Here is a 49,304-nt window from a genome sequence, read left to right on the forward strand (position 1 = left end):
GACCCTTAGGGTTTAACTTTGTAGTGCGTTTTTAGAAAGCAGTAAAAAAAGTAGAAGATTTTGCGCCCTACCTTTGGGAGTTTCGAAAAATGTAGCTACCTTTGCAAGTCCGTTGAGTAGCGTAAGCGATTTGCTCAACGGATTTTTGTTTATATTCTTGATAATCAGTGAGTTAAAATGGACGCATTAAGTTACAAAACCCAAATGGTCGCTAAACAAGACGCTCCTTCGGAGTGGATAGTGATTGATGCAGAGGGTATGGTCTTGGGTCGTTTGGCGAGTGAAGTAGCAAAAAGACTTCGCGGCAAACACAAGCCTTCTTACACTCCGCACACTGAATGTGGCGACAACGTTATCGTTATCAACGCGGATAAAATCCGCATGACAGGCAATAAGTGGGACGATAAAGAACTTATCTCTCATACAGGCTACCCCGGCGGTCAGCGCGTAACTACGCCTCGCAAGTTGATGGAAAAATTCCCTACCCGTTTGGTGGAGCGTGCCGTAAAAGGCATGTTGCCTCACAATCGCTTAGGACGCGCCTTGTATCGCAACTTACACGTGTATGCAGGCGGCGAACACAAACATCAAGCTCAACAACCTAAAACCATCACACTCTAAATGGAAACATATCACGCAATAGGCAGACGCAAAACGTCCGTAGCGCGCGTGTACATGAAACCCGGCGCAGGCAACATCACCATCAACGGACGCACCTTCGAGGATTATTTCCCTACCGAAGTGCTTCGCATTATCGTACAGCAGCCCTTGAAAGTTGCCGATAAAGATGGTGCATTCGATTTCAACATCAACCTTCAAGGCGGTGGCGTAAAAGGACAAGCCGAAGCAGTACGCTTGGGTATCTCTCGCGCCCTCTTGGAAGTAGATGCTGAACTTCGTGCGGTCTTGAAGCCTGAAGGTTTCCTTACGCGCGATTCGCGTATGGTAGAACGCAAGAAATACGGTCGTAGAAAAGCACGCCGTCGTTTTCAGTTCAGCAAACGCTAATCCTTTCTTTTCCCTTGGGGCTACCCTTTCGCCCCGTTTTTTTGTATCTTATTCCAATTCCATAATCCGAATGCTCGGTTTTCGCCCTTTTAATTTGACATCGCCCCAAACGCGCTACGCTATTTTGAATAACCCGCGCCTACTAAGCCGATGAAACAAAGTAAAAACCGACCTTCTTCAAATACCCATCTCTATGTCAGTAAAAGTAGAATACAAAGACCTACTCGATGCGGGCGTGCATTTCGGTCACTTAAAGCGCAAATGGAATCCGCGCATGGCTCCTTACATCTTCATGGAGCGCAACGGTATCCATATCATCGACCTTAATAAGACCCTCGCGTCTTTGGAACGTGCTGCTGCTGCGGTGAAAGATATGTCGCGCAAAGGAAAGAAAATCCTTTTCGTCGCTACCAAAAAGCAAGCACAAGAAGTTGTAAAGCAAAGAGCCGAAGAATTAGGCATGCCTTACGTTACGGAAAGATGGTTAGGTGGTATGCTTACCAACTTCAATACGGTCAAGAAGTCTATCAAAAAGATGCAATCGACCGAGCGTTTGATGAAAAGCGACAACTATAAAAACTTAGCCAAGCGCGAGCGTCTGATGATTTCGCGCGAGCAAGAGAAGTTAGAGCGCGTTTTAGGTGGTATTGCCAACATCAACCGCACCCCTGCTGCCTTGTTTATCGTCGATATTTCGCGTGAACACATAGCTGTAAAAGAGGCTAAACGCTTAGGTATCCCTGTTATTGCGATGGTCGATACCAATTCCGACCCTGAATCTGTAGATTTCGCCATCCCTGCCAACGACGACGCATTCAAGTCCATCTCACTGATTACCGAAGTTATCGCACAGGCTATCAAGGAAGGCGAACAAGAGCGCAAAGAGGAAAAAGCCGAAGCGCAGCGTCGTGAAGAGGAAGAAAAGAAACGCGCCATAGACGAAAAACCTGCCGCAACCAAAGAAACTGCCGCAGACGAGGAATAAGCAAAACCTCCGTTTATCGTTTTCCCCACTCTGTTCTCACGTATTGAAAACCCCTGACCTTGTGTTGGGGGTTTGTAAAACATCACCTCCTTGTTTTTTTTATCCTTATGAAAGATACCAAACAAAAAATAGAGAAGCGTATCAGCGAACTAACCGCAGCGCAAGCGGCGATGTTAGGCAAGAAAAAAGCTGAACGCGACGCAGCCGCCCTCGCTACTATCCGTACCGAACTCAACGGCTTGAAGTCTGCCGCTGCTGCCCTTTACAGAGGCAACGCCCTTAGCGAGGAGCAGAACGCCATAGTAGCCAAATACTAAGGCGCACTTCTGTCAACCATAGACCTCTCTTATAGCACGTCTTAGGAGTGATTCCTACCTTTGTCCTTGTTTTGCGCAGCCGCTGGCGGCAGCAAGGCAAGGATAAAAGAATCACTCTTTTTGACATGAAAGCAGTTTAGGTCGCCTATCAATACAAAAGCCCACAGACGCGCTCAAAGACACGCCAAAAGGTTTGTTTTAAGCGGGCTATTGGTAGAAAAATCTTGATTTTCATTCCTTTTCTTTCATCTTTCTAATTTCCTCAAACCCATGGCAATTACTGCAAGCGACGTAAACAAACTCCGCCAAATGACTGGCGCAGGCATGATGGATTGTAAAAAAGCTCTTTCTGAAGCAGAAGGCGATTTCGACAAAGCCATCGAAGTCTTGCGCAAACAAGGACAAAAAGTGTCGGCAAAACGCGCAGACCGCGAAACCAGTGAAGGCGCAGTGTTCGTAAGTTTGTTCAATAACGATAGCGAAGGCATCATCTTGGGATTAGGTTGCGAGACGGACTTTGTAGCTAAAAACGAAGGCTTCCAGAGTTTAGGAAACGCCATCTTAGCCGTAGCGGTAGCCAACAAAGTAGCCGACAAAGACGCGCTCTTGGCAATGCCTTTACAAGATGGAACGGTAGAATCTAAAATTACCGAACTTGTCGGCACCATTGGCGAAAAAATCTCTATCGTAGCTTATGGATATGAGCAGGCAGAAAAATTAGCTTCTTACATTCACTCAAACGGCAAAGTAGGGGTATTAGTAGCCCTAAACAAAGTAGGCTCTGCCAATTACGAAACTTTGGGCAAAGATTTGGGCATGCAGATTGCTGCCATGAATCCTATTGCCGTAGATGGCACAGGCGTAAGTGAAGACTTGAAGCAAAAAGAACTTGAAATCGGCATCGAGCGTGCGCGTGCTGAAGGAAAGCCTGAAAACATCTTAGAAAAAATTGCACAAGGGTATGTACAAAAGTTTTTGAAAGAAAACACACTTTTAGAACAACCTTTTGTAAAAGACAACAAAGTTACGATTAAGGAGTTTTTGAAGCAGCAAGGCGGCGTAGAAGTGAAAAACTTTGTACGCGCCTCTGTGGGTGAATAGTCCCAAAATCGGAAACTGCCCAACCTAAATACAAAAACCCAAGCGGATTCTATCGGCTTGGGTTTTTGTTTGGATTTGAAAAATACGAGGCAAAAAACCAAGAGGCAAAAAACCAAAAAGAGCGTGTTACGCCTCAAAGTCGTCTTCTTCCAATTCTTGTTGGCTATTTCTAATCTTTTTTTCTGCCCCCAAGACCAGCACAATCTCACCCTTGATACTATCTTTGGCTTGAAAATGAGCAAGGGCTTCCTCTATATTGCCTCTAAAAGTTTCCTCATGCAGTTTGGAAAGTTCTCTACAAACGGCAATCTGGCGGTTGTTTGCACCCAAATCTATCAACTGTTGCAACGTTTTGAGCAAACGGTGGGGCGATTCATACAAAACTGTTGTATAGGATTGTTGCAAAATTTGCCCAAGTCTTGTTTGTCTGCCCTTTTTGGGCGGCAAAAAACCCTCGAAAACAAACCTATCCGAAGGCAGAGCCGATTGAACCAGCGCAGGAACGAAGGCGGTTGCGCCTGCCAAACATTGTACCTCGATGCCCGCCTCCACACAGGCGCGAACCAAAAGAAAGCCGGGGTCGGAGATGGCGGGTGTGCCTGCATCTGTTATGAGGGCGGCTTTCTGCCCTTGCGCAATTTTTTGTACTACTCTTTCAACTACTTGGTGTTCGTTGTGTAGGTGGTAGCTTTGTAGGGGTTTCGAAATTTGGTAGTGTTTGAGCAGTACGCCACTTTTACGGGTATCCTCGGCGAGGATAAAATCTACTTCTTGAAGCAGGCGCAAGGCACGAAGCGTGATGTCTTCTAAGTTGCCGATAGGGGTAGGAATCAGATAGAGCATAGCAGGGCGAAAAGGCGAAAAGAAAGGATAAGGAGGGCAAAGATACGGCTTTTTTGTCAAATTTTATTTACGACTACAAAGTGTTTGGCAGGCGGCTTAAAGGTTTTATTTTCAGGCTCTTAGCTACTTTGTGAGCTATTGTAGGAGGCAGAAGTTGCGTTTTTTTTAGAAAGGAGCGCGAAAAATAGGATATTTTTCCAAATTTCACAGCCACGTAATATAAAAGGATTAGTTTTGCAGTTGAAAAGAACCCACGCGGATTTGATTTCTCATCTTTATTTATTTCGTTATGTTGAAACATTTACACAGAACAAAAAATCTTTGGCTTACGCTGATGCTATTTTTGAGCATTGGCTGGGCGAAAGCGCAAGTAGACATTGTTGTTTGGGATTTTGAAGGCGACGTTACAACGCCCTCCACAGGTACAGGTACGGCTGCTACGGGTGCAGGTCTCATACCAAATGGAACAGGATTTGCCGCTGGAAATCCCGGTGATTCTTGGAATTGGAATGAATGGACTACTGATGCTACCCTTGATGCTACCGATTATTTTCAGTTTTCTACTGCTACTACAGGCTATGAAGACATCATCTTAGAATTTGATGAAAGAAGGTCAGGCACAGGTATTCGCAATTTTAGCGTGAGCTACAGTACCGATGGCACTACTTTTACACCCATTCCTGCAACGGTAACAAGCGTACCCGACAATACACAATGGCGAAGCCACAGTTTTAACCTTGCTGCAATCGCTGCTTTGGATAATCAGGGCAGTGTTTTCTTCCGTATTTACGGCTATAATTCAGAGGCAGCAGGCGGCTCTTGGCGAATTGATAATGTAAAAATCAGAGGAACGGTTCTTTCTATCAATCCCGTTATCAATGAATTTGTGATAAACCACGCGGGGGCAGATGTAAATGAGTTTATCGAGGTCTTTGGTGCTGCTAATACAAATTACAGTACTTTAAGTATTTTGTTTATAGAAGGCGATAATACAGGCACCGCAAGTGGGGTGATTGACCGCATTTACAATGTGGGAACGACAAATGCGGGTGGCTTCTGGACTACGGGCTATCTTAATGGTGAATTAGAAAACGGCACAGCAACTATTTTGTTGGTAGAAAACTTTACAGGAACACTAAGTCAAGATTTAGATACCAACGATGACGGCGTATTAGACATTACCCCTTGGACTTCTATTTTAGACGCAGTTGCTATTAACGATGGTGCCGCAACAGACCGTACTTATGGCGTTCCTGTTCTAACGCCGACTTACGACGGTGGGTCAAATACTGTGGGTGGTGCTTCACGCTTACCCAACGGAACAGATACGAATGCGACAAGCGACTGGACAAGAAATGATTTTTTTGGTTTTGGCTTGCCTAATTTCCCTGCCGCCGCTGCACCTACTTCCGATGCGGTGAATACGCTGGGTGCGGTGAATACACTTTTTGTACCCGGTACTCCCACCATTACCACTTCGGTAACTTCTCTTTCGCCTTTCGTAACAACGGCATTGAACACGCCTTCGGCTACCCAAACTTATACCGTTCAGGGTTCAAATCTAACGGCAGATTTGGTACTTACCGCGCCTACACATTTCGAGATTTCACTCGATGGGGTTACTTTTTCAAATACCATTACCCTAACGGCAGCAGCAGCGGCAACTCTTACCACAATTCACGTCCGCTACAATCCTACTTCGGGAACGACCCACACAGGCGATATTACGCACGTTAGCACAGGCGCAACTACGGTCAATGTGGCAGTTTCGGGTTCTATTCCTACTATCACTCCCATTTACACCATTCAGGGCGTAACGGCAGCAGGCGACGCGCCAACGCCTCTTTCGGGTACTACCGTTACTACTTCGGGTATTGTAGTAGGCGATTTCCAAACCGACAATCAGATGCGCGGTTTCTTTATCCAAGACCCCACAGGCGACGGCAATGCACAAACCTCTGACGGCATCTTTGTCTTTATACCTATTTCTGACCCTGATTATGTAGAAGTCAATATCGGTGATAGGGTACTTGTTACGGGACGCGCTACCGAGTTTTTCAACGTTACGCAAATAGACCAAGTATCTAATATTACCGTCTTAGCTACGGGCGTAGCCCTTCCTGCCGCTACCGTTTTGAATTTCCCCGAAACCTATGATGGCGAATTGGAGCAGTACGAAGGCATGTACGTGCAAATCAATCAGACCATGACCGTAGCCCAAAATTATTTTTGGGGACGTTATGGACAACTTTCGCTCTCTGCTGCTGGTCGTTTGATGCAGCCTACACAGGTTCATTTGCCAAATAGCACAGATGCCATCAATTTGCGCGATTTCAACCAAAGAAATTTGATTGTCTTAGATGACGGCAGAACAGGCAATGCCAATCAAAACCCAAATCCTTTGGCTTATGTAGGGGCAGATAACACAGTACGGGCAGGCGACGAGGTTACAAATCTTATCGGTATCCTACATTACGACCGCATCAATCCAAGTGGTGCAAATGAATACACGTTTCACCCTACGGCTGCACCGACGATTACGCGCACCAATCCGCGCCCTGCTGCGCCTGCGACCGTAACAGGTACGCACAACGTAAAAGTAGCCTCTTTCAACGTCTTGAACTACTTTACTTCTATCACACACCCCGATAATCGTGGGGCAAATAACGCCACTGAATTGCAGCGTCAGCGCGATAAACTCGTTCCCGCGCTTTTGGGTTTGAATGCTGATGTCATTGGTTTGATGGAAATTTCAAACATTGCAGGCGACAACGCCCTTGCTGATTTAGTCAATAGATTGAACGCTGTGGCAGGTGCAGGCACTTGGGCTGCCATTACACACCCTGATTCGGGTACAGATGCCATTACGGTAGCCCTGATTTACAAACCTGCCGTAGTTACGCCTTCGGGTGCAGCGCAAACTATCGTCATTCCACAAAGCCGCAATCCTATCGGACAAACTTTTGAATTGGTATCTAATGGCGAGAAGTTTTCTGTCATTGTCAATCACTTGAAATCAAAAGGTAGCTGCCCTTCTGACGGCTCTTTAAACGAAGACCAAGGCGACGGACAAGGCTGTTGGAACGCTTTGCGCACGCAACATGCTGCACAAGTACGCAACTTAGCTGCTTCTTTGGCTACGGCTGCAAACGACAACGATGTTATCATCATGGGCGACCTCAATTCTTACGCAATGGAAGACCCCATCAGAGAATTTACCGATAACGGCTATACCAATTTGGCAGATGCTTTTGGTGGAAATGCCTCGTCTTACTCTTTTATTTTCGATAGCTATTCGGGTTCGTTAGACCACATCTTAGCGACGGCTTCGCTTACGGCACAAACCACAGGCGTAACCAAGTGGCACATCAACGCCGACGAGCCTTTCGTAATTGACTACAATCTTGAATTTAAAGGTGCAGTAGATGGCACTTCGCCCGACTACTATGCTGCAAATCCTTATCGCTCTTCTGACCATGACCCTATTATTGTAGGTTTGAATTTGCAACCGATTCCGCCTATGGTGGTCAATCTTAGCCCTGCTGATGATGCCACTGGCGTTTCTCCTGCTACTAATTTGGTCATTACCTTCGATATGCCCGTACAGGCTGGCACAGGAAACATTACCATTTCCGACGGCGTAACTACCCTTGTCATTCCTGCCGCAGGCAGTGCCGATGCTACCGTAACCTACAATGCGGCTACGAATCAGGTCACCATCAATCCAACTGTTAATCTATTGCCCAATACCAACTATCACGTCTTGATAGATGCTGGTGCAATAGAAGCGGCGGCGACAGGTGCCGACTTTGCAGGTTTTGCCCTTGCTACCGATTGGAACTTTGAAACAGGAAACAATCCTACCACAGGTGGCGGTGGCGGTGCGCCTACTTTCGTGCCTTCGCCTGCTCCCCTTACGGCTACGCCTATTTCCACTACCCAAATCACTTTGGATTGGACAAACGTACCAGCGGCGGTAAATGGATATGATATTTATGTGGGCGACATCTTAGTCGCTACTGTTGGGGCAGGTGTCGTTACCTACACCGTAGGCGGTCTTGACCCTAACACACTTTATTATTTCCAAGTAGTAGCCATTTCTTCTAACAACCGTTCAGAGCCTGCGCGTGCCAGAGCTTATACCTTCCCACTTGCGCCTTCGCAAGTGGCGGTAAGAGAAGCCTGTGGCAGCGGAACAGTGCAGATTCAGCTTCCTGCTTTGCGCCTTTTCACTGACCGTTATCGCATTTACAACGATTCAATTGGAAATGATTTGGTTGCGGAAATCGCGACAAATGTTTTCGAAACCCCTGTACTTACCGAAAGCCGTTTCTACTACATTTCTTTTGTAAGCAACGGACAAGAAAGTGAGCGCGTAGCAGTCTTGGCATTAGTAGCCGAAGAATTGCCCGTTGAAATTTTGGAAGGCGAGCGCGTCTTTTTCTGCGAAGGTAGCCAAACGACAACCCTTACCGCGACACTCTACAATGATGTCCGCTACATTTGGTATCGCAATGGTCTGATGTTGGGTGGTGCAGATAGCAATACACTTCAAGTAGAACGTTCAGGCGTGTATGCAGTGGCTGTGGTTCGCAATAACTGTACTTTCGTTTCGGCGGAGGCGCGTGTTACTTTGGACTACAAACCTACGGCGGCTATTTTGGAAACCAACTTAGTTTTCTGTAACGAGGCTACTTTAAATGCACAGGTGGGCAATAACCCTTCAGATGCCGTTTATACTTGGTTCAATGGCAGCCAAGAGGTAGGACAAGGCACTACTTTCCAAACCACAGAAAGCGGCACTTATACGCTAAAAGTGTTGGCAAACGGTTGCGAAAGTAGCGTTACGGCAGCGGTTACGGTCTTAGCTCCTCCTTCTTCGGTGGTGCTTACCAAAGCCGAACAGGGCTTCTGTGCAGGCGATTCTGTCAAATTGAGCGTTCCTGCCATCAGCGGAGCTACTTATGTTTGGTTTAAAAATGGTTTGCGTTATTATGCAAGCTACAATACCAATAGAAACGAAATCTTTGCCACAGACGAGGGCGTGTATCAAGTGCGTTTGGTATTCCAAGCCAGCCGCGAAGCCTGTGTCGTACTTTCTAACGAGGTAGAAGTGCCATTTTATGAAGTGCCAAAGGTTCGCCTTATCCGTCAGGCAGGCGATGCCGTCTTGCAAATCAATGGCGAGTATAGCACGATTGAGTGGTTCTTCAATCAACAACCGATTGCAGGAGCAACCAATCAGCTCACTGTGCCTATTACGCAAAATGGTAATTATCAGGCACTTATCTCTACGGTAGAAGGCTGTCAGGTTCGCACACGTAGCAATTACTACACTTTGCCTTTGGGTACAGATGACGAAATCGAGGCTACTTTCAATTTGTATCCAAACCCAACTTCGGGAATCGTACAAATTCAGGTAGGGACTTTGCAGGGAACTTGTCAGTTGGTTTTAGTAGATGCTTTGGGCAGAACCTTGAAGGCTCTACCTTTCGAAGCTACTCAAAATCAGACCTTTACCCTCGACCTTAGTGCCTATGCCAATGGTATTTATACCCTTCAAATCCAACACGCAGAGGGTACGATTATCAGAAAAATTGTAAAAGAATAGACCTTTAAAGCACTTTCTTTTAAAACAAAAACCTATCGGCTAAGGCTGATAGGTTTTTTTATTGTGTGTTTTATAAGTTAAAACTTTTCAAAATTTTTTAAAACTTTTCTTCTTACTTTCTCAAACCCTCTACCAATGGGAAAAATTCGAGCAAATTAGCATAGACCAAATGCGTGGGCAGCCCCATGATGGTAAAATAGCTCCCTACTATTTTTTCGATACCCATAAGCCCTATCCAATCTTGTGCGCCATACGCGCCTGCCTTGTCAAAGGGTTGATATTGTGCGATATAAGCCGCTATCTGACTATCTGAAAGGGAGGCAAAAGTAACTTCGGCGATGTCGGAAAAAGCCCTTGTTTGGGTCTGACTTTTCAGACAAACGCCCGTAACGACCCAATGCGTCCTGCCTGCAAGCATTTCCAACATCTGTTTGGCGTGGGCTGCATCTTGGGGTTTGTTCAGAATTTGTGCTTTTTCTATTTTATTTTCTGGTTGTAATAAAACGGTAGTATCGGCTGCTAATAAGACCTCGTCGGCTTGTAAAAGGTGCGCTTGTGCCTCTGCCTTTTGTGTAGCCAAATACTGGGCTACCGTTTCTGGGGGCATAGTGGAAGGGAAATCTTCGTCTGTTTCTAAAATGCGTATCGTAAAAGGCAGGTCTAATTTGGTGAGCAATTCTTTCCTACGCGGCGACTGCGAGGCTAACACTAACTTTTGAACTGTGGACATAAAAATAGGTGAGAGAAGTGATTGTTTTGCTTTATCAACGGTAAAGATACACAAAATTCAGACTTGCGCCTCCCTGCGTTGTTTTCATTTTTAGAAAAATAAATGCGATTTATTTGCAAATATAATAAGAAAAGTATAGCTTTGTAGCAGCATATTTTTATAGATTTCAAATTTTTACAAATGAAAAAACTCAATATCAAGACTAAAAGGCTTCAAATTCGTCCCCTCGAATTAGAAGATTTGGCTGATTTTCACCTGTATCGCTCAAATCCAGAAGTTACAAAATATCAAGGTTTTGATGTTTTGACGCTTGATGAGGCTGAAAATTTTATCATAGATAACGCCACTAAGCACTTTGGAAAAGCAGGTGAATGGGTGCAATACGCCATTGAAAACCTCGATACAAAAAAAGTAATTGGCGATTGTGCCATCAAATTGAACCAAGAAGACACAAGAATTGCAGAAATAGGCATCACCATTTCGCATCTCGAACAGAAAAAGGGCTTTGCCAAAGAAGCAATACGCGCTATATTAGCGTTTTTATTTGAAGACAAGCAAATACATCGGGTAGTTGAAATTGTAGATACTGAAAATATTGCTTCAATAAGTTTGTTACAAAGTGTAGGTTTTAGAAAAGAGGGGCATTTTATTGAAAATGTTTTTTTCAAAGGAAAATGGGGAAGTGAGTTTCAATATGCAATGTTAAAAAGAGAGTGGAGTCTGCTAAAATAAATTATTTGTAGTAAAATATGATTAAAATTTTTATAATAAAAATAAAGCGATTGATGCTATGAAAGCTAAGGCTGGACAAAGTAGGAAATTTTGGACTTTTGTTTTTTATATGTACCTTTGTACCAACTATAAAGCAAGCTCGCCATAAACATAGACAAACAATGAAGTATCAGAATATAAGGGAGGAAGAATTGAAGAATAAGGTAGCGCAAGACTACTTTTGGCTCTACGATTGCACCAAAATCATAGGCAATGTAGATTTTTGTGTCGCTATGCAGCAAAGCCAGAAAGAGTTTTTCGAACACGAATCGCTGCTTTGGGCGGAGGCTAAGAAAGGCATATCCGATTTATACAATTCTATTGTGCAGCTTGTGCTGACGGTAGGAAAAGCAAGGACTTTCGATAAGTTTTTGCCCCCTGCCTATTTGGGCGCGTTTGATGGTGAAAAGATGGCTTTCATTCCCTACAACGACATTCACGAAGTTTTTTATCAGAACGATTTTAATTGGAACGTTGCGCCTTCCAATTATGAAACCAAAGAATTTAAGCATCTTCATCAAAGAGTAAAGTCTATTATTGATGAAAAGGCTTTACTTTTCTATTTTATTCAAGACGACAAAGAGTTAAAAAACTTTATTAAGGAAAATTTTGTAGTTGGAAAGTTTGGACTAACGAAAACCAAAATAGATAAAAATAATTTTATTTCTGTTTTTAATCGCTGGTTGCAAGTGGTAAAGCCGACTATTGCCGTTAATTGGGATTATGCCAAAAAAATTGGAATCATTGATGGCGACTTTTATCTTGCCGATTTGCTTTCCGAAGAAAACATGACCATTAAAGACAAACTTTTTGTATGGTTGCGCGGCAATCATTACTCGCTTGATAGACAAATTGACAAAGCGGGCTTTTTTTCGAGCAAAACTTCTACTTTTAAAGACAAACAAGTTGCGCATACGCAATTTTGGAATAGATACGAAAGACCGCCCAAAGAGCAGTATTGGGATTATATTGTAGAGCGCAGGGATTTGCTTGTGCCACAAGACGTAAGGGAGCGCAAGGGCAGTTTCTTCACCCCTCAAATCTGGGTAGAGCTTTCGCAAAAGTACCTAACGAGTGTATTGGGCGAAGATTGGCAGGACGAATATTACATCTGGGACTGTGCCGCAGGTACGGGAAATTTATTATCAGGTTTAACGAATAAATACCGCATTTTTGCTTCTACATTGGATAAACAAGATGTAGATGTCATGCACGACCGCATCAATAATGGCGCAAATCTCTTGCACGACCATGTTTTTCAGTTTGATTTTCTAAACGACGATTTTAAAAAGCTACCAAAAACTTTACAAGAAATTATCAATAATCCCGAAAAAAGGAAAAAGTTGGTCATTTATATCAATCCGCCGTATGCGGAGGCTACTACTGCACGTACCGTAACAGGTACAGGGCAGAATAAAGCAGGAGTAGCTAAAGACAATAAAACGAGAGAACTTTACAAAGAAAAGATAAATGGAGGCTCTAATGAAGTTTTTGCTCTTTTTATGGCACGAATTTATGATAAAATAAGTGACGCAAAATTAGCTCAATTTTCAAAACTTAAATTTATACAAGGAACAAATTTTACTAAATTTAGAAGTTTCTTTTTAGCAAAATTTTTAAAAGGTTTTATTGTTAAAGCGAACACTTTCGATAATGTTGTGGGAAACTTTCCGATAGGTTTTACGATTTGGGATATGGCAGAAAAAAAAGAAATCAAAACAATTACTTGTGATATTATTGAGAATGACGGCACAAAAAGCGGTGAAAAGATTTTTTATGGAAACTTGCCTCAAAGCATCAATAAATGGCTTATTCAGTTACAAGCTAAGGAAAACTATATTATTGGTTTGTTGTCTAACTATCCGCCTGATTTTCAAAATCAAAATAAAGTTTTTATTCAGTTATTGCCTTCTGCCAGAAGCGGAGTTATCAAAATAAATCATCATAATCTATTAAAAATTGCTGTTTATTTTACAGTTCGCCATTGCATCGAGGCTACTTGGCTCAACGACCGCGACCAGTTTTTGTATCCGAATGAGGGTTGGGAAAAAGACACAGAATTTCAAAATGATTGTTTGGCTTTTACACTTTTTCATGGTCAGAATCGCATATCGAGTAAAGAAGGTACAAATCATTGGATACCTTTTACAGAAGAGCAGGTGTCTGCGCGTACCAAGTTTGAAAGCGATTTTATGACAAATTTTATGAGGGGCAAGCTAAAAGCCAATGGGAACGGAACTATTTTAGACCCCGAAAAAGTTAGGACTACGCCTTTGGAATTTTCTTTCGAGGCAAAAGCTGTTTTTGAATCAGGGCGCAAATTGTGGCAATACTACCATACGCAAGATTTTGAAAAACTAACCTATGATAGTGAAAGCGACTACAATCCAAACGCCTCTCTCTACGATATTCGCGAACACTTCCAAGGCAGAAATGCGAAAGGGCGCATGAATAGCAAAAGCGAAGATGCACATTATACCAAACTCATTTCAAATTTGAGAGATAATTTGAAACTTTTGGCTCAAAAAATAGAACCAAAGGTATATGAATATGGATTTTTGAAGCCATGAAAGAATATTGTAAAGAATTAACTTTTAATTGATTTACATAGACAGAAATGGTACTCTTATTGTTGAAGAAAATCAAAAGGTTTTCATTGAACCTCGCCTGCAATGGGCTACTTATAGCGGACATCGTGATGTTAAATGCTGAAAATCAGGCGCAAATGTAGGGACAAGGCAGTCCCTTGTCCGAAGTGAGATTGAAATAAAAGAGTGCTTTCAAATCCAAAAACAGGTGTTAATCCAAACTTTATTTCGCTTCAAATTTGCTAAGGTTTTTCGCAAAATTTAACTCACTGGACTATGTATTGGGGTGCATTTTGGGATTTTATCTTCTTCAATATCGCCCTTGTGAGGGCATTATTTAAGTAGTTGTGTTTTTGTTTTTCAAGTCAAAATAGTTTAGAAAGAAAAGCACGAAAAGTAGTGCCAAAGGGATAAGGGTAAAATAGTAGGCTACGTGTCCGATAAAGTTTTTGTAGAAAAAATGAGAAAGGCGCGGCAAATAGAGCCAGCCTAAGCGCGAGATAATGGTCAGTATCACAACGAGCAGGAGGCGAATTTCGGTAGTGGTGTGTTGTGCTAAAAGAACATAGACCAAAATCGGAAGCGGACTCATTAAAAACGCCATCAGCGGAATGAAAAAGAAAGTAGGCGAAAGTGCTTTTAAGTGCGTAGCGGCTAAAATGGGAGTCTGCCCCAGAAAGGAGGCAGCATAGGCAACGGCAAAACCCAGCATCACGACAGAAAGTAAGAAATAGAAGGCAGGAGTTAGTTTGCGCAATAGAATACTTGCACCAAATTTGCTAACCGCCAGCGCAACCAAAATCAGAACCTGAATAAGGGGGCGGTGAAATTGCCATTCGCCTGCATCTACCAGTTGGGTAGAAAAAAAATCTACCCAGTTTTGAAAATGTACCTCTATAAAGGTGAGCAGAATCACACAGAAAATAGAAATCAAGACCAAAGGGTTGAAGCTAAAAAAGGCAAGTTTGCCATACAGACGGCGCACCTCGAAGATAGAAAAAGGCGGCTCTTTTTCGGGAATTTGTGCAAAATAAAGTAGAATGGTGATAAGCAAGAGAAGAGGAAAGAGCAAGCCATAGCCCAAGCCCCAACTCAAATCGCCACTTGTCGCGCCCGTAAAGAAGGTAAAAAAGAGAAAACTACTACCCAATCCTAAGCCAAAAAAACCTTCTATTTGCAGAATGGCGCAGATAAAATCTCTACTTTTGGCGGCGCGTTTGCTCAAAAGGGAATAGCCTGTTAGGTATAAAACTCCTGTGATAAATCCTACTGTTAGGAAAAATATTTTTAAAAAAACAAACCAACCATCTAAAAAAGGCATCAAAATCGTGGAAGCTAAGAAAAAAGCGGCACTTCGCAGCATTAGGGCGCGTACCGTAAAGACACGCAAAAGCATCAGACCCGAAACCAGTCCGAGGGCAAAGCCTATGTCGCGATAAGAAAAAAGCAATTCTGCATCACTATCACTTAGCCCCAAAGTAAAAGGAGCGTCCCAGACGGCAAATTGGGCAGAGTAGTAAAAAATACCGACGACAAAAAACAGAAAACTCACCGACCAAGCAATGGGCAAGCGTCCTGCCAATAGGCTCATTTGGCGTTTGAGGCGTTTTTGAGAGATAGGTTTTTGTGCCGCAGCAGTAGAGATAGGAGAAGACATAGCAAGCGAAAGAGGATAGAATAGAGGTTTTTCTTTTTGGTTCGATAAAAATAGAGAAAAAAACGACAAATCCCAAAAAAGTAGCTTAAAAAGTTTGGGAAAAGGCTTTACCCTTAGCCCTTGCGAGCGACAATTTGTAGAAACTGCTTTCCTAAAAAAAGATAAAACCTGCTTTTTTTCTTTTTCATTTGTGGAGTTTGTACTTTTTTCGCATCTTGAAGGCAAAACAGGACACTACTTTTTAGAAGCCTTGTGTTTGTTTTCCTTTTTCATCTTAACAAAAAAAAATATGCTTTTTCCTTTTAAAAAAATAGTGCTTTTATCTACTTTATTTTTTGCCATGAGTCTAACGCCTTCTTTCACCCCTTCGGCGCAGGCACAATCTTCTGCCGTAGAACAGAAAGCCTCGCAGGTGGTAGTTTTTAAAAATGGGACAAGTTTTTTTGTCAAAAAAGTGGAAGTCAAGCCCGAAAAAAATAAGGGCTATATCGCCGATTTGCCACAAGCTCTTTTTGGCACTTTCTGGATTTACGGACAGTCGGGGCGTTTGCAACGCATTACCTCTATGGAAAAGGAAATGCGACAGAAAGAAATGCAGAAAGTCAGTAGCATGGCGGCTTTGCTCTACGCCAATCAGGGCAAAAATGCGCATCTGCTCCTTGAAACAGGCGAGCATATTGAAGCCAAAATTGAAAACATAGAAGGTAATTTTGTGTTTTTACAAGTTTTGAAGCCTGCCAACAGTTTTCGCGCCTTGTCGGTAGATGCCATCAAGCAGGCAAACTTTGAGAAAGCTCCAGCTATGGAAGTGGCTTATCTGACCAAACAGCGCGTTTTGGAATTAGAGTTTCAAAATCCACAGAGCAAAGAAGAGGTAGAATTGGTTTATATGCAGAAAAATTTTGCTTGGTTGCCGAATTATTCCATCGAACTGCTCGACGACACAAAGGCACGCATCAGCCTACGCGCCAGCGTCATGAATGATGCCGAAGATATTTATGAAAGTGATTTGAGTTTGGTAGTAGGCGTTCCCAACTTCAAGTATAGCGATTTTTTAGAGCCTCTTTCTTCGAGCCAAAGTGTTGCGCAGTTTTTGGCAGCTCTCAATGGGGGCAGTTCGGATTATTACGCCAATCGAATCCTGACCAATGCAGTTATGGCGCAATCGGCAAGGTATGAGGCGGCAGATATGTTGGATTATTCTATGCCCGACACCGAAGCGACGATGGAAACTTCCACACAAGAAGATTTATTTTTCTATTCACTTAAAAAAGTAATTCTACCCAAAGGGGCGCGTGCTTTTTATACGCTCTTTCAGGAAGAAGTGAAATATCGCCACTTGTATCAGACCCAAATTCCAACTAATAATTTATATGGAAATTTAGACAATGGAAACCAAAATATTTTGGTGAGCCATTCGATAGAAATGAAAAATACAACGGCTTATCCTTGGACAACGGGAACGGCTATGGTTACGAATCTGAACCAAAACCAGCGCAATCCGCTTAGTCAGGACTTGTTGCCTTATGTAGCGAAAGGGGCAGAGGGAATTTTGCCGCTAACTGCTTCGCCTGAAATTTTGGTCAAACATAGCGAATCTGAAATCGAGCGCAAGTCGGGTATCAAACAAAAAGACGGACGCACTTACGAATTGCTTACCGTAGAAGGCGTATTGACACTTCGCAACGCCAAAGAAAAGGCTATCACCTTGAAAATCAAGCGCAATGTAGTAGGCAATATGCTTAAAACGGATACCACTTGGAAGGTAGATAAAGTTTTGGCTAATAGTTATGCTTCTGCTATCAATGCCCAAAATCAAGTCGCTTGGGAGGTAGAATTGGGCGCAGGGGCGGAAAAGGAAATCCGTTATAGCTATCAAGTTTATGTAGCGCGATAGCTTAAATCTTGTGTTTTTTCGCTTGTATTTTTTCGGCGTTGTTACAACGATAAAAGCCTTAAATGCACCCCACCCCAAACCCCGCCCCCATAGGGCGGGGCTTTGATTCGGAATAATTTTTTTTGCATTTATGCAAAAAAAATGATTTGGTTTTCGAACCCTCCCCTATGGGGCAGTGATGTTAAATTCTAAAAATTAGATTCAAATGTAGGGACAAGGCATTGCCTTGTCCGCAGTGAGATTGAAATAAAAAAGGAATGAACCCCACCCTGCCCTCCCCTAAAGGGAGGGTTTCAAAACCAAATTTTATTTCGCTTCAAATTTGACCAAACAAGTTTTTTTACAGAACTTAACATTACTACCCCATAGGGCGGGGCTTTGATTCGGAATAATTTTTTTTGCATTTATGCAAAAAAAATGATTTGGTTTTCGAACCCTCCCCTATGGGGGGAGGGCAGGGTGGGGGTTCAGCAGGTTTGAGCGAAGCACAAAACCCCGTTTTTTGACCTTCTGACCGTTGTAACAACGCCATTTTTTCTAAAAAAAACTAACAGTTCCCAAAAGACTGTTAGTTTTTTTATGCAAATAAGTGTTTAAAAAATATTTTTGTTACAAAGTTTTGATAAGCTCGGTAAAAAGAAAAGTTACATTTGGTTCGGCTTGGGTTGCGGCTTGTATTACCTCTTCTATTGTTATTTTTTTGAGATTTTCGCTGCTACAAAGGTCGGTGATGACTGAAATAGCCAAAACGGGCAGCCCCATGTGCGCCGCCGCCACTACTTCGGGAACAGTGGACATGCCTACGGCATCTGCCCCAATGGTACGCAAGTAGCGGTACTCGGCTTTGGTTTCTAAGTTAGGACCCATGACGCTGGCATATACGCCTTCGTGCAAAAAAATATGATTTTCTTCGGCTATCGTTTTGGCTTTTTGTATTAAATCCAAACTATAAGGCTCGCTCATGTCGGGAAAGCGCACGCCTAAGGCTTCTATGTTTTGTCCGCGCAAGGGGTTGTCGGGTAGTAAATTGATGTGGTCGTGAATGAGCATCAGGTCGCTAAGGTGGTATTTGGCATTAAGTCCGCCTGCGGCGTTTGATACCAAAAGTGCCTCTATTCCCAAAAGTTTCATGACGCGCACAGGAAAGACTACCTGCTGCATCGTGTAGCCTTCGTAGTAGTGGAAACGCCCTTGCATGACGACGACTTCTTTTCCGCCCAGCTCGCCAAAGATAAGTTTTCCCTGATGACTTTCTACGGTGGAAAGCGGAAAATGCGGGATTTCTTCATATCCGATAGTGTGGGCGACTTTGATTTCCTCTACCAGCGAACTTAGCCCTGTGCCAAGCACGATACCCACTTGTGGGAAGGCTTGGGTGCGGCTTTTGAGGTAGTGAGCGGCTTCTGTGATTTTTGCCAATTCGGTCTTTGCCTCGTTGGGTGCGGCAAGGGTAGCATTTGAAAGCGGAAGAGAGGGATTGAGAGTAGTCATGCGCTAAAAATTAGGGAAACCAGATGTAAGATTTGTTATGATTTTTTATTTTTGTCGATTTTTGGCGGCAGTTTGTCGTCATAAACGTTGCCTATCGCGTATTTTTTTCTAAAAAAGGTCTAAATTTAGACCCATCTGAAAAGGCGCAAAAAAGAGGAGCGGATAAAAAGGTAGGCTTGTTGTTGGGCTAAGAAGTTCAAGAATCGCGCCATTGCCACAAAATAATTTTATTTTAACCTTGAAAAATGCAGGATTCGTCGAAAGATTTTAAAAAAAGCGACAAATGCGAAAAAAATCTGTGCCAATTTGTGGAAAAAAGGCATTTCAAACGAAAAAAAATAGTAGCTTTGCATACCATTCTGTTTCAAAACCCCATTTCTACTTACCTCTGTACGATTATGCTACCAATTTACGAAGCCACAGCCAAAGGCGTGAGTGCCTTTATCAACAACAAAGAACAGTACGTCTTGCTCAAAATGGAGGGCGAGGTTAGCGACCAAGAGTATAAAGAAGCCTTCGAAATGCTTTTAGATAAGGAAAAAACGCAGGGTTACAATCGCTTGCTGTTGAGCCAAGAAAACCTCAATCAGGTTTCCGCTTCGGCGCGTGCGTGGCTGTTGATGAAATTTATGCCTGCTGCCCAAAAGCATTTTGGCACAAATTTCAAAGTGGCAATCGTGCGCTCGCTTTCGCCCCTACAAAAATTGACTTCCAAACTTTTATTAGGCTCTTTAATGCAAATCAATTCTAAGTTTCAAATCCAATATTTCGACGACCGTATCCAAGCCAAAGAGTGGCTTATCAAATAGAAGGATTGAAGTAGAAAGATTGAAACAAAAGCCACCAAACAGACCGTTAAATAAAGTCATTGAATAAAAATACAAAGTAAAAAATATTGATAAAATAGTCCAACTCCTTTTTTCTACTACTACACAAGATTAAAACCTCGCTCAAAATCCTGAAACGGACTTGCTGCACCGACCTAAAACGGCTGCCGTAGTCCTGTTCACAGCCGCTAAGACTTTACAACTTTGAGGCATTTTTTTTAGGAAGCCTATCTATTTTTGTTTATTTTTGTAGTCGGAGGGCAAGCCTATCGCCTGCCTTGAAATATTCCAACTATCTGACACAAAAAGTATGAAAAGGTTTTTTTTGAGCCTGATTGTTTTAGGATTGAGCCTGCTCTTTTTTGCTGCCTGCGACCCGCTCGATGGCAAGCGTGCAGTTACGGCACAGCAAATGAAGGAATTTAAAAAGGAAGTAACCATCAAGCAGGTCAAAGAGGCTGACCTATTAGCCTTAGCAGGGCAGAAAGCCAAACTTTTCCTAACTGAAAGCGGTCTGGCAGCCGCGCCCAATCCGCTTTGTGGTGAAAATAAGTCCCCTTTATTAGACTCTGCCCGTTTTCTTTACATAGAAAAAGTGGTTTTCTGGTGCAATAAAACAACGCCTGACCAAGCCGCTGCAATGGACGAAAAAGAAAAACTTATCTTTGAAGCCTATCAGCAGGCGCAAGATTTTACACAGCTCAAAGAGAATGGCGACAATTTGCAGAAAATAAACCAAGCCGAAACCATTTTATTTACCGCGCCAAAAGGCACTACTGCCTTCGAGGGCATGTGGAGTGTGCATATCAACCGAAAAAAGTTAGTACGTGAGCTTTGATTTTTTCAAATGTGTTTTCTAATCAAAACTTTTAACCATTCTCAATCTCCTATGGACACAAATCAAAGGGATTCAAATCGATTAGATACCAAGCAAGCCCTGACCCAGTCGGGCAATACCGTAGAGGAAAGCCTTTGGATAGATTCCCAACTTACAAAGTTCGACAACGTCCTGCGCCACAACTACAACAAACCCTTAGAGGACTTTGCCGAAATTATCCTCACCGAACTTTGTTGTATGGTCAGCAGTGTGCGTGGCGCGTTTTTTTTGATAGACCAAGAAAACCCCAACATAGATGCCCTTGCAGGCTATGCCTGCACGCCTGACACGATGTCCAAGCGGCGTTATCGGGTAGGTGAAGGGCTAATTGGGCAAGTGGTAAAATTGCGTGAGCCGCTTTATTTCAACGACCTTTATCAGTCGCAAGTAGCCTTAGAAGCCTCTGCGGGCGCAGTTTATGCAGGTGCAATGCTTGTGTCGCCTTTGGTCTTCAACGACCAAGCCTATGGCGTGATAGAACTTCTTTTCTTGCACGATGTCCCCAAAAAATATCGTGAGCTAATTCAGCGTCTTTGTGCAAATGTGGCGGCGATGTTGCAGAGTATCATCATCAATGCCCGTACTAAAAAATTGCTCGAAATCTCGATGCGACAGGCAGAAGATTTGCGCTCTTCCGAAGAGGAATTGCGGCAGAATTTAGAAGAATTGGAGGCAATACAAGAAGAAGTACATCGCACCAACAAAGAATTTGAACAACGCCTACAAGCCCTCGACCAAAGCGGTTTGGGTTCTATCGAATTTGAACCCGATGGCACTATCATTTCTGCTAATGAAACTTTCCTAAAAGCAATGGGCTACAAGATGGAGGAAATCAAAGGGCAGCACCATCGCTTGTTTGTGGGCAAGGCGTATGCACAATCTAAGGAGTATGCCAATTTTTGGAAAGGACTGGCAGAGGGCGCGTATTTGCGTGGCGAATTTAAGCGTTTTGCCAAAGATGGCAGCCCTGTTTTTATCAGTGGAGCGTATGTGCCAATTACGGTAGGCGAGCGAAAGGAGCGTCGTATTTGGAAACTTATTACGGACATTACCTACCTTCACGACACACTTCAACAGGCAGGGTATGAAATTGATGAATACAGTCGCATCAAAAAAATGTCTTGATGTTGGTTTGAAATGTGCAAAAATAGACTACACTCTATTTTAAAAATTATCCACAAAGGCTAACGATACCGCCCCTAAAAACCTTTTTCATGACCCGTCAGGATTTTCAAAACTTCTTGAAAGACCTTTCAGAAGCCAACTGGGAGCAGACGCAGGCGGATTTAGCCGATTTCTACCGCTTGCTTTCTGAAAATTATCAGCAAGAACCCAATATTTTTGCTGAACACATCATTACTTGGCTTTCGCAGAAAGTTGGGGCTATGATGGGTGTTTTTTGGGCTTTTAGAGAGGATACGGAGAGTTTGCACTTTTCGGCAGGTTTTGCTTGTGATGCCGCCATGCTTACCAAAACAAAAGTGGGCAGGGAAAGCGAAGGCGTTTATCGTGCAGTGATAAAAAATAAGGAGGTCTTTTTTTTTGAAAATCTGAACCATTTTTTTTATCAGAGTGCAACCTACCAAATTCCCTTGCGCTCGTGGCTTATCCTGCCCATTATGCTCAACGAAAACCTGCTCGCTGTTGTGGAATTGTATCACCCCAATCACTTCCATACCCAAAAATTGCATCTGCTTTGGCAGGCTTTGGGGCAAATTGCGGCGGCTTGGTCGGGCGTGAGCGAACAAGACAAGCGCAAAGCCTTGATAGAAAAATTGCACCACCAAAACGAGGAAATTCGCGCCCAAGAGGAGGAACTACGCCAACAGACCGAAGAACTTATCGCCATTAACGAAAACCTCGAACAGGTAAAACGCCAATTAGAGGAAAAAAATCACGACATCTTGCGTACCAAAACGCTGATTGAAAAGAAAAACGAAAACATCATGGCGAGCATACAATATGCCCAACGTATCCAACAAGCCATGCTGCCCAGCGCGGAAATTTTGAAGGAAAGGTTAGGCGAATATGCGTTGCTTTTTATGCCAAGAGATGTCGTTTCAGGCGATTTTTACTGGACATTTCAAAATGCGCAGGGAACTTGGGTAGCGGCAGTAGATTGTACAGGGCATGGCGTGCCTGCTGCACTTATGGCGATGATGGGCATGAACCTGCTCGAACATGCGATGAGCCACTACGAAAAGCCCTCGCCTGCCCAAGTGCTGACCTACCTCAATGAGCGCGTTCAGAGTTTGCTACGCGTAGGCGAAACCAATACCAAAGATGGCATGGATATGTCGCTTTGTTTGCTCGACTACAAAGGCAAGAAAATTCATTATGCAGGTGCGATGAACGCTGCCTACTATCTGACCGAAAAAGGCATAGAACGCTTAGAACACACGCGCCTGCCTATCGGAAAACAAGCCCCCCTCCGTCGAAAGGAAAGTTTTGTCAATCAGCAAGCCCAGATGCAGGGAAATGGCATGCTCTATCTCTGTTCCGACGGCTTTCAAGACCAATTTGGCGGCGCAAACAACAAAAAATTTATGCGTGGAGCGTTTCTAAATTTGCTACAAGAGATTTGGCGCATGCCTGCCATAGAGCAGGCGCGTATCCTAAGACAAAATTTTGAACTTTGGAAAGGCGAACAAGACCAGACCGACGACGTGTTAGTTTTGGGAGTGAGGGTGTAGGGCAATATTCTAAATTCTAAAAATCAGATGCAAATGTAGGGACAAGGTACTGCCTTGTCCTATGCCCCAAACCCTAAGGGTCTTCAAGACCCTTAGGGTTTAAGTCCAAATTTTATTTTGTGCCAATTTTGACAAAATTTTGAAAAAACAAGACTTTTTTGTACAAACTAACTTGCTTTCATACAAGCAAACTTATATCAAACCTACAAAAAACTCACCTAAGCCACTAAGGGAATTTTCCTTTGGGGCTTTTTTTTTCGAGCTTTTTCTTCTGCCATTTATGAAAACAAAAAAATAATCGCTGCCCCTTCGTAACAAAGTGTAAAAACTTGCAACCTATCCGAATAGAAAAGCATCTGATAAGCAGATTTTTATGACAAGTTATGCTTGAAAACCATTCTACTTTTGTTTTATATCTATTTCTGAAAATATGCAACTCATTATAGAAAATCTGACCAAAACTTACGCCAATGGCGTGCAAGCCCTCAAAAATGTTTCGCTTACCTTGGGAAAGGGCATGTTCGGATTGCTCGGTCCCAATGGAGCAGGCAAATCTTCCCTGATGCGTACTATCGCCACTTTGCAAGAAGCCGATTCGGGTACTATTCGCTTTGGCGAAATAGACGTTTTGAAGGAAAAAGACAAGGTGCGCCGCTTGTTGGGCTACCTGCCCCAAGAGTTTGGGGTCTATCCAAAAGTAGATGCCGTTACGCTTTTAGACCATTTGGCGGTGCTGAAAGGCATTACCAATAAGGCAGAGCGCAAAGAGCGCGTGGCGGCACTCCTGCACAAGACCAACCTTTATGAGGCGCGGAAAAAAAACTTAGGCGGTTATAGTGGAGGAATGAAGCAGCGATTTGGCATTGCACAAGCCTTGCTCGCCGACCCCCAACTTATTATCGTAGATGAACCCACCGCAGGGCTTGACCCTGCCGAGCGCAATCGCTTCCACAATCTTTTGAGCGAAATTGGTGAAAATACTGTCGTGATTCTTTCTACACATATCGTAGAAGATGTACGCGAACTTTGTACCGATATGGCAATTATCAACAAAGGAACGCTACTGCTGCAAACTGACCCCAGCAAAGCTTTAGAAACCATAAAAGGGCAAATTTGGCAGAAAAGAATTAGCCGCGACCAAATCCCAAGCTACAAAGCTCGCCTCAATGTCATTTCTGATAGAATGATAGCAGGAAAACCCGTCATACACGTATGGAGCGAGGCAGAACCCGAAGAAGGTTTCACACAAATAGAACCCGATTTGGAAGATGTCTATTTTTATGAAATTTTTGGTAAAAAGCAAGTTTTTTAGAAAAATATTCTCATTTGAGATAACTTTTGAAACAAACTTGTATTTGCTTGTAAAGCCTTATTCTTTTTTTACTCCAAAATTCCTTCGCACATGCTCTTAGAAACCATCAGGTTTGAACTGCAATATCGTTTCAAACGCCCTGCCACCTTTCTGTATTTTGCGATTATCTTTTTGCTCACCTTTCTTGCCTTTTCCACTGATGCCGTTATCATTGGGGGTGCAGCAGGCGCAGTTAAAATCAACGCGCCTACCAACATTGCCACTATTTTACTTATCATCACTGCCTTTTTTATGATGATAACCTCTGCCATTATGGGCGTGGCGGTCTTGCGCGATTTCGAGCATAAAACCGATGCCTTGCTTTTTACTACACCTATGGCAAAAAGAGATTACCTCTTTGGGCGTTTTATAGGCTCTTTTCTTATCCTAATTTTTGTGTTTAGTGGGGCTTTATTGGGTATGATAGCAGGCAGCAGCTATGTACTTTGGTTTGGCGATGCCCAAAAATTACAACCCTTTAATTTGTGGCATTTTGTGCAGCCTTTTCTTCTCTTTGGGTTTAGCAATCTCTTTATTTCGGGCGTGCTGATGTTTGCTGGCGGTGCTTTGAGCAGGAAGATGCTGGTTGTTTATACACAAGGGGTGCTTTTATTGGTCTTATACTTGGTAACGAGCAGTATCGGCAACTCTTTGGAATACAAGGAATTAACGCCTTTTTTAGACCCTTTTGGCATTTCTGCCTTCAATCGTCAGACGGAATATTGGTCTATTGTCCAAAAAAATACGGAATTGGTGGGGCTTGAAGGTTATGTGCTTTACAATCGCCTGATTTGGGTCGGCATTGCCTTTTTAGGATTGATATTGCTCTACAATCGTTTTTCTTTCCGCCAAATAGAAGAACCCCTATTCAAGAAAAAGGCAAACCCTAAGCCACAAGAAAGCACGAGTTCTGTACCCAAAGAAGTCGTTATTCCAAAGGCAAGTTTTCATTTTGGTATCCAAGCGGACTTTTTGCAGGTAGGAAAGATGACCCTTTTTTACCTCAAAAATCTCTTTAAAGAGGTAGCTTTTATCGCCATTGTGTTGGCGGGTATGATTCAGGTAATAGTTGGCAGTTTGTCGCTAAGTGAAATTTATGGCGTTTCGCCGCTGCCCAAGACGTTTTTTATGACCGAAAGTCTTTCTGGTTTTTCTTTGTTTTTTCTAATTATCATTGTTTTTTATACAGGCGAACTTTTTGCACAAGAAAATCAATATAAGTTAAATTTTATCATAGATGCCACACCTATCAAAGATTGGATAATCCTAACCTCAAAAGTGGTGGCATTGATAGGGGCGCAGGTGGTTTTGCTTTTTGCCCTCCTGCTGACAGGCATAGGCGTTCAGACTTTCAAAGGCTATTTCGACTATGAAATTTCTATCTACCTGATTACGCTCTTTACAGACTTTTTTATGATGATAGTTCTCTATACTTTGTTAGGCTTTTTTATACAAAGTATGGTAAATAATAAGTTTGTAGGTTATATTCTTTTGGTGGTCTTTTTCATTACCGAAATGCTTTTAGCCTATCTTCATATAGAACACCCCCTATTTAATTTCGCCTCTGGTGCAGATTTGGGGACTTATTCGGATATGAATGGCTTTGGTCATTTCTTCAAAACCTTTACAGCTTACGCGCTGCATTGGCTTGCTTTTGCGTGTTTGCTTTTTGGAGTTGCCGTTTATTTTGTGGTTAGGGGGACAGAAACTTCGCTTAAAACGCGCTTTCGTTTGGGCAAACAACGCCTCACAGGGGGCTACCTGACCTTAATGGGTTTTTTGAGCGTTGCTTTTTTGGCTTCGAGTGCCTTTATTTTCTACAATGTCAATGTAGTGGGCGAATACAAAAACTCGAAAGAATTGGAACAAGACCAAGTCGCTTACGAAGAAACGCTTAAAAAATACGAATCTTTGGCGCAACCTAAAATTATTGCTACCAACTTAAAAGTCGATTTGTTTCCAAAAGAGCGAAAGGCGAATCTGGCAGGCTTTTTTATCTTACAAAACAAGACAAATGCGCCACTTTCAGAAATTCACCTTCAAACCAATGGCAGCGAACGCCTCGAAATAGAAAAGCTCTATTTCTCACGCCCTTTTGAAGTCAAGCAAACGTGGGAACGCTTCACCTATACCATCTACAAAATTTCGCCTCCATTACAACCCGACGACACGTTGCGCTTAGATTTTGAGATAAAGGTGCAAAATGAAGGCTTTTCTAATAGTACCGATTTGGTCTATAATGGCACTTTCTTCAATAATACCAATTTCCTACCTGCCTTAGGCTATAATTCAGACTACGAACTAACTTCTGACGACAAACGCCGCGAGTATGGCTTGGCTATCAAAGAGCGCACTTTGGAGCGCAACGACCCGCAGGGACTTCGTTCCAATCTCTTTGGCGATGATGCCGATAGGATAGATTTTGAAATTGTCCTTAGTACCGAAGCCGACCAAATCGCAATCGCACCCGGTTATTTGCAAAAAGAATGGAAGGAAAACGGAAGGGCGTATTTTCACTACAAAATGGACGTACCGATGGTTAATTTTTTCTCCATTGTATCAGCGCGATACGAAGTTATGCGCGATAAGTGGGTAAGCCCAAGTGGAAAAGAGGTAGCTCTCGAAATTTATTATCACAAACCTCATACCTACAATCTGGAACGCATGATGCGAGGTATGAAAGATGCCCTTTCTTATTTTTCCAAAAATTTTAGCGAATATCAATACCGCCAAATGCGCATCATGGAGTTTCCCCGTTATGCGACTTTTGCCCAATCCTTTGCCAATACCATTCCTTATTCGGAAGGTATCGGATTTATTTTGGACATAGGAGAGCAGGATATTGATGTCAATTATTACGTAACGGCACACGAGGCGGCGCATCAATGGTGGGGGCATCAGGTTACGGAGGCAGCAGTGCGAGGCAGCAGCATGCTTTCCGAATCGCTTTCTCAATATGGGGCTTTGATGGTAATGAAACACCACTACCCCCAAGAACGCATACAAGCCTTCTTGCGGCACGAATTGGATTCCTACCTATCAGGGCGCAGTGCAGAGCGAAAAAAGGAGCGTCCTTTGGTAGAAGTGGAGGGGCAGCAGTACATTCACTACAACAAAGGCTCACTTATCTTTTATGCCTTTCAAGATTATGTAGGCGAGGAGCGCGTCAATCTTGCCCTGCAAAACTACATCAAAAAGTGGCAATATAGTCAAGGGCGTTATCCCAATACTGAAGACCTTATGCAGGAATTTCGCGCCGTAACTCCTGATTCACTACAATTTCTAATTGAAGATTGGTTTGAAAAAATTACGTTTTATCAAAATAAAGTAGTGGAAGTAGAAGCCAAACTCCTTGCAGGCGACCGCTATCAGGTGCGCATCAAGACCGAAAGCGAAAAAGTCCAAGCCGACACCTTAGGCAACGAAAAGACGCTGCCTTTTCGCGAATGGGTAGATATCGGGATTTATGTGGAAGGCAAAGACCCCGATAAGCCTACGTTGGCTTATTTGAAAAAGCACCCTATTAAAGGCAAAGAAAATGAATTTATTTTGGAGGTGAAGGGCAAACCTATCAAGGCGGGCATAGACCCACTTAATATCTTGATAGATAGATTTCCAAAAGATAATGTGAAGGAAATAAAGGACGTGAAAGACATTGAGGACACAAAATAGGGCGCACGCCTTCTTTTGTACCTTACCTTTCCGTTTGTTTCTCCAAATAATCTTCACCTGTGTAGGTAGGTTCAAGTTTTTCCAACTCTTGGTCTGTAAAGAGGCGCGATTTGACAATAAAACGCAAGCCCAACGGGATTTCGAGCGAAAAACTTGCGCCTCTGCCTTTGGTAATGTCTATCAGCAGTTGGGTATGTTTCCAATATTCAAATTGGTCTTGGTTCATAAAAAAATCGCAGCCATAGATATTGCCTACCCATACATCGCTGCCGCCCACTCTAAATTCGCCTTTGGGAAAACACATGGGCTGTGAGCCATCGCAGCAGCCACCGCTTTGGTGAAACATCAGCTCGCCATGCGTTTGGCGTAGGGTATCGATAACCTGTGCAGCCTCTTGGGTAAGCAGCACGCGCTTGATAGGGTCATTCATAAAAAGATAAGATTGATAAGTTTTAAATTAGACAAAATAACATAACTTTTTTAAAAAAGCCTGATGAATTTCATCAGGCTTAACCACACACAAAACAAACGAACAACGAAGCGACAGAAAAAGGTAATAGAAAGAAAGTGTTAGAAAAATCCTAACTTCTCTTTGCTATATGAAATTAACATGTTTTTATTTTGGCGATAATGATTGAGCATCATTTTATGCGTTTCTCTGCCAAAGCCTGATTTTTTATAGCCCCCAAAAGGTGCGTGTGCAGGGTAGGCATGGTAGCAATTTACCCAAACTCTGCCTGCTTGAATGGCGCGAGGAACGGTATAAAGTTCGTGTGCGTCGCGCGTCCAAACGCCTGCACCTAAGCCATAAAGCGTGTCGTTGGCTATTTCTAAGGCTTCTTCGGTGGTCTTGAAAGTAGTAACACAAACAACGGGACCGAATATCTCTTCCTGAAAGACGCGCATCTTGTTGTGTCCCTTCAAAAGGGTAGGCTCGATGTAGTAGCCGTCTTTCAAATCATCTATAAACTTGGCTTTTCCGCCTGTCAAGACCTCTGCGCCTTCTTGTTTGCCGATTTCAATATAGTTCAAAATCTTTTCAAACTGGTCTTTCGAAGCCTGTGCGCCCTGCATGGTTGTGGGGTCTAAGGGGTGTCCCATCTTAATCGCTTCTACGCGCTCGATGACGCGCTGGATAAACTTTTCATAAATGCTTTCATGCACCAAGATACGCGAAGGGCAGGTACAAACTTCGCCTTGATTGAGGGCAAACATAGCCGCTCCTTCTAAACATTTATCAAAAAATTCGTCGTCTGCGTCCATGACGCTGGGGAAGAAGATATTGGGCGATTTGCCCCCCAACTCCATCGTTACGGGGATAAGATTTTCAGAGGCATACTGCATAATCAAGCGTCCTGTCGTGGTTTCGCCTGTAAAGGCTACCTTTGCCACACGGGTAGAAGTTGCCAAAGGCTTTCCTGCTTCAATACCAAAGCCATTCACAACATTAATCACTCCTTTGGGAAGTACGTCTTTGATAAGTTCCATTAAAATCAGAATCCCAACAGGCGTTTGTTCGGCGGGCTTTAAAACAACCGTACAGCCTGCGGCTAAGGCAGGGGCAAGTTTCCATGCCGCCATCAAAATTGGGAAGTTCCAAGGAATAATCTGACCCACTACGCCAATGGGTTCATGCACGTTGATAGAAACCGTAGTAGCATCTAATTCCGCCACACTTCCCTCGTCGGCGCGTATCACGCCTGCAAAATAGCGGAAGTGGTCGATGGCTAAGGGCAGGTCGGCAGCTTTGGTTTCGCGCACAGGCTTGCCATTATCGACGGTTTCTACTGCTGCCAGATATTCCAAATTAGCTTCCATAATATCGGCAATTTTGAGTAAGATATTACTACGATAAGTTGCCGAAGTTTTAGACCAAGTTTTGAAGGCTTCATGGGCGGCATTTAAGGCAAGCTCGATGTCTTCTTTCGAGGAGCGTGCCACTTCGGTAAAAGATTGACCATCTACGGGAGAAATGTTCTCGAAGTATTGCCCTTTGAGGGGGGCAGTCCATTCGCCATTGATAAAATTGTCGTAACGCGCCTTAAAAGTTGGGCGAGCGATAAGATTGGTGGGTTTTACGGCTGTTTCCATCTGAATGAGATTGTTTTGAAGGTGTTGGAAAGAGTAGAGGCGATTTCAAACCGCCAAATAAAAAGTTTCTATTGCAAAGGTAGCCTTCTTTTTTCTTTGGCTTTTGCTCGATTCTACCCAATCTTTGCACTATCCTACCATGATGCGCAGGGGCAGCCGCAGTGAGGTTAAATTCTAAAAATTCAGATGCAAATGCAGGGACAAGGCATAGCCTTGTCCGCAGCGAAATTGAAATAAAAAAAGGTTTTCGGGCTCAAAAATAAGGTTTCATTCAATTTTTTTTAGTTTTATTTGTTTTTTATCGCGAATCAAATTTGTTTTCAACACTCAAAACGCCTTATATAATGAGGCTACTTCTATAATCCCTTACGCCTTACGTAGTAAAAAGTTCTTTTTTCTAAGCAATATAAAATAAAATAATTTTCTAATTCATTTACATAAAAATAACTATAATAATTTTTTAAATTGTTTAAATCTATATAAAAATAATCAAAATACTTTTCTTGACTAAAATTATTGGCTGTCAGTGTAAATTCAAACATTCTTTGAGTGATAGAGTCAGGTGGGCATTTTGCCCATTTTGAAGTTAAAATTTTATCGCTGAACTCTTTTTCTTCCCAACTTTCACTATAATTTGGATAATTTAAGTCTAAAAAAATAGTATCTACTTTGTACAAATAAATTTCAAATAATTCTCCATGAAAACTTAATCCTAAGTAATCGACCTCACAGACTTTTTCTATATTCCCTTTGTGCTTACCAAAGAGTTTTTGAAAATCTCGCTCTTTTAGGGGGCTAAAAGATAAGTGGTTTATATACAGAGCGGTTATTGCAAAACATATAAATAAAAACGATATAAATAATTTTGTTTTCATATTTAATAAGTTATATATTTTTGATTGTTTTAGTATAGCACATTTAAAAGTTAGTAAAATTAAAAGTTTGTAAAAGAAATAAAATATAGATAATAAATTAATATTAAAAATGTTACTCTAATTGATTAAACTTTTTCTTCCACAAAAATATATTTTCTCTAAATTTCTCTAAAATTAGATTTTTGTTCTCGTCAAAAATAGAGGGCGTATTAAGTTCTAAAATTCCATCTAAATCTGTTTTAGCAAGCTCTATCAATAACGAACCACCTAAACCATTTTCAACCAAACACTCCAAAAATAAGATGCGCTCACCTATGTTTTTTGCGATATACTCATCTATCAAATAAGGGTCTATGCCTACATGAAGGGCATTGAGCGTATCCGCATATTGCAGAATTTCTTTTTTGATGCGTACAACTTCATACAGAGAGTCTATCTGATGGTTAAACGTATTTGCATCAGCTACAAATAAATAACAATGTCCAGTGCTTAATCCAAATTTATTTCCCTGATTATCAAATCTATCTATGTGAGAGTTTGAAAAAGCAAGTATATCTAAAAAAATATGCCCTAAAGAAGATTGACCAATACTTTTTCCATAACGAGGAAGAGAGATATTTTCCAACAGAATTTGTTGCATGAGTTTTATTCTATCTTGTTTATTCAATTTATGATAAAGTGTGTAAGATTTACTATAAAAAAGACTATCTATGTCATTAAAAAACAAAATAGTTTGATAACGGTTCGTAATCACAAGTCTTTTAGGCTTAGTTTTCTGCCAAGCGATTTCTTTCTCTAACTTTGCGGCTTCTACCGAATCGTAGGCAAGATAAATTCTATACTCTGCTGTTTTTATTTCTTGGTAGGACACTTTTTGTGCTTGTAAAGAAAGGAAAATACAGTACGGTAATATAGTAAAAAAAATATTTTGTTTTATTTTCATGTTAATAAGTTGAGTTTTTATAAAACAAATAGCTAATAATTTGTATCATATACGACAGAGATACAAGCAGATGCAGCCCACTCTCAACCTTTTTCAGTTCAAGAAATATTTTGTATCTGCGATTTTATCCCACCCCATATTAAAAAAAACACGCCACCTATCAATGCCAACATACCTATAATAAATACAAGTAAGACCAGCCAAAGGACAATTTTGTTACTTTCTTTGTGTGAAGTAGCATAGTATCTTTGTAATAAAGTAAGGTTTCTTTTGTTTGCTTTGAAGGCAAAGTCGAAGAAATCTCCTAAAAAGGGAAGCAAACCTACTAAATAATCTACCAAAATATTACCTAACATTTTAAATAAAACAGAAAGACTCACGCCATGCCTAACAACGGCAATGAGCATAGAGGCAGAGATGGCAAAGCTCAATAAATCGCCTACCATAGGAATCATGCCAATTAGGGGGTCTAAGCCAAAACGGACGTTCGTGGCAGGAATCCCAAAAGCCTCATCTAAAATTTGGCTACTGCGTTCTATCCAGCGCAATTCGGCAGGCAGAGTCGCTTGTTGTGGATTTTTTGAGAGATTATTTTGTGGTTTCATACGAAAAAGAAAAGCGAAAAATAGAAAAGCTATGTAAATTTGGCACTCAAAACCTATTCCAACCCAATCCTATGCAAGTCATTTCAATAGAACAATTATACGAAATTTATCTCAAACATCGGGTTATTTCCACAGATACGCGCCATTTGCCTGCAAATTGTCTTTTTTTCGCGCTTAAAGGCAAAAATTTCAACGGCAACGCCTTTGCCAAAGATGCCCTGCTCAAAGGGGCGGCTTTTGTGGTTATCGACCAAGCCGAGTTTTGCCCCGAATCGCCTTGGGCAGAGCGCACACTCTTAGTCGCTGACGTATTGGAGAGCTTACAAAAGTTGGCTAATTTTCATAGAAAAAAGCAAAATATTCCTTTTATAGGGCTAACAGGTAGCAACGGCAAAACAACGAGCAAAGAACTTTTAAAAACCGTTTTGGCAAAAAAATATAAAGTTTATGCCACAGAAGGTAACTTGAATAATCATATTGGCGTGCCGCTGACCCTTTTGCGTCTGCCCAAAGAAGCAGAAATTGCCGTTATCGAGATGGGGGCAAATAAGGTAGGCGATATTGCCCAACTTTGCGACATCGCCGAGCCTACACACGGTTTTATCACCAATATCGGCTATGCGCACATCGAGGGTTTTGGCAGTTATGAAGGCGTTTTGAGAGGAAAAACCGAACTATATCAGTTTCTACGAAGCCACAACGGAACAGTTTTTATTCATTCACAAGATGAGGTACTTTCGAATATGGCAAAAAGATTTGAAAATCCTATTTTATATGGAACAAAAAATGATTATGCTTTTCTAACGTTAGAAAAGGTAAGTCCCTTTATCGTCTATCGCGACGAAGAAGACCAGCAGGTGCAGACGCAACTTATCGGAAGCTACAATTTCCCTAATCTCGCTATCGCTTGGGCAATCGGAAAATACTTTGGCGTTTCGCAAAAACAGGCAAATGAAGCCTTAGCAAGCTATATTCCCGACAATAATCGTTCTCAAATTATAGAAAAAACCAAACAACAAAATAAAATTATTTTAGATGCTTACAATGCAAACCCCAGCAGCGTGGCGGCGGCATTGCAAAATTTTGATAGCATAGAGAGTAATTTGCCAAAAATTGCTATCTTAGGCGATATGTACGAATTGGGGAATATCGCGCAAAGCGAGCATCGCAAGATAATTGATTTAGCAAAAAGTTTGAAAATAGACCTGATTCTACTCTGCGGCAAGCATTACGGCGAGGCACTTTCCCCCAGCGAGTCGGTTTTGCACTTCGAAATGAAAAACGATTTAGTGCAATATTTACAACAAAAAACAATCGCGCAGAGTTTAGTTCTCATCAAGGCTTCACGCGGCTTAGGCTTGGAAACCTTAGTGGAGAGTCTTTAATTTTTATTTTACCTACACAAAACTAATAGTTTTTCTATTAGTTTTGTGTACTTTCTCTCAAACTATTTTATGAAAGAACTAACCCTTGCACAACTTATCGAGCGTGCTTATTTACAACTTATTGAAAAATTGATAGGTTGGTATGATGAATTGATAAAACTTTTTCCTAATCTTCTGTTAGCAATATTAGTTATTTTCTTTGTCAATTATCTTGCCATTGGTGCAAAACGTGTCGTAGAAAAGGTTGTTAGGCGTTTGAGTAGCAGTCCGCAGGTGCTTTCTGTGGTGCGCGGCATTGTTTTTTATTTGGTTTGGATTGCAGGTCTGATGGTCGCGCTCAATGTTTTAAATTTAGAAAAAACCGTTACTTCGCTTTTGGCAGGCGCAGGTGTGATTGGCTTGGCATTGAGTTTTGCCTTTCAAGATTTGGCAACTAATTTTATTTCAGGTCTTTTTATTATGATAGAACGCCCCTTCAATATTGGAGATTTTATAGAAACTAATGGATTTGAAGGACACATAGAGCGCATTGGTATCCGTTCCATCGTGATAAAGACCTTAGACGAGCAGCATGTTATCATTCCCTCGAAGGATATTTTTCAGCAGCCGCTCAAAAATTACAACTTAGGCATAGAGCGGCGCGTAACTTTGGCAGTCGGGATTTCTTATGGCGAGGAGTTGGAAAAAATCCGTCAGGTTACAAAAAAAGCCGTAGAGCCGCTCGAACAAGTGGTGCAGCAAAAAGGGATTCACGTGCATTTTTACGAATTTGGCGATAGTTCTATCAATTTCGAGTTGCGATTTTGGATAAAAAGTTCCGACCCAATGTACTTCTTGGAGGCGCGAAGTGCTGCAATTATGGCTATCAAACGCGCCTATGATGCCAACCAAATCGTCATTCCGTTCCCCATTCGCACCCTTGCTTTTGACATCAAAGGCGGAAAAGGTTTGGAGGAGGTTCTCAAAAATAGCCAGTCCAAACCGCAGTGAGGTTAAATTCTAAAAATCAAATGCAAATGTAGGGACAAGGCACTGCCTTGTCCGCAGTGAGATTGAAATAAAAAAGGGTTTCAGACTTAAAAAATAGAGCATAAGCCAAATTTTATTTCGTTTCTAATTGCACAAGACAAGTCCTTTTATAGAACTTAACATTACGGGGCGAAGATGGGGCTTTTATCGTTCTAACACTGCCAGCAAAGGTCTAATAACCGTTTTTATGCGACAAAAAATTATTTTTATTTTTTTTGCGATTTTTATTGTTTTTTTGTTGCTTTCTAATCAAACTACAAAAGCGCAGCAGCCTTGTAAATCTTTATTATTTGATTTGGAAAAAGAGGTATTTTTTTATGAATTTGATTACGATACTTTGCCAATTTTGCCTGAAAGCTTCACGCTACAAATAGGGGCGCAGCCAGTTATGCCAACCGATTTTAGGCTCGAATGGAAATACACCAATCCGCAGCAAGGACTATGTAGGGTAGAAATTATACTATTAAACGAAGAAAAAAAGACAGCTAAAAATCTAACACTTTGTTTTAGCCTTTTGCCCGACTTGCTCCTACAAAAGCGAGCCTATCGCTCGCAGGCGCGTTACGATTCGCTCGAAAATCAGCTTATTTTGCTCGATACGGCACAAAATCAGTTTGACACGCCTTTTATTTTAGAAGAAAAACGGGAGGAACTTTTTAGTTCAGATTTGCAGAAAAGTGGTAGCCTAACGCGTGGCATTTCTGTTGGAAACCGACAAGATGTCTTTGTAAATTCTAATCTTAACTTACAATTAGAAGGAAATATTACCGAAGATTTGCACCTTTCTGCCCTTATTTCCGACCAAGATGTCCCCTTCCAGCCCGAAGGTAACACCCAACAGTTACAACAGTTTGATAGAATTTTACTTACTTTAAAACATAAAAAAGCTACCTTGCAGGCAGGTGATGTAATTCTACAAAATCAAAAAGAAAACTATTTTTTGCGATACTATAAAAACGTACAGGGTGCGCTTTTAGTTGGAAACCGAAGCAAAAAAGAGGAAAATAAAGTTTATTTTGTGCCTAAAATTGGCGTTGCTTCGGCAAAAGGGCAGTTTCATAGTTATCAGTTGGAAGTGCAGGAAGGAGTGCAGGGTGCTTACCGTTTGGAGGGTGCAAATAATGAGCGTTTTATCATCATTCAGGCTGCTTCGGAGCGCGTATTTTTAGATGGGCGTTTGCTGCAAAGAGGATTTAATTACGATTATGTCATAGATTACAATACGGCTGAAATTACTTTCAATACCAATATTTTAATTACTCGTTTTAGTAGAGTGCGCGTAGAGTTTGAATACACGAACCAAAATTACAATCGTACTATTTCTATGGTAGGCGCAGAAATTAGCTATAAAAAATGGCATTTTCAAACTGAACATTACACCGAAAAAGACGCAGCACGCAATCCCATTGGCTTTGAACTTTCCGAAAAAAGACGCGAAATTTTAGAAAATGCAGGCAATAATCCTCTCTTGGCGGTTTCTGAAAGTAGTGAGTTGATTGCCGATTTTTCTGCCAATCAAATCCTTTATACCCAAATAGACACACTTTTTGAGGGTCAGATTTATCGCATTTATAGGCGAGCCAGTGAAGGAGATAGTCCCCTTTTTCGCGTTGCTTTTTCAGAAGTAGGCACTAATTTGGGCGATTATCGCTTAGGCGAACCCCTTGCCAATGGGCGTGCTTACGTTTGGGTAGGAAAAAATAGAGGCAATTTTGCCCCTGTTCGCTTATTGCCCTTGCCGAATCAGAAGCAAATGACAGTTTTTAAAATGCAATACGATTTAAACCAAAATCAGTATTTTTTTGGCGAATTAGCACTTTCCAAACAAGATAAAAATTTGCTATCTTCTTTGGAAGAGGCTCAAAATCAAGGTTTTGCCTATAAAATTGGCTATCAAAACAAGGGAACGCCGCTTTTTAAACAAAAAAATAAGGAAAAAAATCTTCAAAAAAATAGTATCCAAAAAGACACTATTCAAAATGATACAATGCAGAAAGAAGTTTGGCAATGGAAAGCATTAGCCGATTTGGAATGGAATACACCTAATTTTAGTTTCATCGACCGTTTTCGTAGTATAGAGTACGATAGAAATTGGAATACCCAAACCGATTCGGCGGCGCGAGATGTGATTGCGCAGGTAGGTCTGGGAATTTTTCAAAACAACGACAACCAAATTTGGTATCAGGCAGCGTATCGCAATAGAGTAGGCGATACTGATGGCAGGCAGCAATTTTTAAAATTATACAAAAAATTTCCTTTTTTAATCGTGAAAAATGATTTGTTTTGGCTACAAAATAAGAAAAAATTATCAGAAAATCTTACATCTGTAAGCAAAAATCAGCAAGCAACTTGGCTACAAATCAGAAGCGAGTGGCGTTTGCCCTTCCGTTATGTGCAGCCTGCCTACGTATTTGAATGGGACAAAAATAGCTTGCAAGTGGGCGATTCTGTGCTTTCTACCCTTATGAATTTCGAGCAGCATCTTTTTTCTTTGCAGCAGGGAGATAGCAGTCGCCACCAATTTGAGGCTTCCTATGCGGTGAGGCGCGATTTTTTGCCACAGGAAGGGGAAATGCGACCCTTTGCGGATTCGCGCACCCTACAAGTGGGTTTGGCTTTGGGGCAGGGCAGGCGCAAGCGTGAAGATTTTAGTAAAAATCACAATGCAAATTTTAATTTTACGTATAGGAATTTAAACTATTTGATAGATTCGCTTGCCACTACTTCGGAAGAAACCCTAATGGGGCGTTTGGTTTATAGTGGAAATTGGTTGAAAAATTCAATCAAACAGGAATTTTCTTTGGCAATAGCAACAGGCAGAGAGCCTGCGCGAGAATACACCTTCGTCGAGGTCAATGTGGGACAAGGTACGCACACTTGGCGCGACGACAACGCCGACGGGGTGCAGCAATTAGACGAATTTTATGAAGCCTTTAATACAGACGAAAGACAATATATCAAACTATTTACGCCAACGGCAAACTACATTTCGGCTTATACAAATGATTTTATATATAAATTAAATTTGCAAACTCCTGCTCATTGGAAAGATAAAAAGAATTTTTGGCTACGTCAGTTGCGCAAGTTTTCGGCTCTAATGGCTTGGCAGAAAAGCCGAAAAACGACTGAAAATGAGCTATTTAGCCGTCTTAATCCTTTTTACGCTGGGGGGCAAAACCAAGAGAATCTGCTTGCAAATCGTCAGAGCCTACGCGCGACACTTTTTTTCTATCGCAACAATCCCAAATATGGAGCAGAGCTAAATTTTTTAGAAAATATACAAAAAAATTTATTAGCAAATGGCTTTGAAAGCAGAACGAATCAAGATTACGAACTCAATTTGCGTTACGCGCCTTCGCCTTATTGGTTGCTACGTTTGATAGGGAAAAGACAATTTTTAGACCAAAGTTCTGATTTTTTATTAAACAAAAACTATCAAATTTTACAAAATAGCCTTACGCCTTTTGTGTCATTTCAACCTTCTTCTATCTTTCGTATCGCGCTTAGTTTTCGTTATGCCCAAAAACAAAACCCTTTGGGCGGTGAATCGGCGCGTTTGCAGGAATGGCAGGCGGAGCTACGCCTTTCGCAGGCTACGAATCGCCTTTTGAGTGCCAAAATGCGCTTTCTTCGCTTTCAATTTGAAGGAAATGCGCAATCGCCTTTGGGTTATGAAATGTTAGAATCATTGCAAAATGGACAAAATATTACGTGGGAATTAAACCTACAACAGCGCGTTGCGGGGGGCTTACAACTTACTTTTAGTTATGAAGGGCGCAAATCGCCGCAGGTTTCGGTTGTGCATACAGGGCGCATGCAAATTTCAGCACTTTTTTAGAAAAAAACAAAAAAATGAAAATAAATTGTGTTTTTCCAATGTTTTTTTAAATGAAAACAGTCCTCGCGCCCTTTATGATTTTTTAAGTAAGAAGAAACGCCTCGATGCAACTTATTTCGGACTAACTTTGTGGTTCTTTCTCTTTTCTTCATTCACGCTTCCAAACTTATGCAGCAGAATACACTACTTTCTTTTCTAAAAACGCGCCTCTCTCTATTGGACAAAAATCACTATTTTCTTTTGTTGGGGAGTCTTTGCCTACTTTTTCAGACCGAAAGCCGCGCCCAAACGCCTTTGAGTCTTGCTGACGCGCTTACAAAGAGTTTGACTAATAATTATAGCATTAAAATAGAACAAAAAAGAGTAGAACGGACAGCCCTCAATAACAATGGCGGTGAGGCAGGTAGATTGCCTACTATCTTACTCAATTTAGGACAAAACAATGGCATCAATAACATCGATAACCCTGCCTCATTCCTTTCAGGCAATATCATCAACAATAGTGTGCAGCCTTCTGTGAGTCTGAACTGGTTACTTTTTGGGGGCAATCGGGTGAGCATAGAAAAAAGTAGGCTCGAAAATTTGGAGCAGGAGGCGCAAGGCAATTTCGAAATTGTTTTGCAAAATACAGCCCAAGCGGTTTTGATGGCATATTACAAGGCGCGATTGGAACAGGAAAGAATTTCTGTTTTAGAAAAAGTATTAAAATATTCTAAGGATAGATATGAATATGCTAAGACTAAATTAGACTTGGGCTTGGGCAATAGCAGTGAGATTTTATTAGAAGAAACCAATTACTTAACCGATTCGGTTAATGTTTTGAATCAAAAATTAGTGGCGCGTAATGCACAGCGCGATTTAAACCTACTTTTAGCGGAAAAAAACATAGACCAACTTTATATCCTGACCGATAAGCTCGAAGTTGTGCCACAGGATTTTGATTGGCAGACTTTGGAGAAGGAAATGATGGCGGCAAATGCCGACCTGCGCAAACAGTTTCTAAGTCAGGAGGTTTTGAAAACTACTTTGGCGTATCAAAAGGCTTTGGCAATGCCGACGCTTAATTTTGAGGCTGGTTTTTCTACCAACTTCAACCGTCAGGATTTGAGCCAAGCCGTTTTTGCAGGGGGCAATGCCGAGCCACCACAAGAACCCATCAACGCGCGAACCATGAATTATTTTGGCAATTTCACCGTTTCTTTCACCCTTTTCAATGGGGGCAAAATCCAACGTGCCATCGAGCGAGCGCGAATTGATGAGAATATCGGCAATTTGGGCATCGAGCAGATTCAACTTTCTCTTTCACGCGACCTTTTGGCAGCTTTGGATTTATACAATGTCCGAAAACAACTTTTAAATATCAACACACAGGCGCGAAAGGTAGCCGAGCGCAATCTCGAAATTTCGCAAGAGCGTTTTCAGGCAGGTGTCATCAATTCTTTTGATTACCGTCAGGTGCAAAATAATTATCAAAATGCGGCTTTTTCCGAATTACAAGCCATTTACAACCTACTCGATAGCCACACGACGCTCCTGCGCCTAACGGGAGGGATTTTGAAAAAAGAGCAAAATCCGAAGTAGCGGATTTAAGTCGCCTAAATTGGGGTGTCCAAACAAAGCAACTTCCATTTAGCAAATTGGCGTGAGGTATCGTATAAATTTCTTAACTTTGCACCCTTAAAACCCTATTGATAGCCTCCTATCAATGGGGTTTCTTTTCTATTTAACGTTTCTCAAACCTTTTATTGTTCGAACCGTACATAAGTACATTTAACTCTTTAAAACCAAAAAAACGCATGCTTTTTTCTTTTTTACGCAAAAAACTTACTTGCTCTTTTCTACTTTTTCTCCCCTTTTTCTATTTTTATCAAACGTCCCTTTCTGCTCAAATTATCAATGGATATGCAAAAATAACGGCTATTGCAGGCACAGACCTGACTATTTCCAACATAGCAGGCGAAGTAAATGAAACCGCTGATGCCTTTGCCGCTGGTGAAAGGCTCATTATCATGCAGATGCAAGATGATGTTATCGGGACGACGGCTGATAACACTAATTTTGGCGATTTGGGTAGTATCGCTTCGGCAGGTTTATATGAAATTGCGACAATCGCTTCACGTACAGGTACGACGATTACACTTTCCGCACCTTTGTCAGAAACCTACCATTTGGGCGCAAATAGTTCGGTTCAAATTATCACTTTTCCACAATTTTGCACACGTGGCAATACTTCGGGTTTGGCTTGGAATGGCAATATCGGTGGCGTGGTTGCTTTTTTCTGTCCCACAACGCTAACCCTTACGGGTGCGATTGTGGCTGATGGTATCGGCTTTCGCGGTGGCGTGCGCTCGAATGACGACGGTTCGGGCTGTACCACAGCTCCTTTTCGCTCGAATAGTGCCAGTTTTGGAGAAAAAGGCGAGGGCATTTTCAAAAGAACCAACGCAGACCAACGCTATGCCGTTGCTAAAATCTTGAATGGCGGCGGTGGTGGCACAACGCACAACGGTGGCGGCGGGGGCGGCGGCAACTTTACCGCTGGTGGCGTAGGCGGACCGGGGTGGAACGGTTCAGATGCAGGCTGCACGCCAAGCGCAGGCGGACAAGGCGGCTTACAGCTTCCTGTCCCTACACTGAATCGCGTCTTTATGGGCGGCGGCGGTGGCGGCGGTCAGCAAAACAATTCGGTGGGTTCGAATGGTGCAGCAGGCGGTGGTATCATTATCATAGAAGCCAATACCCTCGAAACTTCCTGTGCCAGCAATGCCACAATAAGCGCGAATGGCAATGAAGCGGCAGGCACGACAGGGGGCGGCAACGACTCGGCAGGCGGCGGCGGCGCAGGAGGTTCTATCGTCTTGCGCATCAGCAACTACATCATAGACGCGGCTTGTCCTTTGGTGGTGCGTGTCAATGGTGGAAAAGGCGGAGATGCCAATTTCAATACCACGCACGCAGGCGGCGGCGGTGGCGGTCAGGGCGCAGTGCTTTTTAGTGTGGGCTGCCCCAATAGTATTCCCAATTTAAGTGCAAACGCGCTCAATGGAAATGGCGGTTGTAACAACATGCCTGCTTGTGCTTCGAGTGGCGGTTCGGGTCAGGGTACAAATAATGACGGTATTTTATGTGATGTGTTATTGCCCGTAGAATGGTTTTCTTTTTCTGCCAAATATCAAGATAAAAGTGCCAAACTCTTTTGGGAAGTAGCTCAAGAGGAAGGACACGATTATTTTGAGATAGAAAAATCGCAAGAAGGAAGGGTTTGGCAGAGCCTAAAAAAGGTCTTTCAATATGAACGTAAGACGCTGCAATCCTTTGTCTATCAGGCGAAAGACACAGATTTGGAAGCAGGTACGACTTACTACCGTTTGAAGCAAGTGGATAAAAATGGAAGCTATACCTACTCTAAAATTGTTTCGGTAGAGGTAGAAACCTTCGACTTCAAAAAGCAACTATGGGTAAGTCCTAATCCTGCAAAAGGGACGATTAGACTGCACATGGAGGCAGATAAAATTTTGAGTTTGCAAGCCGTTTCTATGCAAGGGGCAGTTTTTCCGTTGCAAGTAGAAAAAAATAACATAGCCTCGATTGCGCATTTGCCCAAAGGCTTGTATCTGATTCAGGTGCTAACCGAAAAGGGCATTTTGAGCCATAAAATTTTGGTAGAAAACGAATAAGTGGCGTTATTAAATACCTATTAAACGGCTCTTTAAGGGTTGTTTTCAAAAAAAGGCAGGATTTCACAATCCTGCCTTTGCGATTTGTTGTTTTTTAGTTTGCTTGGTAGCCTGTGCCTTTTACGTTTGCCTTGTGGCGCAATATTTTTTTCATTGCCCAATTGAAGCGAATTAGTTTTTTGCTCATGATTTTGTAGTTAAGATTTTCTTGTAAAGCTACCAAAATTAGAGGCGCAGGCTTTGAAAATGCCCTTTTGCGTTGCTTTTTTGAAAGCATTATCTTTTGGCAAACCTAATTTTGCTCCTCCTTCCTTTTGACCCAAAAACGCAATCCCTGTGCTAAGGTTAGGGCAGCCACTACCAAGCCCAAGACTAAAAAGTTGTCGTCTATGCTTTTTTTATTGAGCCAATAAAAAACAAGAATAAAAGCAATATTAAAACTAAGAATTACAAAGACTGCTTTCCCATGTGAGAGTCCTAAGCGCAGGAGCAGGTGATGGATATGGTTTTTGTCGGGTGAAAGTGGGGAACGCCCTACCGCAACACGCATCACAAAGACGCGCAAGGTATCCAAAAGCGGATAGACCAAAAGGGCTGCTACCATCGAAATAGGACGCTCAAATTTGAAAATTGCCCCTTCGGGCAAAGTGGCATTGGTCTGCAAAAACTTAATCGTCGCAATCGCCGCCATAAAGCCCAAGAGAAGCGAACCTGTATCGCCCATAAAAATTTTGGCAGGCGAAAGATTGTAGCGCAAAAAGGCAAGCACTGCGCCCACCAAGCTAAAACAAGCGATTGTAAAAAGCATATTTCCTGCCCAAAAAAACCAAAATCCTAACAGAGAAAAAACCAAGACAGAAATACTACCTGCCAAGCCATCTATACCGTCTATGAGATTAAAAGCGTTTGTAATAACAATGACAGTATAAAGTGTAATAGTATAACTAAGTAAATCATTGATTTGGTAGATATGGAAAAGTCCATACAAAGATTGGAAGTGAAAGCCGCCGATTATCGTAATAGAAGCCGCAATTATTTGCCCAATAAGTTTCCAAAAGGCACTCAAAGGCAGGAAGTCGTCGCGCATACCTACAATGACTATCACCAAAATACTACCCAACAGAAACTGCCCCTCTACGCCTTTGGCAAAGAAAAACGACCAAAAAACAGAGGAAATAATAAAACCAAAAAAAATACCAATACCGCCGAAGGTAGGGATTTTCTCTTTGTGCAGTTTGCGCTCGTCGGGCAAATCGTGCATATTGCGGGCATGCGCAATCTTGATAATTTCTGGTATCAGCAGCAGCCCGATGGCTAAGGCAGAGATAGCACTCAAAAAAATTTCTTTCATGTAAATATGATGAAAAAGGATAGATAGTTTTTGGTTTTTTTAATAGAAAAAACGGACTGCCCCGCTCTTTCGCGCCGCATAGAAAAGGAAACGCTTTGGCAAAAAAAATCGTATCTTTGCTATACCATTTTCTTTTTCTCAAACGCATTGATTTATGATATTCCACACCATCAGACTTTCCGCCCCCGAAGTTGAAGTTTTAGAACAAGTAGAAACGGAGGTCATAGAACAAGAAACGCGAAAACTTATTGTCTATAACGACGATGTCAATACCTTCGAACACGTCATCAATACCCTTGTAGATGTCTGCGGACACTCGCGCGAACAAGCCGAACAATGCACGTGGATAATTCATTTCAAGGGCAAATGCAATGTCAAGAAAGGCGATTATGACACGCTTTCTGCCATGTGCCTCGCTATCTTGGATAGGGGGATTTCGGCAAATGTGGAGTAAAATAGGCTTTACGCGCTTTTTTTGAGGCAGCACAGACCAAAAGCCTGTGTAGGGGTTGTTTTGTCTTTTTTCTAAGAGAGGCTTCCGCCTTATTTTCCTTGTTGTTTGTGTTGCTTCTTTTTGGCACTTTTAGATTTTTTACGTGCCGATTTGCCTTCCGACTTCATTTTTTTATCGGATTTGCGCTGAAACTGTGCTTCGGTTTTTTTCATTTGGTCGGCAAAAGTTTCCTGCCCAAATAGCACTTTCGGGTCGGAATCGGCATAAGTGGGGCAGTTGGAGCGTTTCCAGCAACTACTCAAAATTGCCAAAAACAGTAAGGCTATGGGAAGGCGAAAATACGCGCCTCTTATTTTTTTTAGAAATGGAAAAAATAAGTATGCTTGTTGGTAGTGTTTCATAGGATACAAAGGATACAAAAATAAACAGAGGGCGTTTGGGCAGTGTTTCAAAACGCAGAGAGAAGTGTCTAAGAGAAGCGTCTAAGGGATAAGCGCAATTTTGGTGCAAATTTTACCGCTCCCTTATTCCAAAGAGAAAAGACCGCCATTTTTTTGAGGCAGTTTTCAAAACCGACTTAGACAATTAGTTTTCAAAAAGCGTATTGTAGTAGCGAATCAGGGCAAACCAATCGGCTTGCTTTTGCAATTTTAGGTCTTTTTCTTGAATAAATGCCAAGACCTGCTCTTTTTTATTTGCCATAAAGGATAAAAGTTGCTCGCGCAAAAGGTTTTTGTCTTCGGTCTGGAAAGCCACTAAACGACTGCCTTCTATTTCGAAAAGAAACCACTCCTGCGACTCGCGCAAGACCTGATAGGGCTGTGAATAGCCAAAATAGGGGTTATAGGCATAGAGATAGTCCTGCACAAAGATTTCGCGCGAAAGCAAATTTAGCTCCCCTTCTATTTGAAGCTCGAAAAAATGTAGCGTCTGATAATTGGGGTCTTTGGCAGAAAAATAGGGTAGCGAAAAGATGTAGCGCGTCTGTTTTTTAAGGGCATCATTGATAAAAAACTTTTCTATTTGGCTGGCATGAAAACTGCGTAAAGTGCCATTATCAAGTTTTAAAATTAGACTATTCTGCTCAAAATTATACCGAACCTCGCCTTTAAGTGGGGCTTCTTGAAAGGGATATACTTCGCCCTGATGCCACAAATCGGTAGAAAAGCGTTGTGCCTCAACTTTTGAAAAAAAGCTCAATGTGAGGAAGAACATCAAAAAAAGCCCAACAAAAGACAAGCGGCAGAAGGGCAGCAAAGGCGTGAAAAAGAGCCACTTCGACAAAGGGCGATAAGAGAGATAGCATTTCATATTGTTCCTTTTTTGGGCAAAAAAGCCGCAATGACACTTAAAAAAGCAAAAATAGCTCTCTTTTTATGTTTTTTAATACGAAATACCGCCGTTTTGGTTAGTCAGACCCAGTTTTTTTCAATACTTTTACCCTCCGAACCTCACTAATAGTAGGTTCTGTGAAAAATACGCTGTTTTCAAAGTTCGATACACAATAAAATTTGGCTTAGACCTTACTACGGTTTTTTTCAAAGGTTGAAAAACTATTTCTATCTTATCATACAATTTTTATGCAATTTTGGGATTGGGTCGTACTCTTGGGTACGCAGTTGTTCATCATTTTGTTTGGCATTTGGAAAGTACGCCAAAAGTCTAACCACTTACAGAGCCATTTATTAGATAGAGAATTGAGTTGGTTTGGCGTGGGCATTTCCATTATGGCGACGCAAGCGAGCGCGATAACCTTTCTTTCTACCCCTGGGCAGGCGTATGGCAATGGCATGGGCTTTGTCCAAATCTATTTGGGTATGCCTATCGCTATGATTGTCCTTTCGGCTACTTTTGTGCCGATTTATCACCGTTTGCAGGTCTATACCGCCTATGAATATTTGGAGCAGCGTTTTGATGTGCGCGTCCGTACCCTAACGGCTTTTCTTTTTCTGCTGCAAAGGGGGGCAGGGGCAGGGCTTTCTATCTATGCGCCCGCCCTGATTCTTTCCACTGTTTTGGGGTGGAAAATCGACATCTTCAACATTCTGATTGGCGTTTCGGTCGTGATTTATACCGTCATTGGGGGGGCAAAGGCAGTGAGTCAGACCCAAAAATTGCAGATGGCGACGATTCTGATTGGCATGGTGGCGGCAGGCGTGCTAATTTTCCAACTCCTGCCTTCGGAAATTAGCCTACCCGACGCGCTCCACATTGCAGGCAAGATGGAAAGGCTAAACCCCATAGATTTCAACTTTGATTTGAGCGAAAGGTACAATGTCTGGTCAGGACTTTTGGGTGGTTTCTTCCTTTCCCTTTCTTATTTTGGGACAGACCATTCGCAGGTGCAGCGATATTTGGGGGCTAAGTCACTTACTGAAAGCCGCTTGGGGCTATTGATGAATGGGATTCTCAAAATTCCCATGCAATTTATGATTTTGGGGGTAGGGATTCTGCTTTTCGTCTTTTATCAATTTGAAAAACCTGCTATTTATTTTAACCAAAATGAATATCAAAATTATGTGAAACAAAACCCTGCCCAAGCGACGCAATTAGAAAATTTAGAAAAACAGTATCATGCTAATTTTGATGCAAAAAAAGAAGCGATTTTGCAGATGCTACAACAAAGAGAGGGCGAAATAGCACCTCAAACGCTGCAAAAACTCAAAGAAGCACAAGCCGAACATGAGCAGATTCGCAATCAGGTCATTAGCACGCTTATCTCTACGCCCGAAAAGCAAGCCGACGATAAAAGCATCAAGACCAAACGAAATAGCGATTTAGATTACGCTTTTATTAGTTTTATTTTAGACAAAATGCCTATCGGTTTGGTGGGTTTGCTTATTTCGGTGATGCTTTCGGCGGCGATGTCTTCTGCCTCGTCCGAACTTTCGGCACTCTCTTCGGCTACTTTGCTCGACTTATACAAACGCAATTTCAAACCACAAGCCTCTGACGCACATTATCTGGGTGCAAATCGTTTGCTTACAGCACTTTGGGGACTCTATGCCATTTTGTTTGCTCAAATTGCAAGCCGCTTAGAAAATCTGATTCAGGCGGTCAATATCTTGGGTTCTTTGTTTTATGGGGTAGTTTTGGGTATCTTTTTGGTTGCTTTTTTCCTCAAAAAGGTGCGTACTGTGCCGTTGCTTTGGGCTGCCTGCCTTAGTCAGGGTCTAATTTTGCTGCATTACTTCTTTCTCAAAAGTTATTTCAAGATAGAATACCTTTGGTATAATCTTATCGGTTGCGCCTTTGTTTTGGTATTGGCTTGGCTATTTAATCAATTATTTAAGCAATCACTTGAACAAAAGGACGAACCCAACCGCTAACCAAATGCAGGGACAAGGCACTGTCTTGTTCGAGGTGAGATTGAAATAAAAAGGGGCTTTCAGACCGTTGTGCGTAGTGTTCCATAACCCAAGAATAAACTAAGTCTAATCCATTCCGCCAATCTTGTTTTTGCAAGGCTGCTGCTATCAAAACCTCTAAAAAATAGCATTTTGCATTTGTTTTTTGCTATTTTTGCACCATCTTACAACGCAAATCCAAGATTTGCCATACTGATAGGGCGAATTTTTAACTCATTAAAAACAATAAATTATGAATAATATACACGACTTATTAAAACAACCTATTTCTGTGGAATCTCTTGGTTCTATAAATTTAGGCATGACTTTTTCAGAGTTTAGAAATAAGTTTGTACAAACAGAGTATTTGTACAGAGATAACATCTTATCTATGCAAGCAATATTTCCTGACGAGATATACTATTGTTATTTTAATAGTATTACCTTTATATTTAATATATTAGAATCTCGATTAATATATATAAGTGTAACTAATCTGTTTAAAGGGAGTTATCTTAATACTATCTGCTTGGGTAGCTCTTTAAAGGAGTTACGTCAAATACACTCGGTATTTGATTTTGATGATGAAGTTGTTTATATTAAAAAAGAAAAATATGTAATACTATTTTATTTTAATGAAGATTTAACACTAACAGACTGTCAAGCAGAAAGAGACAAGTATATAATAGAAAAAATTAGTATTAAGTTATATGAATAAGTTTATTTATTAGTATAATTCCCTGCTTCCTATTATTCGTAGAGTTTCCATAACCAAAAAATAAACTAAAAGTTAGGCGCGGTCTACGCCTCGGTCTTATAATCCTACAATCTCAAGTAACGTATCAAAAAACTATCCAAAGTGCTGATATTTTCAAAAAAAATCGTATCTTCACAGCCTAATTAGCGCGTAAAATCTTTTATGGAAGACAAAAAACCTAATCAAAAAGAACAAAATCTTTACGATAAAATTTTAAAGGAGAATATCTTAGCCTATGTTTTGCAGTTTTCAAAAAGGCAGTTAGGTTTTCAAATTAAAGAGCATACTTTATTAAAAGATAAATTACAAACTACCTTAGAACGAGAGGCGGATTTTCTAATTTTTATCACCACCCAAGACGAAAAAGAATTTATCCTACAATTAGAATTTCAAGCAAGAAATGAACCTAATATGGTGCTTCGTATGCAAGAATATCATGCCATTTTACAAAAAAAATACCAAATACCTGTTATTCAAATCGTTTATTACTTAGGCGAAACGCCCAGCAATATGCGTGCTACCCTTGCGCCATC

The 49,304-nt window shown here is 41.8% G+C and carries 36 protein-coding genes and 2 pseudogenes; 25 read left to right on the plus strand and 13 right to left on the minus strand.

From position 1 onward, the window contains the following. Nucleotides 1-12: 12 nt before the first annotated feature. Nucleotides 13-138 carry a hypothetical protein gene (locus G500_RS26480; protein ID WP_281169331.1) on the minus strand — a complete coding sequence of 42 codons (126 nt, stop codon included), beginning with the start codon at nucleotides 136-138 and terminating at the stop codon, nucleotides 13-15. A 39-nt stretch (nucleotides 139-177) separates the two neighbouring features. Here G500_RS26480 and rplM point away from each other — a divergent pair, with 39 nt between their 5' ends. The 5 genes from rplM to tsf all read left to right on the plus strand — a co-directional run bounded on the left by rplM (nucleotide 178) and on the right by tsf (nucleotide 3,411). Further along, complete coding sequence (gene rplM, locus G500_RS0113630) at nucleotides 178-621, plus strand: 50S ribosomal protein L13 (protein ID WP_027002954.1); 444 nt, start codon at nucleotides 178-180, stop codon at nucleotides 619-621. Beyond that, nucleotides 622-1,008 carry a 30S ribosomal protein S9 gene (gene rpsI, locus G500_RS0113635; RefSeq protein ID WP_027002955.1) on the plus strand — a complete coding sequence of 129 codons (387 nt, stop codon included), beginning with the start codon at nucleotides 622-624 and terminating at the stop codon, nucleotides 1,006-1,008. Between the two features lie 193 nt (nucleotides 1,009-1,201). Next, complete coding sequence (rpsB, locus tag G500_RS0113640; protein WP_027002956.1) at nucleotides 1,202-1,993, plus strand: 30S ribosomal protein S2; 792 nt, start codon at nucleotides 1,202-1,204, stop codon at nucleotides 1,991-1,993. Between the two features lie 107 nt (nucleotides 1,994-2,100). After that, nucleotides 2,101-2,310, plus strand: coding sequence for a hypothetical protein (locus G500_RS0113645; RefSeq protein ID WP_027002957.1), 210 nt, complete (start codon nucleotides 2,101-2,103; stop codon nucleotides 2,308-2,310). 270 nt (nucleotides 2,311-2,580) lie between these two features. Continuing rightward, nucleotides 2,581-3,411, plus strand: a complete 831-nt coding sequence (gene tsf / locus G500_RS0113650; RefSeq protein ID WP_027002958.1) for a translation elongation factor Ts — start codon at nucleotides 2,581-2,583, stop codon at nucleotides 3,409-3,411. A 126-nt stretch (nucleotides 3,412-3,537) separates the two neighbouring features. Here the strand turns inward: tsf and rsmI are convergent, their stop codons facing one another. Further along, nucleotides 3,538-4,254: a 16S rRNA (cytidine(1402)-2'-O)-methyltransferase gene (rsmI, locus tag G500_RS23525; RefSeq protein WP_051203676.1), complete on the minus strand. Its 717-nt coding sequence runs from the start codon at nucleotides 4,252-4,254 to the stop codon at nucleotides 3,538-3,540. A 334-nt stretch (nucleotides 4,255-4,588) separates the two neighbouring features. On the opposite strand from rsmI, the pseudogene G500_RS26580 reads away from it, so the two are divergent. Both G500_RS26580 and G500_RS26585 read left to right on the plus strand, forming a co-directional pair. Then, nucleotides 4,589-7,747, plus strand: a pseudogene (locus tag G500_RS26580) (ExeM/NucH family extracellular endonuclease); the annotation flags it as partial. Nucleotides 7,748-7,774: 27 nt separating this feature from the next. Continuing rightward, nucleotides 7,775-9,865 (plus strand): Ig-like domain-containing protein, encoded by a 2,091-nt coding sequence (locus G500_RS26585; RefSeq protein WP_425402044.1) that lies wholly within the window; start codon nucleotides 7,775-7,777, stop codon nucleotides 9,863-9,865. Between the two features lie 112 nt (nucleotides 9,866-9,977). Here G500_RS26585 and G500_RS0113670 read toward each other — a convergent pair whose 3' ends face one another. Beyond that, on the minus strand, nucleotides 9,978-10,595 hold the full coding sequence (locus tag G500_RS0113670; RefSeq protein WP_027002960.1) for a Maf family nucleotide pyrophosphatase: 618 nt from the start codon (nucleotides 10,593-10,595) through the stop codon (nucleotides 9,978-9,980). A 180-nt stretch (nucleotides 10,596-10,775) separates the two neighbouring features. Between G500_RS0113670 and G500_RS0113675 the strand changes: the two genes are divergently transcribed. Both G500_RS0113675 and G500_RS0113680 read left to right on the plus strand, forming a co-directional pair. Beyond that, complete coding sequence (locus G500_RS0113675; RefSeq protein WP_027002961.1) at nucleotides 10,776-11,327, plus strand: GNAT family N-acetyltransferase; 552 nt, start codon at nucleotides 10,776-10,778, stop codon at nucleotides 11,325-11,327. A 161-nt stretch (nucleotides 11,328-11,488) separates the two neighbouring features. Then, nucleotides 11,489-13,936 carry a hypothetical protein gene (locus G500_RS0113680; RefSeq protein ID WP_027002962.1) on the plus strand — a complete coding sequence of 816 codons (2,448 nt, stop codon included), beginning with the start codon at nucleotides 11,489-11,491 and terminating at the stop codon, nucleotides 13,934-13,936. 355 nt (nucleotides 13,937-14,291) lie between these two features. Here the strand turns inward: G500_RS0113680 and G500_RS0113685 are convergent, their stop codons facing one another. Further along, entirely contained in the window at nucleotides 14,292-15,611 is a 1,320-nt protein-coding gene (locus G500_RS0113685) for a hypothetical protein (RefSeq protein WP_027002963.1), read from the minus strand. Nucleotides 15,612-15,900: 289 nt separating this feature from the next. Here G500_RS0113685 and G500_RS0113690 point away from each other — a divergent pair, with 289 nt between their 5' ends. After that, a complete protein-coding gene (locus G500_RS0113690; protein WP_154657161.1) occupies nucleotides 15,901-17,508 on the plus strand; it encodes a hypothetical protein in 1,608 nt (535 codons plus the stop codon). 609 nt (nucleotides 17,509-18,117) lie between these two features. On the opposite strand, the gene G500_RS0113700 is transcribed toward G500_RS0113690, so the two are convergent. Then, the gene (locus G500_RS0113700; RefSeq protein ID WP_086047917.1) at nucleotides 18,118-18,999 is read right to left on the minus strand and encodes a purine-nucleoside phosphorylase; all 882 of its coding nucleotides are present in this window, start codon (nucleotides 18,997-18,999) and stop codon (nucleotides 18,118-18,120) included. Between the two features lie 398 nt (nucleotides 19,000-19,397). Between G500_RS0113700 and G500_RS0113705 the strand changes: the two genes are divergently transcribed. The 6 genes from G500_RS0113705 (at nucleotide 19,398) to G500_RS0113735 (ending at nucleotide 28,419) form a co-directional block, all read left to right on the plus strand. Then, nucleotides 19,398-19,808, plus strand: a complete 411-nt coding sequence (locus G500_RS0113705; protein WP_161626138.1) for a SpoIIAA family protein — start codon at nucleotides 19,398-19,400, stop codon at nucleotides 19,806-19,808. 328 nt (nucleotides 19,809-20,136) lie between these two features. After that, entirely contained in the window at nucleotides 20,137-20,664 is a 528-nt protein-coding gene (locus G500_RS0113710; RefSeq protein WP_027002967.1) for a hypothetical protein, read from the plus strand. Between the two features lie 51 nt (nucleotides 20,665-20,715). Beyond that, complete coding sequence (locus G500_RS25150; RefSeq protein ID WP_027002968.1) at nucleotides 20,716-21,828, plus strand: GAF domain-containing protein; 1,113 nt, start codon at nucleotides 20,716-20,718, stop codon at nucleotides 21,826-21,828. Nucleotides 21,829-21,917: 89 nt separating this feature from the next. After that, complete coding sequence (locus G500_RS0113720) at nucleotides 21,918-23,396, plus strand: GAF domain-containing SpoIIE family protein phosphatase (protein WP_027002969.1); 1,479 nt, start codon at nucleotides 21,918-21,920, stop codon at nucleotides 23,394-23,396. Nucleotides 23,397-23,826: 430 nt separating this feature from the next. Beyond that, complete coding sequence (locus G500_RS0113730) at nucleotides 23,827-24,708, plus strand: ABC transporter ATP-binding protein (protein WP_027002970.1); 882 nt, start codon at nucleotides 23,827-23,829, stop codon at nucleotides 24,706-24,708. A gap of 90 nt (nucleotides 24,709-24,798) precedes the next feature. Next, nucleotides 24,799-28,419, plus strand: a complete 3,621-nt coding sequence (locus G500_RS0113735) for a M1 family aminopeptidase (protein ID WP_027002971.1) — start codon at nucleotides 24,799-24,801, stop codon at nucleotides 28,417-28,419. Between the two features lie 22 nt (nucleotides 28,420-28,441). On the opposite strand, the gene G500_RS0113740 is transcribed toward G500_RS0113735, so the two are convergent. The 5 genes from G500_RS0113740 to G500_RS23540 form a co-directional block, all read right to left on the minus strand. Beyond that, nucleotides 28,442-28,849 carry a DUF779 domain-containing protein gene (locus tag G500_RS0113740; RefSeq protein ID WP_027002972.1) on the minus strand — a complete coding sequence of 136 codons (408 nt, stop codon included), beginning with the start codon at nucleotides 28,847-28,849 and terminating at the stop codon, nucleotides 28,442-28,444. 140 nt (nucleotides 28,850-28,989) lie between these two features. Next, nucleotides 28,990-30,510 (minus strand): aldehyde dehydrogenase family protein, encoded by a 1,521-nt coding sequence (locus G500_RS0113745; RefSeq protein ID WP_027002973.1) that lies wholly within the window; start codon nucleotides 30,508-30,510, stop codon nucleotides 28,990-28,992. A gap of 356 nt (nucleotides 30,511-30,866) precedes the next feature. Continuing rightward, on the minus strand, nucleotides 30,867-31,385 hold the full coding sequence (locus G500_RS0113750) for a hypothetical protein (protein ID WP_027002974.1): 519 nt from the start codon (nucleotides 31,383-31,385) through the stop codon (nucleotides 30,867-30,869). Nucleotides 31,386-31,497: 112 nt separating this feature from the next. Next, complete coding sequence (locus tag G500_RS0113755) at nucleotides 31,498-32,328, minus strand: hypothetical protein (protein WP_027002975.1); 831 nt, start codon at nucleotides 32,326-32,328, stop codon at nucleotides 31,498-31,500. A gap of 98 nt (nucleotides 32,329-32,426) precedes the next feature. Then, nucleotides 32,427-32,933: a DUF4112 domain-containing protein gene (locus G500_RS23540; protein WP_086047919.1), complete on the minus strand. Its 507-nt coding sequence runs from the start codon at nucleotides 32,931-32,933 to the stop codon at nucleotides 32,427-32,429. A gap of 71 nt (nucleotides 32,934-33,004) precedes the next feature. Here G500_RS23540 and G500_RS0113765 point away from each other — a divergent pair, with 71 nt between their 5' ends. The 5 genes from G500_RS0113765 to G500_RS23545 all read left to right on the plus strand — a co-directional run bounded on the left by G500_RS0113765 (nucleotide 33,005) and on the right by G500_RS23545 (nucleotide 42,862). Beyond that, nucleotides 33,005-34,318, plus strand: coding sequence for a UDP-N-acetylmuramoyl-tripeptide--D-alanyl-D-alanine ligase (locus tag G500_RS0113765; protein WP_342664608.1), 1,314 nt, complete (start codon nucleotides 33,005-33,007; stop codon nucleotides 34,316-34,318). 69 nt (nucleotides 34,319-34,387) lie between these two features. After that, nucleotides 34,388-35,308, plus strand: coding sequence for a mechanosensitive ion channel family protein (locus G500_RS0113770; protein WP_035757480.1), 921 nt, complete (start codon nucleotides 34,388-34,390; stop codon nucleotides 35,306-35,308). Between the two features lie 334 nt (nucleotides 35,309-35,642). After that, nucleotides 35,643-39,185: a hypothetical protein gene (locus G500_RS0113775; RefSeq protein WP_161626139.1), complete on the plus strand. Its 3,543-nt coding sequence runs from the start codon at nucleotides 35,643-35,645 to the stop codon at nucleotides 39,183-39,185. A 168-nt stretch (nucleotides 39,186-39,353) separates the two neighbouring features. Next, on the plus strand, nucleotides 39,354-40,766 hold the full coding sequence (locus tag G500_RS0113780) for a TolC family protein (RefSeq protein WP_051203620.1): 1,413 nt from the start codon (nucleotides 39,354-39,356) through the stop codon (nucleotides 40,764-40,766). 215 nt (nucleotides 40,767-40,981) lie between these two features. Then, nucleotides 40,982-42,862, plus strand: coding sequence for a T9SS type A sorting domain-containing protein (locus G500_RS23545; protein WP_051203622.1), 1,881 nt, complete (start codon nucleotides 40,982-40,984; stop codon nucleotides 42,860-42,862). A gap of 292 nt (nucleotides 42,863-43,154) precedes the next feature. Here G500_RS23545 and G500_RS0113795 read toward each other — a convergent pair whose 3' ends face one another. Then, a complete protein-coding gene (locus G500_RS0113795) occupies nucleotides 43,155-44,213 on the minus strand; it encodes a glycosyltransferase family 4 protein (protein ID WP_027002981.1) in 1,059 nt (352 codons plus the stop codon). A 154-nt stretch (nucleotides 44,214-44,367) separates the two neighbouring features. On the opposite strand from G500_RS0113795, the gene G500_RS0113800 reads away from it, so the two are divergent. Next, nucleotides 44,368-44,667 carry an ATP-dependent Clp protease adaptor ClpS gene (locus G500_RS0113800; RefSeq protein WP_035757483.1) on the plus strand — a complete coding sequence of 100 codons (300 nt, stop codon included), beginning with the start codon at nucleotides 44,368-44,370 and terminating at the stop codon, nucleotides 44,665-44,667. 89 nt (nucleotides 44,668-44,756) lie between these two features. Here the strand turns inward: G500_RS0113800 and G500_RS0113805 are convergent, their stop codons facing one another. Together G500_RS0113805 and G500_RS0113810 are read right to left on the minus strand one after the other, a co-directional pair. After that, entirely contained in the window at nucleotides 44,757-45,068 is a 312-nt protein-coding gene (locus G500_RS0113805; protein WP_027002983.1) for a hypothetical protein, read from the minus strand. A 184-nt stretch (nucleotides 45,069-45,252) separates the two neighbouring features. Then, on the minus strand, nucleotides 45,253-45,978 hold the full coding sequence (locus G500_RS0113810) for a hypothetical protein (protein ID WP_027002984.1): 726 nt from the start codon (nucleotides 45,976-45,978) through the stop codon (nucleotides 45,253-45,255). Nucleotides 45,979-46,247: 269 nt separating this feature from the next. Between G500_RS0113810 and G500_RS0113815 the strand changes: the two genes are divergently transcribed. From G500_RS0113815 to G500_RS26030, 3 genes and pseudogenes are all read left to right on the plus strand, one after another. Next, complete coding sequence (locus tag G500_RS0113815) at nucleotides 46,248-47,996, plus strand: sodium:solute symporter family protein (protein WP_027002985.1); 1,749 nt, start codon at nucleotides 46,248-46,250, stop codon at nucleotides 47,994-47,996. A 271-nt stretch (nucleotides 47,997-48,267) separates the two neighbouring features. Continuing rightward, nucleotides 48,268-48,732: a hypothetical protein gene (locus G500_RS0113820; RefSeq protein ID WP_027002986.1), complete on the plus strand. Its 465-nt coding sequence runs from the start codon at nucleotides 48,268-48,270 to the stop codon at nucleotides 48,730-48,732. A 201-nt stretch (nucleotides 48,733-48,933) separates the two neighbouring features. Further along, a pseudogene (locus G500_RS26030) lies at nucleotides 48,934-49,304 on the plus strand (hypothetical protein); the annotation flags it as partial.

The sequence above is a fragment of the Hugenholtzia roseola DSM 9546 genome (genome assembly GCF_000422585.1).
Taxonomy (GTDB): Bacteria; Bacteroidota; Bacteroidia; order Cytophagales; family Bernardetiaceae; genus Hugenholtzia; species Hugenholtzia roseola.

Excerpts from the sequence above, each read along its gene's own strand:
- G500_RS0113815 (WP_027002985.1), top strand. The coding sequence starts at position 46,248 with ATGCAATTTTGGGATTGGGTCGTACTCTTGGGTACGCAGTTGTTCATC.
- G500_RS0113750 (WP_027002974.1), bottom strand. The coding sequence starts at position 31,385 with ATGAAAACAAAATTATTTATATCGTTTTTATTTATATGTTTTGCAATA.
- G500_RS0113765 (WP_342664608.1), top strand. The coding sequence starts at position 33,005 with ATGCAAGTCATTTCAATAGAACAATTATACGAAATTTATCTCAAACAT.
- rpsI (WP_027002955.1), top strand. The coding sequence starts at position 622 with ATGGAAACATATCACGCAATAGGCAGACGCAAAACGTCCGTAGCGCGC.
- G500_RS0113810 (WP_027002984.1), bottom strand. The coding sequence starts at position 45,978 with ATGAAATGCTATCTCTCTTATCGCCCTTTGTCGAAGTGGCTCTTTTTC.
- G500_RS0113680 (WP_027002962.1), top strand. The coding sequence starts at position 11,489 with ATGAAGTATCAGAATATAAGGGAGGAAGAATTGAAGAATAAGGTAGCG.
- G500_RS23545 (WP_051203622.1), top strand. The coding sequence starts at position 40,982 with ATGCTTTTTTCTTTTTTACGCAAAAAACTTACTTGCTCTTTTCTACTT.
- G500_RS0113685 (WP_027002963.1), bottom strand. The coding sequence starts at position 15,611 with ATGTCTTCTCCTATCTCTACTGCTGCGGCACAAAAACCTATCTCTCAA.
- G500_RS0113735 (WP_027002971.1), top strand. The coding sequence starts at position 24,799 with ATGCTCTTAGAAACCATCAGGTTTGAACTGCAATATCGTTTCAAACGC.
- G500_RS0113800 (WP_035757483.1), top strand. The coding sequence starts at position 44,368 with ATGATATTCCACACCATCAGACTTTCCGCCCCCGAAGTTGAAGTTTTA.
- G500_RS0113740 (WP_027002972.1), bottom strand. The coding sequence starts at position 28,849 with ATGAATGACCCTATCAAGCGCGTGCTGCTTACCCAAGAGGCTGCACAG.
- G500_RS0113820 (WP_027002986.1), top strand. The coding sequence starts at position 48,268 with ATGAATAATATACACGACTTATTAAAACAACCTATTTCTGTGGAATCT.
- tsf (WP_027002958.1), top strand. The coding sequence starts at position 2,581 with ATGGCAATTACTGCAAGCGACGTAAACAAACTCCGCCAAATGACTGGC.
- G500_RS0113670 (WP_027002960.1), bottom strand. The coding sequence starts at position 10,595 with ATGTCCACAGTTCAAAAGTTAGTGTTAGCCTCGCAGTCGCCGCGTAGG.
- G500_RS0113710 (WP_027002967.1), top strand. The coding sequence starts at position 20,137 with ATGAAAAGGTTTTTTTTGAGCCTGATTGTTTTAGGATTGAGCCTGCTC.
- rplM (WP_027002954.1), top strand. The coding sequence starts at position 178 with ATGGACGCATTAAGTTACAAAACCCAAATGGTCGCTAAACAAGACGCT.
- G500_RS0113730 (WP_027002970.1), top strand. The coding sequence starts at position 23,827 with ATGCAACTCATTATAGAAAATCTGACCAAAACTTACGCCAATGGCGTG.
- G500_RS0113780 (WP_051203620.1), top strand. The coding sequence starts at position 39,354 with ATGCAGCAGAATACACTACTTTCTTTTCTAAAAACGCGCCTCTCTCTA.
- G500_RS0113705 (WP_161626138.1), top strand. The coding sequence starts at position 19,398 with ATGCTACCAATTTACGAAGCCACAGCCAAAGGCGTGAGTGCCTTTATC.
- rsmI (WP_051203676.1), bottom strand. The coding sequence starts at position 4,254 with ATGCTCTATCTGATTCCTACCCCTATCGGCAACTTAGAAGACATCACG.
- G500_RS0113745 (WP_027002973.1), bottom strand. The coding sequence starts at position 30,510 with ATGGAAACAGCCGTAAAACCCACCAATCTTATCGCTCGCCCAACTTTT.
- G500_RS0113645 (WP_027002957.1), top strand. The coding sequence starts at position 2,101 with ATGAAAGATACCAAACAAAAAATAGAGAAGCGTATCAGCGAACTAACC.
- G500_RS25150 (WP_027002968.1), top strand. The coding sequence starts at position 20,716 with ATGGACACAAATCAAAGGGATTCAAATCGATTAGATACCAAGCAAGCC.
- G500_RS0113795 (WP_027002981.1), bottom strand. The coding sequence starts at position 44,213 with ATGAAAGAAATTTTTTTGAGTGCTATCTCTGCCTTAGCCATCGGGCTG.
- G500_RS0113690 (WP_154657161.1), top strand. The coding sequence starts at position 15,901 with ATGCTTTTTCCTTTTAAAAAAATAGTGCTTTTATCTACTTTATTTTTT.
- G500_RS0113700 (WP_086047917.1), bottom strand. The coding sequence starts at position 18,999 with ATGACTACTCTCAATCCCTCTCTTCCGCTTTCAAATGCTACCCTTGCC.
- rpsB (WP_027002956.1), top strand. The coding sequence starts at position 1,202 with ATGTCAGTAAAAGTAGAATACAAAGACCTACTCGATGCGGGCGTGCAT.
- G500_RS0113770 (WP_035757480.1), top strand. The coding sequence starts at position 34,388 with ATGAAAGAACTAACCCTTGCACAACTTATCGAGCGTGCTTATTTACAA.
- G500_RS0113720 (WP_027002969.1), top strand. The coding sequence starts at position 21,918 with ATGACCCGTCAGGATTTTCAAAACTTCTTGAAAGACCTTTCAGAAGCC.
- G500_RS0113805 (WP_027002983.1), bottom strand. The coding sequence starts at position 45,068 with ATGAAACACTACCAACAAGCATACTTATTTTTTCCATTTCTAAAAAAA.
- G500_RS0113675 (WP_027002961.1), top strand. The coding sequence starts at position 10,776 with ATGAAAAAACTCAATATCAAGACTAAAAGGCTTCAAATTCGTCCCCTC.
- G500_RS0113755 (WP_027002975.1), bottom strand. The coding sequence starts at position 32,328 with ATGAAAATAAAACAAAATATTTTTTTTACTATATTACCGTACTGTATT.
- G500_RS26585 (WP_425402044.1), top strand. The coding sequence starts at position 7,775 with ATGGTGGTCAATCTTAGCCCTGCTGATGATGCCACTGGCGTTTCTCCT.
- G500_RS23540 (WP_086047919.1), bottom strand. The coding sequence starts at position 32,933 with ATGAAACCACAAAATAATCTCTCAAAAAATCCACAACAAGCGACTCTG.